The organism is Streptomyces sp. NPDC058051 (genome assembly GCF_042885475.1).
GTDB lineage: Bacteria > Actinomycetota > Actinomycetes > Streptomycetales > Streptomycetaceae > Streptomyces.
The window spans coordinates 1-55844 of sequence record NZ_JBHVRW010000023.1; the positions used below are offsets into that span (position 1 = coordinate 1).

The 55844-nt window shown below is 70.5% G+C and carries 53 protein-coding genes (1 of these 53 running past the window's edge); 17 read left to right on the plus strand and 36 right to left on the minus strand.

Annotated features, from left to right (window positions below):
- The 15 genes from ACFVUT_RS28725 to ACFVUT_RS28795 all read right to left on the minus strand — a co-directional run.
- Positions 1 to 570, minus strand: a 570-nt coding sequence (locus ACFVUT_RS28725) for a flavodoxin-dependent (E)-4-hydroxy-3-methylbut-2-enyl-diphosphate synthase (protein ID WP_389655190.1), incomplete at its 3' end; no start/stop codon positions are given.
- Between the two features lie 4 nt (positions 571 to 574).
- Positions 575 to 1594, minus strand: a complete 1020-nt coding sequence (gene hpnH / locus ACFVUT_RS28730) for an adenosyl-hopene transferase HpnH (protein WP_389655192.1) — start codon at positions 1592 to 1594, stop codon at positions 575 to 577.
- 5 nt (positions 1595 to 1599) lie between these two features.
- The gene (locus ACFVUT_RS28735; protein ID WP_389655194.1) at positions 1600 to 2259 is read right to left on the minus strand and encodes a 1-hydroxy-2-methyl-2-butenyl 4-diphosphate reductase; all 660 of its coding nucleotides are present in this window, start codon (positions 2257 to 2259) and stop codon (positions 1600 to 1602) included.
- Positions 2259 to 4259 carry a squalene--hopene cyclase gene (shc, locus tag ACFVUT_RS28740; protein ID WP_389655196.1) on the minus strand — a complete coding sequence of 667 codons (2001 nt, stop codon included), beginning with the start codon at positions 4257 to 4259 and terminating at the stop codon, positions 2259 to 2261. The genes ACFVUT_RS28735 and shc overlap by 1 nt, the downstream gene beginning before the upstream one ends.
- 108 nt (positions 4260 to 4367) lie before the next feature.
- On the minus strand, positions 4368 to 5471 hold the full coding sequence (locus tag ACFVUT_RS28745; RefSeq protein ID WP_389655198.1) for a polyprenyl synthetase family protein: 1104 nt from the start codon (positions 5469 to 5471) through the stop codon (positions 4368 to 4370).
- Positions 5468 to 6856, minus strand: a complete 1389-nt coding sequence (hpnE, locus tag ACFVUT_RS28750) for a hydroxysqualene dehydroxylase HpnE (RefSeq protein ID WP_389655200.1) — start codon at positions 6854 to 6856, stop codon at positions 5468 to 5470. Before hpnE ends, ACFVUT_RS28745 begins: the two co-directional genes overlap by 4 nt.
- A 124-nt stretch (positions 6857 to 6980) precedes the next feature.
- Entirely contained in the window at positions 6981 to 7901 is a 921-nt protein-coding gene (gene hpnD, locus ACFVUT_RS28755; RefSeq protein ID WP_389655202.1) for a presqualene diphosphate synthase HpnD, read from the minus strand.
- A gap of 29 nt (positions 7902 to 7930) precedes the next feature.
- Complete coding sequence (gene hpnC / locus ACFVUT_RS28760; RefSeq protein WP_389655204.1) at positions 7931 to 8851, minus strand: squalene synthase HpnC; 921 nt, start codon at positions 8849 to 8851, stop codon at positions 7931 to 7933.
- Positions 8852 to 9296: 445 nt separating this feature from the next.
- On the minus strand, positions 9297 to 10082 hold the full coding sequence (locus tag ACFVUT_RS28765; RefSeq protein ID WP_389655206.1) for an ABC transporter ATP-binding protein: 786 nt from the start codon (positions 10080 to 10082) through the stop codon (positions 9297 to 9299).
- Entirely contained in the window at positions 10075 to 11004 is a 930-nt protein-coding gene (locus tag ACFVUT_RS28770; protein ID WP_389655208.1) for an ABC transporter permease, read from the minus strand. The genes ACFVUT_RS28765 and ACFVUT_RS28770 overlap by 8 nt, the downstream gene beginning before the upstream one ends.
- A 107-nt stretch (positions 11005 to 11111) precedes the next feature.
- Positions 11112 to 11984 carry a glycosyltransferase family 2 protein gene (locus ACFVUT_RS28775; protein ID WP_389655443.1) on the minus strand — a complete coding sequence of 291 codons (873 nt, stop codon included), beginning with the start codon at positions 11982 to 11984 and terminating at the stop codon, positions 11112 to 11114.
- A gap of 8 nt (positions 11985 to 11992) precedes the next feature.
- Positions 11993 to 12772: a CDP-alcohol phosphatidyltransferase family protein gene (locus ACFVUT_RS28780; RefSeq protein WP_389655210.1), complete on the minus strand. Its 780-nt coding sequence runs from the start codon at positions 12770 to 12772 to the stop codon at positions 11993 to 11995.
- The gene (locus ACFVUT_RS28785; RefSeq protein ID WP_389655212.1) at positions 12750 to 13811 is read right to left on the minus strand and encodes an iron-containing alcohol dehydrogenase family protein; all 1062 of its coding nucleotides are present in this window, start codon (positions 13809 to 13811) and stop codon (positions 12750 to 12752) included. The genes ACFVUT_RS28780 and ACFVUT_RS28785 overlap by 23 nt, the downstream gene beginning before the upstream one ends.
- A complete protein-coding gene (locus tag ACFVUT_RS28790; protein ID WP_389655214.1) occupies positions 13799 to 14536 on the minus strand; it encodes a sugar phosphate nucleotidyltransferase in 738 nt (245 codons plus the stop codon). The genes ACFVUT_RS28785 and ACFVUT_RS28790 overlap by 13 nt, the downstream gene beginning before the upstream one ends.
- Positions 14533 to 16317 (minus strand): DUF5941 domain-containing protein, encoded by a 1785-nt coding sequence (locus ACFVUT_RS28795; RefSeq protein ID WP_389655216.1) that lies wholly within the window; start codon positions 16315 to 16317, stop codon positions 14533 to 14535. Before ACFVUT_RS28795 ends, ACFVUT_RS28790 begins: the two co-directional genes overlap by 4 nt.
- Positions 16318 to 16636: 319 nt before the next feature.
- Between ACFVUT_RS28795 and galE the strand changes: the two genes are divergently transcribed.
- The 3 genes from galE (at position 16637) to idi (ending at position 19524) form a co-directional block, all read left to right on the plus strand.
- Positions 16637 to 17617 (plus strand): UDP-glucose 4-epimerase GalE, encoded by a 981-nt coding sequence (gene galE, locus ACFVUT_RS28800; RefSeq protein WP_389655218.1) that lies wholly within the window; start codon positions 16637 to 16639, stop codon positions 17615 to 17617.
- Positions 17618 to 17781: 164 nt separating this feature from the next.
- On the plus strand, positions 17782 to 18723 hold the full coding sequence (locus tag ACFVUT_RS28805) for a cation diffusion facilitator family transporter (RefSeq protein WP_389655220.1): 942 nt from the start codon (positions 17782 to 17784) through the stop codon (positions 18721 to 18723).
- A 207-nt stretch (positions 18724 to 18930) separates the two neighbouring features.
- Positions 18931 to 19524 carry an isopentenyl-diphosphate Delta-isomerase gene (gene idi / locus ACFVUT_RS28810; RefSeq protein WP_389655222.1) on the plus strand — a complete coding sequence of 198 codons (594 nt, stop codon included), beginning with the start codon at positions 18931 to 18933 and terminating at the stop codon, positions 19522 to 19524.
- Positions 19525 to 19560: 36 nt separating this feature from the next.
- Here idi and ACFVUT_RS28815 read toward each other — a convergent pair whose 3' ends face one another.
- On the minus strand, positions 19561 to 20016 hold the full coding sequence (locus ACFVUT_RS28815) for an ATP-binding protein (protein ID WP_389655224.1): 456 nt from the start codon (positions 20014 to 20016) through the stop codon (positions 19561 to 19563).
- Between the two features lie 367 nt (positions 20017 to 20383).
- Between ACFVUT_RS28815 and ACFVUT_RS28820 the strand changes: the two genes are divergently transcribed.
- Complete coding sequence (locus ACFVUT_RS28820) at positions 20384 to 21142, plus strand: enoyl-CoA hydratase/isomerase family protein (protein ID WP_389655226.1); 759 nt, start codon at positions 20384 to 20386, stop codon at positions 21140 to 21142.
- A gap of 11 nt (positions 21143 to 21153) precedes the next feature.
- Here the strand turns inward: ACFVUT_RS28820 and ACFVUT_RS28825 are convergent, their stop codons facing one another.
- Both ACFVUT_RS28825 and ACFVUT_RS28830 read right to left on the minus strand, forming a co-directional pair.
- Positions 21154 to 21789, minus strand: coding sequence for a DJ-1/PfpI family protein (locus ACFVUT_RS28825; RefSeq protein WP_389655228.1), 636 nt, complete (start codon positions 21787 to 21789; stop codon positions 21154 to 21156).
- Positions 21790 to 21842: 53 nt separating this feature from the next.
- Positions 21843 to 22805: a GlxA family transcriptional regulator gene (locus ACFVUT_RS28830; protein ID WP_389655230.1), complete on the minus strand. Its 963-nt coding sequence runs from the start codon at positions 22803 to 22805 to the stop codon at positions 21843 to 21845.
- Between the two features lie 145 nt (positions 22806 to 22950).
- Here ACFVUT_RS28830 and ACFVUT_RS28835 point away from each other — a divergent pair, with 145 nt between their 5' ends.
- On the plus strand, positions 22951 to 23814 hold the full coding sequence (locus tag ACFVUT_RS28835) for a hypothetical protein (RefSeq protein ID WP_389655232.1): 864 nt from the start codon (positions 22951 to 22953) through the stop codon (positions 23812 to 23814).
- A gap of 246 nt (positions 23815 to 24060) precedes the next feature.
- On the plus strand, positions 24061 to 26469 hold the full coding sequence (locus tag ACFVUT_RS28840; protein WP_389655234.1) for a Tex family protein: 2409 nt from the start codon (positions 24061 to 24063) through the stop codon (positions 26467 to 26469).
- 111 nt (positions 26470 to 26580) lie between these two features.
- Here the strand turns inward: ACFVUT_RS28840 and ACFVUT_RS28845 are convergent, their stop codons facing one another.
- The gene (locus ACFVUT_RS28845) at positions 26581 to 28218 is read right to left on the minus strand and encodes an ABC-F family ATP-binding cassette domain-containing protein (RefSeq protein WP_389655236.1); all 1638 of its coding nucleotides are present in this window, start codon (positions 28216 to 28218) and stop codon (positions 26581 to 26583) included.
- A gap of 208 nt (positions 28219 to 28426) precedes the next feature.
- Here ACFVUT_RS28845 and ACFVUT_RS28850 point away from each other — a divergent pair, with 208 nt between their 5' ends.
- Positions 28427 to 29920, plus strand: coding sequence for a M1 family metallopeptidase (locus ACFVUT_RS28850; protein WP_389655238.1), 1494 nt, complete (start codon positions 28427 to 28429; stop codon positions 29918 to 29920).
- 147 nt (positions 29921 to 30067) lie between these two features.
- Positions 30068 to 31117 (plus strand): LacI family DNA-binding transcriptional regulator, encoded by a 1050-nt coding sequence (locus ACFVUT_RS28855; RefSeq protein WP_389655240.1) that lies wholly within the window; start codon positions 30068 to 30070, stop codon positions 31115 to 31117.
- A gap of 22 nt (positions 31118 to 31139) precedes the next feature.
- Here ACFVUT_RS28855 and ACFVUT_RS28860 read toward each other — a convergent pair whose 3' ends face one another.
- Complete coding sequence (locus tag ACFVUT_RS28860; protein WP_389655242.1) at positions 31140 to 32042, minus strand: oxygenase MpaB family protein; 903 nt, start codon at positions 32040 to 32042, stop codon at positions 31140 to 31142.
- Between the two features lie 295 nt (positions 32043 to 32337).
- Here ACFVUT_RS28860 and ACFVUT_RS28865 point away from each other — a divergent pair, with 295 nt between their 5' ends.
- Both ACFVUT_RS28865 and ACFVUT_RS28870 read left to right on the plus strand, forming a co-directional pair.
- On the plus strand, positions 32338 to 33234 hold the full coding sequence (locus tag ACFVUT_RS28865) for an oxygenase MpaB family protein (protein WP_389655244.1): 897 nt from the start codon (positions 32338 to 32340) through the stop codon (positions 33232 to 33234).
- A 148-nt stretch (positions 33235 to 33382) separates the two neighbouring features.
- Positions 33383 to 33838 carry a hypothetical protein gene (locus ACFVUT_RS28870; protein ID WP_389655246.1) on the plus strand — a complete coding sequence of 152 codons (456 nt, stop codon included), beginning with the start codon at positions 33383 to 33385 and terminating at the stop codon, positions 33836 to 33838.
- A 161-nt stretch (positions 33839 to 33999) separates the two neighbouring features.
- Here ACFVUT_RS28870 and ACFVUT_RS28875 read toward each other — a convergent pair whose 3' ends face one another.
- The 3 genes from ACFVUT_RS28875 to ACFVUT_RS28885 all read right to left on the minus strand — a co-directional run bounded on the left by ACFVUT_RS28875 (position 34000) and on the right by ACFVUT_RS28885 (position 36634).
- Entirely contained in the window at positions 34000 to 34635 is a 636-nt protein-coding gene (locus ACFVUT_RS28875) for a TetR/AcrR family transcriptional regulator (protein ID WP_389655248.1), read from the minus strand.
- A 539-nt stretch (positions 34636 to 35174) separates the two neighbouring features.
- Positions 35175 to 35651, minus strand: coding sequence for a macro domain-containing protein (locus ACFVUT_RS28880; RefSeq protein WP_389655250.1), 477 nt, complete (start codon positions 35649 to 35651; stop codon positions 35175 to 35177).
- Positions 35652 to 35863: 212 nt separating this feature from the next.
- A complete protein-coding gene (locus ACFVUT_RS28885; RefSeq protein WP_389655252.1) occupies positions 35864 to 36634 on the minus strand; it encodes a VOC family protein in 771 nt (256 codons plus the stop codon).
- A gap of 398 nt (positions 36635 to 37032) precedes the next feature.
- Between ACFVUT_RS28885 and ACFVUT_RS28890 the strand changes: the two genes are divergently transcribed.
- Positions 37033 to 37764, plus strand: coding sequence for a MerR family transcriptional regulator (locus ACFVUT_RS28890; RefSeq protein ID WP_389655254.1), 732 nt, complete (start codon positions 37033 to 37035; stop codon positions 37762 to 37764).
- Between the two features lie 77 nt (positions 37765 to 37841).
- Here the strand turns inward: ACFVUT_RS28890 and ACFVUT_RS28895 are convergent, their stop codons facing one another.
- From ACFVUT_RS28895 to ACFVUT_RS28910, 4 genes are all read right to left on the minus strand, one after another.
- Entirely contained in the window at positions 37842 to 40013 is a 2172-nt protein-coding gene (locus ACFVUT_RS28895) for a 3-hydroxyacyl-CoA dehydrogenase NAD-binding domain-containing protein (RefSeq protein ID WP_389655256.1), read from the minus strand.
- 37 nt (positions 40014 to 40050) lie between these two features.
- On the minus strand, positions 40051 to 41265 hold the full coding sequence (locus ACFVUT_RS28900) for an acetyl-CoA C-acetyltransferase (protein WP_389655258.1): 1215 nt from the start codon (positions 41263 to 41265) through the stop codon (positions 40051 to 40053).
- Between the two features lie 35 nt (positions 41266 to 41300).
- Positions 41301 to 42443, minus strand: coding sequence for an acyl-CoA dehydrogenase family protein (locus ACFVUT_RS28905; protein ID WP_389655260.1), 1143 nt, complete (start codon positions 42441 to 42443; stop codon positions 41301 to 41303).
- Between the two features lie 107 nt (positions 42444 to 42550).
- Positions 42551 to 43693 (minus strand): CaiB/BaiF CoA transferase family protein, encoded by a 1143-nt coding sequence (locus tag ACFVUT_RS28910; RefSeq protein WP_389655262.1) that lies wholly within the window; start codon positions 43691 to 43693, stop codon positions 42551 to 42553.
- A 204-nt stretch (positions 43694 to 43897) separates the two neighbouring features.
- Here ACFVUT_RS28910 and ACFVUT_RS28915 point away from each other — a divergent pair, with 204 nt between their 5' ends.
- On the plus strand, positions 43898 to 45088 hold the full coding sequence (locus ACFVUT_RS28915) for a saccharopine dehydrogenase family protein (RefSeq protein WP_389655264.1): 1191 nt from the start codon (positions 43898 to 43900) through the stop codon (positions 45086 to 45088).
- Positions 45089 to 45335: 247 nt separating this feature from the next.
- On the opposite strand, the gene ACFVUT_RS28920 is transcribed toward ACFVUT_RS28915, so the two are convergent.
- Positions 45336 to 46361 carry a peptidoglycan-binding protein gene (locus tag ACFVUT_RS28920; protein WP_389655266.1) on the minus strand — a complete coding sequence of 342 codons (1026 nt, stop codon included), beginning with the start codon at positions 46359 to 46361 and terminating at the stop codon, positions 45336 to 45338.
- Between the two features lie 83 nt (positions 46362 to 46444).
- Complete coding sequence (locus ACFVUT_RS28925; protein WP_389655268.1) at positions 46445 to 46741, minus strand: hypothetical protein; 297 nt, start codon at positions 46739 to 46741, stop codon at positions 46445 to 46447.
- Between the two features lie 280 nt (positions 46742 to 47021).
- Here ACFVUT_RS28925 and ACFVUT_RS28930 point away from each other — a divergent pair, with 280 nt between their 5' ends.
- Positions 47022 to 48152, plus strand: a complete 1131-nt coding sequence (locus ACFVUT_RS28930; RefSeq protein ID WP_389655270.1) for a peptidoglycan-binding protein — start codon at positions 47022 to 47024, stop codon at positions 48150 to 48152.
- Positions 48153 to 48182: 30 nt separating this feature from the next.
- On the opposite strand, the gene mmpA is transcribed toward ACFVUT_RS28930, so the two are convergent.
- Positions 48183 to 48326, minus strand: a complete 144-nt coding sequence (gene mmpA / locus ACFVUT_RS28935) for a morphogenic membrane protein MmpA (protein WP_389655272.1) — start codon at positions 48324 to 48326, stop codon at positions 48183 to 48185.
- Positions 48327 to 48375: 49 nt separating this feature from the next.
- Positions 48376 to 49053, minus strand: coding sequence for an endonuclease V (locus ACFVUT_RS28940; RefSeq protein ID WP_389655274.1), 678 nt, complete (start codon positions 49051 to 49053; stop codon positions 48376 to 48378).
- A 188-nt stretch (positions 49054 to 49241) separates the two neighbouring features.
- Here ACFVUT_RS28940 and ACFVUT_RS28945 point away from each other — a divergent pair, with 188 nt between their 5' ends.
- A complete protein-coding gene (locus tag ACFVUT_RS28945; protein ID WP_389655276.1) occupies positions 49242 to 49658 on the plus strand; it encodes an SsgA family sporulation/cell division regulator in 417 nt (138 codons plus the stop codon).
- Positions 49659 to 49771: 113 nt separating this feature from the next.
- Here the strand turns inward: ACFVUT_RS28945 and ACFVUT_RS28950 are convergent, their stop codons facing one another.
- A complete protein-coding gene (locus ACFVUT_RS28950) occupies positions 49772 to 50176 on the minus strand; it encodes an ATP-binding protein (RefSeq protein ID WP_389655278.1) in 405 nt (134 codons plus the stop codon).
- A gap of 221 nt (positions 50177 to 50397) precedes the next feature.
- On the opposite strand from ACFVUT_RS28950, the gene ACFVUT_RS28955 reads away from it, so the two are divergent.
- From ACFVUT_RS28955 to ACFVUT_RS28965, 3 genes are all read left to right on the plus strand, one after another.
- Entirely contained in the window at positions 50398 to 51249 is an 852-nt protein-coding gene (locus ACFVUT_RS28955) for a Scr1 family TA system antitoxin-like transcriptional regulator (RefSeq protein WP_389655280.1), read from the plus strand.
- Positions 51250 to 51260: 11 nt separating this feature from the next.
- Positions 51261 to 51452, plus strand: coding sequence for a hypothetical protein (locus ACFVUT_RS28960; RefSeq protein WP_389655282.1), 192 nt, complete (start codon positions 51261 to 51263; stop codon positions 51450 to 51452).
- 468 nt (positions 51453 to 51920) lie between these two features.
- Positions 51921 to 52895, plus strand: coding sequence for an acyl-ACP desaturase (locus ACFVUT_RS28965; RefSeq protein ID WP_389655284.1), 975 nt, complete (start codon positions 51921 to 51923; stop codon positions 52893 to 52895).
- 158 nt (positions 52896 to 53053) lie between these two features.
- On the opposite strand, the gene ACFVUT_RS28970 is transcribed toward ACFVUT_RS28965, so the two are convergent.
- From ACFVUT_RS28970 to ACFVUT_RS28985, 4 genes are all read right to left on the minus strand, one after another.
- Entirely contained in the window at positions 53054 to 53554 is a 501-nt protein-coding gene (locus ACFVUT_RS28970; RefSeq protein ID WP_389655286.1) for a tetratricopeptide repeat protein, read from the minus strand.
- 130 nt (positions 53555 to 53684) lie between these two features.
- Positions 53685 to 53939, minus strand: coding sequence for a WhiB family transcriptional regulator (locus tag ACFVUT_RS28975; protein WP_389655288.1), 255 nt, complete (start codon positions 53937 to 53939; stop codon positions 53685 to 53687).
- 73 nt (positions 53940 to 54012) lie between these two features.
- Positions 54013 to 54813 (minus strand): VOC family protein, encoded by an 801-nt coding sequence (locus tag ACFVUT_RS28980; RefSeq protein WP_389655290.1) that lies wholly within the window; start codon positions 54811 to 54813, stop codon positions 54013 to 54015.
- A 256-nt stretch (positions 54814 to 55069) separates the two neighbouring features.
- A protein-coding gene (locus ACFVUT_RS28985; protein WP_389655292.1) for an LLM class flavin-dependent oxidoreductase crosses the window boundary here: on the minus strand, positions 55070 to 55844 show its 3' portion. Its footprint extends 299 nt past the window's final position; only the last 775 of its 1074 coding nucleotides appear in the window; its start codon lies off the right edge, out of view; its stop codon occupies positions 55070 to 55072.

Genomic DNA, 55844 nt, shown 5'->3' on the forward strand with positions numbered 1-55844 from the left:
GATGTCCCGGAAGTCATGCTCCTCGAACAGCGACGCCTCCCACAGCGCCGACTCCACCAACGCCTCCGGAGTCGCCTTCCCGTACTTCTTCAGCAACCGCGCATCCAACGAACCCGCGTTCACACCGATCCGGATCGGCGTACCCGCATCCTTCGCGGCCCGCGCGATCTCCCTCACCTTGTCGTCGAACTGCTTGATGTTCCCCGGATTCACCCGCACCGCCGCACAACCCGCGTCGATCGCCGCGAACACGTACTTCGGCTGGAAATGAATATCCGCGATCACCGGGATCTGCGACTTCTTCGCGATCGTCGCCAACGCGTCCGCGTCATCCTGCGTCGGACACGCCACCCGCACGATCTGACAACCCGACGCCGTCAGCTCCGCGATCTGCTGCAACGTCGCACCGATGTCCGACGTCCGCGTCGTCGTCATCGACTGCACCGACACCGGCGCGTCCCCGCCGACCGCCACCGACCCGACCTGGATGCGCCGCGAAAGGCGGCGCATCGCGAGCGGTCGGGCCGGCAGCTCGGGGAGACCCAGTGCGACCGGCTCTCCAGCGGTCATGACGTCACCGGTTCCCGGAAACGGTCTCGCGCATGGCGCGCAGGGACTCCTTCAGCGATCCCATGGTGGCGAGGACGGCGGTGGGCTCGTAGCCGCAGTGCGCCATGCAGTTGGCGCAACGCGGGTCCTTGCCCCGGCCGTACTTGTCCCAGTCGGTCTTCTCGATGAGTTCGCGGTACGTCGGGACGTATCCGTCACTCATCAGGTAGCAGGGCCGCTGCCAGCCGAAGAGTGAGTAGTTGGGGATCGCCCACGCGGTGCAGGGGAAGTCCGCCTTGCCCTCCAGGAAGTCCAGGAAGAGCGGTGAGTGGTTCAGCCGCCAGCGGCTCCTGTTGCCGCCCGCGAAGGACTTCTTGAACAGTTGCCGGGTCTGCTCGACGCCGAGGAAGTGCTCCTGGTCGGGTGCCTTCTCGTACGCGTAGGCGGGCGAGATCATCATCTCGTCGACCTTCAGATCGTCGTTGAGGTAGTTGAGGACCTCGATGACGTTCTGCGGAGTGTCGGTGTTGAAGAAGGTGGAGTTCGTGGTGACCCGGAAGCCGCGCCGCTTGGCTTCCTTGATCGCCGCCACCGCCTCGTCGAACACACCCTCCTTGGCCACCGATTCGTCGTGCCGTTCGCGCAGCCCGTCGATGTGCACGGCAAAGGCGAAGTACGGCGAGGGTGTGAACTTGTCGATCTTCTTCCGCAGCAGCATGGCGTTGGTGCACAGGAAGACGTACTTCCTGCGCGCGACCAACTGCCGGACGATCTCATCGATCTGCGGGTGCATCAGCGGCTCGCCACCCGCGATGGAGACCATCGGGGCGCCCGATTCGAGGACGGCACCCACGGCCTGGGCGACCGGCATGCGCTGCTTGAGCACTCCCGCCGGATGCTGGATCTTCCCACAGCCCTCGCACGCGAGATTGCAAGCGAACAAAGGCTCCAGTTCCACAATGAGCGGGAACTTGTCCCGCTTGCGGATCTTCTGTTCAGCGAGGTACGTCGCAACCTTGATGGACTGACGGAGCGGCATGGCCATCTGGCTCACCTCCTGGGGAGCAACAAAGATCGGTGCCATTCATAGAAAGCCGGCACGACGGCACGGAGAACACGGAAAGCCGATATTCCACCGCGTATCGTGCCGATGCGGACGAGCTCGTGCTCCGGAGCGTCCACGACCACCCGTACGGCCGCAACCGGGCGCGGCCCGGACCGAAGGGCGGCGCGCAGCGTGGCGGCGGACTCCATGTCCACCGCGATCGCTCCGGTGGCCCGCAGCTCGGCCCGCTCATGTCCGCGTACGACATGGGCGGAGCCGGTCAGCGGGCCGGTGTGGACGGTCCGACCTGGCACCGTCCTGGCAAGGGCCTCGGCGAGCAGGCTCGTGCCGGCGCAGACCGTCGAGTGCCCGGATTCCCGGGTCTCGGCGGCGACCACGAGGTCTCCGGGATGCATACCGGGTGACAGCCCGGCGCAGAATCCGGAGGCGAGTACCGCCGTGCCGGGCGCCCGGTCCTCACCGAGCACCCGTGACACGGCCGCCTCGGCGGCCTTGGGGCCCATGCCCGTACGGAGCACGGTCACCGGGCCCGCGGCCTCACCGGCCCTGCCTCTGCCGCTGCGCAGGGCGAACTTCTCGATGCCGAGCGCGCAGGCGATCAGCAGCGGTGCCGGGGGGCCGGGCAGCCCCTGACCGGCGTCCATCAGGCTCCCTTGCCGATGGCCGTACGGTCGGCGAACGGTTCGCCGTACACGTACCGCCCGAGCGCGGTGAGCGGGAAGACCTGCCGGTAGAGGTGGTAGTTGATGGAGAAGTCCCAGGGGAAGCCGGTGCCGGTGAAGTACGGCTCGTCCCACGATCCGTCGGCCTGCTGTGTCTCGCTCAGCCAGGACACCCCTCGCCGCACAGCAGGGCTGTCGCGGCGTCCGGCGGCGAGGAGCGCGAGGAGCGCCCAGGCGGTCTGGGAAGCGGTCGAGGCGCCGTGCCCGATCCACTTCTCCTCCTGGTAGGAACGCAGGTCCTCGCCCCAGCCGCCGTCGTCGTTCTGTACGGACTCCAGCCAGCCGACCGCGCGGCGGATCGCCGGATGCGTGTCCGGCAGTCCGGCGGCCACCAGGGCCGGTACCACCGACCCTGTTCCGTACACGTAGTTGACGCCCCAGCGGCCGAACCAGCCGCCGCTCGCGTCCTGTTCGGCGAGCAGCCACTCGACTCCGCGCCGGGTGGCGGGGTGTTGGGACCGTCCCTCGACCGCGAGCATCTCCACCACGTGCCCGGTGACATCGGCGGACGGCGGGTCGATGACCTCACCGAAGTCGCAGAAGGGCAGCCGGTTGGGGAATGCGCTGGTGTTGTCCGCGTCGAACGCGCCCCAGGCCCCGTTGCGGGACTGCATGCCGAGGTTCCAGCGCACTCCGCGTCTGATGGCGGCCTCGACGCGGGCCGCGTCGGGGTGGCGGACCCGGCGCAGTGCGAGGACCACCTCCGCGGTGTCGTCGATGTCCGGGTAGTTGTCGTTGTGGAACTCGAACGCCCAGCCGCCGGGGTGGAGCCGGGGGCGGCGCACGGACCAGTCGCCGGACCGGACGACTTCCTCCCCGAGCATCCAGTCCGCGGCCTTCACGAGCGCCGGGTGGTCGGGGCTGACTCCGGCGTCGGCGAGGGCGATGGTGGCGAGGCAGGTGTCCCAGACCGGGGACTGGCATGCCTCGATCATCCGGGCGCCGTCCTCACGCCATACGGCGAAGCGGTCGAGCGAGTCGAGTCCGGCCCGCATCACCGGGTGGTCCAAGTCGTAGCCGAGCAGGTGCAGGGCGATGACGGAGTACACGGCGGGTGGCTGGATGCCGCCCCAGCAGCCGTCGTTCTCCTGACGTTCGATGATCCACTGGGCCGCGGCCCGCATGGCGGTCCGGCGCAGCTTGCGCGGAGCGATGCGGTGGTACAGGTGCAGCGCCTTGTCGAGGCGCTGGAAGACCCCGTCCCAGCTCGTCGCCGGCGCGATTCGCCCGGGCGGGTTCGGCTGGGCCGGGTCGGAGTGCAGCTCGTCGAGTGCGAAGGGGGCCGGGCGTACCGGTCGCTTGGCCGAGACGACGGTGAGCGGCACGATGGTCTGGCGGGCCCAGCAGCCGAAGTCGTAGATGTTGAGCGGAGCCCACTTGGGGAAGAACATCAACTCGGGCGGGAGTTCCGGCAGGTCCTCCCACTTCCACCAGCCGAAGAGAGCGAGCCAGATCCGGGTGAAGACGCGGCTGGCCGCGATGCCGCCCTGTTCCCTGATCCATCCGGACGCACGGGCCATGTGCGGTTCGTCCGGCCGGTCTCCGGCCAGCCGCAGAGCGACGTACGCCTCGATGGTGGTGGAGAGTTCGCCGGGGCCTTCGTGGAAGGAGGCCCAGGTGCCGTCGCCACGCTGTTCGCCGCGGATGAAGCGGCCGGCCGCCTGAACGGTGGCCTGGTCCTGGATCCCGAGGAATTGACGGAGCAGCAGGTCCTCGGCGTCCATGGTGACGTTGGTGGCGAGGTCGCCCTTCCACCAGCCCTGCTCGTCCTGCCTGCCGAGGAGATGCTGCACCGAGCGTTCCGCGGCCCGCCGCGCGGCGGCGAGTACGTCGTCCGCGGCGATGGTTGTGTCGGTCGGGTTACTGGCCGAGGCTGCGCGGGGCCGCACAGCCCCGGTGCTTCCGTCGGTCGTCGCTGTCATGGCTTCCCCTTCGTGCAGTTGTTCCTCTGCTGTGCTGGGGTCTCCGTCGGCCGGCGCCCGGTTCCGGGCGCCGGCCGGCGACTGCGAGTCATATGGACCAGATGGCGATCATCTCTTTCGTACGACGACGAAGTCCGCGAGCGCTGTGAGCTGCGCACGCACGGTCTGCGGCATGTCGACCCGCTGCAGTGCCTCGATGGCGACCGCATGCTGTCGACGGGCCTCCTGGGCGGTCCATTCGCGACCGCCCGCCTCCTCGATGAGCGCCGCACGGGCGGCGAACTCCTCTTCGGAGAAGCTGGCGAATTCACTGCTCTTGGCGTCGGCGGCGAGCAGTTCACCGAGGCGCTCCGAGGCCGGTCCGCCCGCGGCGAGCGCGGCGACGACCGGCAGGGACTTCTTGCGCTGGCGCAGGTCGCTCCAGGTCTGCTTGCCGGTGGACTGGGGGTCGCCCCAGATTCCGAGCAGATCGTCGACGGCCTGGAAGGCGAGACCGAGGTGGTAGCCGTACGCCTCCAGGGTGTCGGCCGTCCGGTCGTCGGCGCCGCCGAGGACCGCGCCGATGGAGCAGGCGCAGGCGAGCAGAGCGCCGGTCTTGTTGCCCTCCATCTCCAGGCACTCCTCGACGGTGACCCGTTCGCGGTGCTCGTAGGAGATGTCCTGGGCCTGCCCGTCGATGAGCTTGCGGGTCGCGACGGTCAGCCGACGGGTCGCGCGGCCCGCCTCGACGGTGCCGAGCTCCAGCAGGATCTCGTTGGCGAGGGCGAACAGCGCGTCGCCGACCAGGATGGCCTGGGCGGGGCCGTGCACCTTCCAGACGGTGTCGCGGTGACGGCGCTGTTCGTCGCCGTCCATCAGGTCGTCGTGCAGCAGCGAGAAGTTGTGCACGAGTTCGACGGCCACGGCTCCGGGGACGCCGGCCTCCGCGGAGGCGCCGGCCGCCTCCGCGGACAGCAGGGCGAGCGCCGGGCGGACGGCCTTGCCGCCGTCGCCGTCGGAGGGCCGCCCCTGGGCGTCGATCCAGCCGAAGTGGTAGGCGGCGACGGTGTCCATGGGCGGTGCGAGCCGGTCGACGGCGGCCCGGAGCACCGGCGTGGAAAGGGCCCGTCCGCGCTCCAGAAGCGCGGTGACGTCCGTGGTGTCGGCCACGGTGTCGAAAGCCGGATTCGCCGGGGTCACTGACTCTCCTCTTGTTCCGGTGGTACTGCTCATGCCGCCTCCTGCAGCGGATGTTCATGGGTGCGGCCGAGCGCCCGGAGTGCGGCGTCCGCTGCGCTGAACCCGCTGCGTACGGCACCCTCCATCGTCGCGGGCCAGCCGGTGGCCGTCCAAGCCCCGGCCAGGCTGAGGCCGGGGGCGCGGGTGCGGGCCCCGGGCCGCAGTCGGCCGACGCCGGGGGCGGGGGCGAAGGTCGCCGTGCGCTCCCGGGTGACGAAGAAATCTCTGATCCCGGCCCCGCGGGCAGCCGGAAGAAGCCGCTCCAGTTCAGGCAGGTAGCGCGTGCGCAACGTGGCGACGGGGAGGTCGATCTCCTCGTCGGCCGCGGACTGGGACACCGCGAGGTACTGGCCGGGTCCGGCAAGGCCCGAGGCGTCCGTGCGGTCGAAGACCCACTGGACCGGTGAGCCCAGCGCGGCGAAGAACGGGCGGCGCAGCACCCGGCGGTCGTACACGACGTGCACGTTGAGGATCGGCGACGTGCCGATGTCGAGCAGTCGCTCCGGCTCGTCGAGTGCGCCCTCGGGCAGCAGGTCGTAGGTCTCGCGCTGCGGGACGGCGAGCACGACGGTGTCCGTCTCGATCCGTTCGCCGCCGGTGTCGACGATCCAGCGGCCTTCCTCCGTACGGGTGACGGAGGACGCCTTCGTCCGCAGTTCGGTGCGGACCCCGGCGGAGTCGAGGGCCTTGCGGGCCAGTGTGTCGTGCACGTCGCCGAGCGGCACGGTCGCCCAGCCGATGTCGGCCGCGCCGGGGGCGGAGAGAAGTCCGGTCTTGAAGACCTTCGCGGCGAGGGCCAGTGAGGAGTTCGGCGCCGTGGCGTTGAGTGTGGCGACGCCGACCAGGTCCCAGAGGGCTTCGATGGTGCGTGCTGACTGCCCGTGCCGGGCGAGCCAGCTTCCGAAGTCGACGGTGTCCAGCGCGGGGTCGTCCGGATCCAGGCGGCCCAGCGCAAGTGCGGCGCGTCCGACGCTCGCCCGCTCGGCGAGCGAGAGGTGCGGATAGCCGGCGAGTCCGGCGGCCAGGTGGAACGGGACCGGAAGAGCGTTGCGGCGCAACCGTCCCAGCCGGGGGCCCGAGGGGCGCCCCACGTCGAGAACGGGCACGTCCAAACGGTTTTGCAGCGGTGCCAGCCGCGCCCCGTCGACGCGGTCGAGGAACCAGCGGTAGGCGGTGCAGCAACGCAGGTAGACGTGCTGTCCGTTGTCGACCGTCAGTTCGCCCCGGCGGAAGGAGAAGGCGAGTCCGCCGAGCCTGGGCCGTCCTTCGAGCAGGGTCACGTCAAGCCCGGCGTCGGCGAGGCGCAGGGCAGCGGTGATTCCCGCGAGTCCGCCGCCGATCACGACCGCGCGTGAGGAACGCGGGACGTCGTCCGTCATGCGTCTTCCTTCCGCCAGGTCGCATCCACATCAGTCAGGGACGCGCCAGTACACCAGAGGGTTGACCACTGATCGAACAGACACTCCGTGATGCACATGTTGCGTGAGATGTCCGCGCGGCGCATCAGACACGCCCCCTGGCGGTGCGGCGGGAGATGTGACGCGCGTCAAGACCCGACAGTCCGCGCACCGCGACGTACGCCTTCTCGTGACCGGGCAGCGAGACCCGGCCGCGCAGCACGGCCTCGGGGTCGCGCTCGATCCGGTCGAGCAGCCGCCGGTAGATGCCCGCCATGGCCGCGACGCACGCGCCGCTGCGCCGGTCGAGCATGGGCAGCAGCCGGTAGCCCTCGGCGAAGAGGGCACGGGCGCGTCGCACCTCGAAGTGGACCAGGCCCGCGAAGTCGGCGCCGGGCGGCGGCGTGGCCCGGTGGAAGCCGGCCGAGCAGCCGAACTTGGCGAGGTCGTCGGCGGGCAGGTACGTACGCCCGTTTCCCGCGTCCTCGCGGACGTCGCGCAGGATGTTCGTCAGCTGGAGCGCGAGGCCGAGGGTATCGGCGTACTCCGCAGCCCGGTCGGCGCCGGGAGCGCCCGGTTCCGTACCGAACACACCGAGGCTGAGGCGGCCGATGGCGCCCGCGACACAGCGGCAGTAGGTCTTGAGGTCGTCCCAGGTCTCGTACGTCGCTCCACGCACATCCATCAGCACACCGTCGATGAGCTCGTCGAGGCCGCCGAGCGGGAGCGGGAACCTGCGCGCGGCGTCGGCGAGCGCGACGGCCACCGGGTCGGTGTCGTCCTCGTCGACCGCGCCGTCGCGGATGCGGTCCAGTACGGTGCGGGTGCCCTCCAGGCGGATCCGCTTGGTCTCCGGCTCCAGCTCGCCGTCACCGATGTCGTCGACGCGGCGGGAGAAGGCGTACAGCGCCGACATGGCCTGTCGCTTCTCGGTCGGCAGCAGCCTGATGCCGTACGCGAAGTTACGCGCCTGCTGTCCGGTGACCGCCTCGCAGTAACTGTATGCGGCCTGTACCGGTGCCGACATGTGCGTCGTCTGTCCCTCCACGGTCCGGCTCACCCCTCTCTACGCGCTCTTCGCAAGACAACTCCCACTTCGCGCAGCAGGCTGGGCTTGGTGGGCTTGGGGGGACCGGGCAGTACATCGAACCCGGCGGCCGCGATCGCGGAGAGGGCGGCGCGCCCCCCTCCCACGAATCCGGCAAGAAGCAGCCTGAGCCTGCCGTGGACGCTACCCACCAGGGGGGTGCCTTCATTCAGCAGTTCGCGAGCGCGTTCTGCTTCGTACGCGACCAGCGCGCGCACCGATGCGCCCCCCGAGGGGGTGGCCAGGTCGGATTCACCGACACGGAACCGGGCCATGTCGTCGGCGGGCAGGTAGATCCGGTCGCGGCCGAGGTCCTCGGTGACGTCCTGGAGGTGCTCGACGATCTGCAGGGCCGTGCAGACGGCGTCGGAGCGTCGGATGCGTTCGGGGCTGGCGGTCTCGGTGATCTGGAGAACCAGTCGGCCCACGGGGTTGGCGGAGAGCTCGCAGTAGGCGACCAGCTCCTCGTACGTCCCGTACCGGCGGACCTTCTGGTCCTGCCGGTTCGCCTCGATGAGGCCGAGGAAGGAATCGGGGGTGAGCGCGCGGCGCCGCACCGTGGGCCGCAGGGCGCGCAGCAGGGGGTGGCGCGGGCCGCCGCCCGTGGTGTCGAACACCCGGAGCAGATCGGCCTCGAAGGCGTCGAGCATGGCGAGCCGGTCCTCGGCCAGAGCCGGGTCGACCCCGAGGTGGCGGGCGTCCGCGCCACCGGGTGCGAGGTCGCCGTCGCCGATGTCGTCGACGAGACGGGCGTAGCCGTAGACCGCCATCAGGTCGTCGCGCCAGGCGCGCGGCAGGAAGAAGGGTGCTACGGGAAAGTTCTCGTCCGCGGCCTTGTCGAGGGTGCCGGGCACGACGGCGTCGGGGTGCGTCTGACGGATACGGGTCACCACCGACCGCCCGGCGCTGGGACGGCGTGAGCACCTCGGAGCTGGAGATCTTCCGTCATAGCCGTCACATCTCCCGTTCTACACTGCTGACCCAAAACATCCCATTCCGGACACGCCGCCCGTTCTGCCGAGTGCGGAGCACACCTACAGGCCGTGGAGCCAGGCGGTATCGCCCCACTTGCAACGAATCAGCACCGGTACAGCTTACGTTGTACAGCTTTCATCGATACGGCGGGGTCTTCCGCACAGAGGAGCAACGCGTCCCGCCCCGCCAACCTTCCCCATGCGCAAGGAAATTGACGTCATCCGACGGGAGGAGATCTTGCCCCGGGCGTACCGCCGGGCGTGCAGAGCCCGGCGGCGGGGTCAGGATCCGGACACCAAAACGGCCTCCGCCGGAGGGTTCCGGCGGAGGCCGTCTCGGGGTCGCGGGGCCGGGAAGCTTCTATTTCCCGGTCTCGCGCTCGTACGCCTTGAGGACCTCGTCCGTCGGACCGTCCATCAGCAGCTCGCCCTTTTCCAGCCACAGCACGCGGTCGCAGGTGTCCCTGATGGACTTGTTGCTGTGGCTCACCAGGAAGACCGTGCCTGCCTCCTTGCGGAGCTCCCTGATGCGCTTCTCCGAGCGGATCTGGAACCTGCGGTCACCGGTCGCCAGCGCCTCGTCGATCATGAGGACGTCGTGGTTCTTCGCGGCGGCGATGGAGAAGCGCAGCCGGGCGGCCATGCCGGAGGAGTACGTCCGCATCGGCAGGGTGATGAAGTCGCCCTTCTCGTTGATGCCGGAGAAGTCCACGATCTGCTGGTAGCGCTCGCGGATCTCTTCGCGTGACATCCCCATCGCGAGGCCGCCGAGCACCACGTTGCGCTCGCCGGTCAGATCGCTCATCAGCGCCGCGTTCACGCCGAGCAGCGACGGCTGGCCGTCGGTGTACACCTTGCCGCTCTCGGTCGGCAGGAGACCGGCGATGGCCCGCAGCAGGGTCGATTTGCCGGAGCCGTTGGTCCCGATGAGGCCGATGGCCTCGCCGCGATACGCGGTGAAGGAGACGCCGCGGACGGCGTGCACCTTGCGCACGCCGCGCGGCTCGCCCTTGCCGCGGCGCAGTATCCGGCTCAGCGCCGCGGTGGCGCTGCCCTTGCCTCCGCCGGCGCCGTTGACCCTGTACACGATGTGCACATCGTCGGCGATGACGGTGGGGACGCGCCCCGGAGTGTTGTCGTCAGCCACGGCCGTACCGTTCCTCTGCCTTCCAGAAGTACACGAAGCCCACGGCACCGACGAGGACCGCCCAGGCGAGCGCCACGATCCAGACGTGCGCGGGCAGGTTCTCCGAGCCGTAGCCGTCGATCAGCGCGAAGCGGATCAGGTCCATGTAGATGGCAGCCGGGTTGTACTGGAGCACATCGGCGATCCAGTCCGGCTTGTCCTTCAGCATCACCGGGATGGAGAACATGACGCCCGACGCGTACATCCAGGTCCGCATGACGAACGGCATCAGCTGGGCGAGGTCGGGGGTCTTGCTGCCGAGCCTGGCCATGATCAGCGCCAGGCCGGTGTTGAAGAGGAACTGCAGCACCAGGGCCGGGATGATCAGCAACCAGGAGAGCGCCGGGTAACTGCCGAAGGCGACGGCCACGACCCCGAGCACGATCATCGAGAACAGCAGCTGCTGGAGCTGCTGGAGCGAGAACGAGACGGGCAGCGACGCGCGCGGGAAATGCAGCGCCCGGACCAGCCCCAGGTTGCCCGAGATGGCCCGCACCCCCGCCATCACCGAACTCTGCGTGAAGGTGAAGACGAAGACGCCGGTCACCAGGAACGGGATGAAGACCTCTTGGGTCATCCCCTTCCTGGTCCCCAGGATCAGGCCGAAGATCAGGTAATAGACCAGAGCATTGAGCAGCGGCGTGGCGACCTGCCACAGCTGGCCGAGCTTCGCCTGACTGTACTGGGCGGTCAGCTTCGCTCTGGAGAACGCCATGATGAAGTGGCGGCGGCCCCAGAGCTGTTGGATGTACTCGAAGAGCCCCGGCCGGGCCCCGCTCACCGTCAGGCCGTACTTGGCGGCCAGCTTGGCCGAGCTCAGGCCGTCGTCGGCGGATGGTGGGGTGCTCAGGGCGACCGCACCGTCATGGGTTGTGTCACTCACCAGATGAAACTCTCGTATTCAAGATGCGCAGCCAGTCGCGGGCGCGGCTCGGAGCGGACAGGTCCCGAAGAGAAAACGTACGTCCCATGCTCTCAGAGGAGAGCTTCTCAGATCACGGGAGGTCGGCCGAGTCTGGTCAGCCGCCATACGGTGCGCCACCTCATCGGGCGGCGGGTTCCGCACGGCGTCGACCAGCCTTCTCGGAAGCCGCCGAACCATGCCTTCAGGGCCGGTCCGGACGGCTTGCGCAGCAGGGTCAGCAGCAGCCACACGCCGAGGTAGACGGGCACCAGCGGCGCGGGCAGATTGCGCCGGGCCAGCCAGACCCGGTTGCGGGCCACCATCCGGTGGTACACCGCGTGCCGCGAGGGGGCGGTCGTCGGGTGGTTGAGGACCATGTCCGCGCGGTAGTCGATCATCCAGCCGGCGTCCAGTGCCCGCCAGGCGAGATCGGTCTCCTCGTGCGCGTAGAAGAACTGGCCGGGCAGCGGCCCGACCTCGGCGATGACCTTGCTGCGTACGGCGTTGGCGCCGCCGAGGAAGGTCGTCACGCGCGAGGACCGCATCGGATCGGCGGCACGCAGCCGCGGCACGTGCCGGCGCTGGGTGGCACCGGTGTCGGGGTCGGCGATCCGGAAGCTGATGATGCCCAGCTCGGGGTCGGCCTCGAACGCCTGCCTGCACAGCTCGGCGGTGTCGGTCAGCGGCAGCAGTCCGTCGTCGTCGAGGAAGAGCAGCGCGTCCACATCGGCGCCGGACGGTCCGAAGGCCTCGATCCCGACATTGCGGCCGCCGGGGATGCCGAGGTTCTCCGGCAGCTCGACCGTGCGGACCCCCGCCGGGACGTCCGGTACGGGGGCACCGTTGCCGACGACCACCACCTCGATCCGGTCGCCTTCCTGCTTGGCGACCGAGTCGAGGAGGGAGCGCAGCTCCTCGGGACGGTTTCCCATCGTGATGATGACCGCGCCGAGCTTCATGGGAGTGTTCACTTCAGCCTGCTCGACGCCAGGATCGACACGAGGTGCAGGAGGGTCTGCAGCAGCGCGATGCCCGCCAGTACAGCGACCATGAGACGGCTGAAGAACAGATCGTCCCTGACCGCGTCGAGGACGGCCGCCACCAGGATGACCAGGGACGCCTCGACGCCGAGGATCAGCCGGTGGAACTTGAGCGCGCCGGCGGCACGGCGGGCGAATGCCATGCCGGACGAGCGCGGCTCCGACGCGGACTCCTGGACCGGAGGCAGCCCGCCCTGGTGACGTGCGACCCCTACCAGGTCGGTCTCGGCCTTGATCAGGATGGCGCCGAGGGCGGCGAGCGTGCCCAGGAAGGCCCAGAGCCAGTCGATCCGTCCGGAGCCCCACAGGTCGGCGGCACGGAGACCGAAGCCGACCAGCACGGCCGCGTCGCACAGGTACGCGCCCACCCGGTCCAGATAGACCCCGCCCAGGGAGAACTGCTTCTTCCAGCGGGCCACCTCGCCGTCGACGCAGTCGAGCAGGAGGTAGAGCTGCACCATGAGGACCCCGAGCAGCGCGCCGGGAATGCCCGGAACGAGCAGGGCCGGCGCGGCGAGCACACCCGCGACCGTCATCACGTAGGTCAGCTGGTTGGGTGTGATCTTGGTGTTCACCAGGTGGCGGTCCACACGCAGCGAGATCTCGCGCATGTAGAGCCGACCTGCCCAGTGCTCGCCGCTGCGCCGGTCCTTCACGCCCGCAGGGTGCACGACGGGACGGAGTTCAGCTATGGATGGCTTGTGCATAGTCGGCGTACGCGTCCCTGATCTGGTCGGTGGACAGGTTGAGGTGTTCCAGGATCGTGAAGCGTCCCGGCCGGGTCTGCGGGGCGTAGTCGACGGCCTGGACGAATTCTTCGGCGGTGAAACCGATGTCCTCGGGGAGGACGGGCAGACCGTGGCGGCGCAGGGTGACGGCCATGAGCAGCGCCTCCTCGCGCGCGCCGCGCAGATGCATGGCGAAGCAGGCGCCGAGGCCGACCTGCTCGCCGTGGCTCGCCGCGCGCTTGGGGTGCAGCAGGTCGAAGGCGTGGTTGATCTCGTGGCAGGCGCCGGAGGCCGGCCGGGAGTCCCCGGCCACCGACATGGAGATGCCGGTCAGCACGAGACCTTCGGCCAGCACCTTGAGGAAGGGGTCGTCACCGATCCCGCCGGGGTGGCGCAGCACGGCCTCACCGGCCTGCCGGGCCATGGCGGCGGCGAGTCCGTCGATCTCCTCGCCGTTGACCTCGTGGGCGAGTTCCCAGTCGGCCACGCAGGAGATGTTGGAGACCGCGTCGCCGATGCCCGAGCGCACGAAGCGGGCGGGTGCCTCGCGGACGATGTCGAGGTCGATGACGACGCCGATCGGGGTGGGAACGCCGTAGGAGCCCCGCCCGTTGTCGTTGTCCAGCGTCGCGACGGGCGAGCAGAGGCCGTCGTGGGCGAGGTTCGTCGCCACCGCGACCATGGGCAGGCCGACGCGCGCCGCGGCGTACTTCGCCACGTCGACGATCTTGCCGCCGCCGAGGCCGACCACGGCGTCGTACCGGTTGCCCTTGATCTCGTCGGCGAGTCTGACGGCCGAGTCGAGGGTGCCGTCGGTGACCGAGTACCAGTGGGCGCCGGGCATCGCGGGGGCCAGTCGCTCGCGCAGGGCGCGCCCCGAACCGTCACTGACCGCGACGGCGAGCTTGCCGGAAGCGGAGATCCGCTGGTCGGCGAGGAGGCCGGCGAGATCGTTCAGGGCGCCGCGGCGGATGTCGACGACGACCGGGGACGGGATGAGCCGGGTCAGTACTGGCACGCGATCTCACGGCCCTTCGCGAGGTCGTCGTGGTTGTCGATCTCCACCCACGTCACTTCGCCGATGGGGGCCACGTCGATGGTGAAGCCGCGGTTCACGAGCTCCTGGTAGCCGTCCTCGTAGTAGAGGTCGGGGTCGCGTTCGAACGTCGTCTTCAGGGCGTCGGCGAGCTCCGCGGCGGCCTCCGGCTCGATGAGGGTGACGCCGATGTACTCACCGGTCGCGGTGGCCGGGTCCATCAGCTTGGTGATCCGTCGCACCCCCTTGCCGTCCTCGGTGATGACCTTCATCTCCTCGTCGGCGAGATGCTTGGCCGCGTCGAGGGCGAGGATGATCCGCCGGCCGTCGCCCCGGGCCGCGAGCAGGGTCTTCTCGACGGAGACGGGGTGGACGGTGTCGCCGTTGGCCAGGATGACTCCGCGCGTCAGGACGTCACGGGCGCACCACAGGGAGTAGGCGTTGTTCCATTCCTCGGCCTTGTCGTTGTCGATCAGGATGAGGGTCACGCCGTACTTCGCCTCGAACTCGGCCTTGCGCGCGTACACGGCCTCCTTGCGGTAGCCGACGACGACGGCGACCTCGGTGAGGCCGATCTCCGCGAAGTTGGCCAGCGTGAGGTCCAGGACCGTCTTCTCGCCGTCGACCGGCACGAGGGCCTTCGGGAGCGTGTCGGTGTAGGGGCGCAGACGCCGTCCGGCACCGGCTGCCAGTACGAGGCCGATCATGCGGGTTCTCCTTCGTCGTGTACGGCGGGTGCTCCGGAGGACACCCAGAAGCGGATGGACTCCACGAGCACCACCAGTGCCACGGCCGCCGCGAGGACGGTAAGTGCCACGGTGAACGCTGAATGCTGTGTGAATACGGCGGCGAGAGCGGCCACCACCAGGGTGCGGCCCTCGTGCCCACCGATCGTGCGCACCAGCCACTGGGGCGGCGCGCCGGTGCCGCCGCGAATGCGGTACACCGTGTCGTAGTGATGGTAGGCGACGGCCGAGACCAGGCCGAAGCCTGCGGGAAGGGCTCCCGGGACATCGCTGCGGGCGGCGAGAACGAGGATGGTGCAGTACTCCGCCGCCCTGAATATCGGGGGTACGAGCCAGTCGAGGGCGCCCTTGAGGGGGTGCGCGACGGCGACGCCCGAGCAGATCGCGTAGAACACCGCGGCGAAGACCATCTGCTTGCTGCCGAAGGGCTGCTGGAGAGCGGCGGCGATCAGTGCCCCCGCGCCGACGAGCGCGATCACGGGTGCGCTCCAGGCACCCCCGATCCGGGGGCCCCGTGCCGCCACGATCCGGGCGACGGGACCGAAGTCGGCCAGGTCGGCGAGGGCTTGGGCGGCGCGGTCGGTGCGCTCCGCCTTCCGGGTCAGCGAACGCAGCAGGCGGCCGGCCGTGGTGTAGCAGGCCGCGAAGGCGCAGCCGATGAGCAGGACGTAGAAGACGATCCGGGGCGTGGTCACCGCGGTGAGGACCGCGATCATCGCCCAGCGTTCGCCGATCGGCAGCACTATCATCCGGCGCAGCCAGACCGTCCAGCCGACGCTGTCGAGCCGGTCGGAGAGGGCTGCCGTGGGGCTCGCGTTGCCCACCGCGTCGTGGTTCGCCTCGTTGAACGAGAAGTCGATGACATGGCGGCAGGCCTGGAGCACCATCGCGCCGAGAGCCAGTGCCCACACGTCGTCACCGCCGCGGGCGGCACCGAGCGCGAGACCCGCGTAGTAGGCGTACTCCTTGGCCCGGTCGAAGGTGGCGTCCAGCCAGGCGCCCATCGTCGAGTACTGCAGCGAGTAACGGGCGAGCTGGCCGTCGGTGCAGTCCAGGACGAAGGAGAGGAGCAGCAGCACCCCGGCGGCGACGTAGCCGCCGCGGGTGCCGGTCGCCGCGCTGCCCGCCGCGATCAGCGCGGTGAGCAGGGATGCCGTGGTGACCTGGTTCGGGGTGAAGCCGCGGCGGGCGCACCAGCGGGCGATGTAGCGGGAGTACGGGCTGATGAAGAACGTGGTGAAGAACCCGTCGTGGGCCTTCACGGCGCTGCGCAGCCGTACCGCCTCGTCGTCGACCGCGGCGACGGCGCTCCGCGCGGTGGCGCGGGCGGACTCGTCGACCGGGACGGCCGCGACCAGTGAGCCGAGCTCGGGACGCTGCACAGCGGTGCCTTCGGCGTCCATGGTGACGGCGAGGCGGCCGGGTACGGTGCGGTCGGTGACCGTCGCCGTGGTCGTGCCCGGGCCGGTGGGGACGCCCGCGCCGACGGCCGCGGCGGTGGTGGTCAGGGCCTGGACGAGCGCGGGACGCGCCCCCGGCTGCGCGGTGAGCGCACCGGGCACGGTGGCCGCGGGGAAGCGCGGGTCCGTCAGTCCGAGCCGGAGGGCATGGACGTGGCCGACGAATCGGGGGTCGACCAGTGCGACGCGGTGGTCGGCGGGGACGCCCGAGATCAGCCGTGCGGCCTCGGCCACATCGGCGGCGATCTGTACGTCGAAGCCCAGTGACCGCAGGTCGTCCACGAGTGACGATCCGGGTACCGGTGCACCGGTGAGAATGGCGGTCGACAGACGAACTCACTCCTTGGTGCTGACGGGGTCGGCGCGCGACAACGCGGCCCACTAGCGGGCCGGCGGCACGTCGGCAGAGGCTATCGGATGAACAGAAGCGGGAGTTCACTGCCCGTTTATGCTCCGTTCGGGGTGGACCGGCATCATGCGGCGCCGTCCACGATCATCATCGTCGATCCCCGCCTCACCTGACAAAACGCGGTGGCCCGCGCCCGGGGCTCTCTCGTGGAGCAGCCGGGCCTTCCGTAACGGAGGTCCTACGCTGACCGGCATGACATGGCTGATCACAGGCGGAGCGGGATACATCGGCGCACATGTGGTGCGGTGCATGACGGGGGCGGGTGAGCGGGTCGCCGTCCTCGACGATCTGTCCACCGGTGTCGTCGAGCGGCTCCCGGCGGACGTTCCGCTGATCCGGGGCTCGGTCGCCGACCGGGTGCTGCTCGACCGGGTACTGGCCCGGTACTCCGTGACCGGTGTGGTGCATCTCGCAGCGAAGAAGCAGGTCGGCGAGTCCGTCGAGAAGCCGCTGCTGTACTACCGGGAGAACGTGGCCGGGCTGACCGTCCTCCTGGAGGCCGTCGTCGCGGCCGGTGTGCGGCGTTTCCTGTTCTCCTCCTCGGCCGCGGTGTACGGCGTACCGGATGCGGACCTCATCACGGAGGACACTCCCTGTGTTCCGATCAATCCGTACGGTGAGACGAAGCTCGCCGGGGAGTGGCTGGTGAGGGCGACCGGCAGGGCGCACTCGCTGTCCACCGGGTGTCTGCGCTACTTCAACGTGGCCGGAGCGGCAGCGCCGGAACTCTCGGACACCGGTGTCTTCAATGTGATTCCGATGTTCTTCGACCGGCTGACCCGCGGCGAGGCTCCCCGGATCCTGGGCGCCGACTATCCGACGCCCGACGGCACCGGCGTCCGCGACTACATCCACGTCGCGGATCTCGCCGACGCGCATCTCGCCGTCGCCCGGAGGCTGGCCGAGCGGGGTGCCGGGGATCTGACCGTGAACATCGGCCGCGGCGAGGGCGTCTCGGTGCGCGAGCTCGCGGATCTGGTGGGAGAGATCAGCGGCCGGCGGAGGAAGCCGGAGATCGAGGCGCGCCGCCCCGGGGATGCGGCACGGGCCGTCGCGTCCGCCGCACGGATGTCCGAGGAGTGCGGCTGGTCGGCCCGGCTCGGGGTGCGCGAGATGGTCGAATCGGCCTGGGAGGGCTGGTGCCTGCGCCATCCCGAGGCATGCGCCAACTGAGCGTCGGCGAGGGGACCGGCGCCCTGACCTGCAACCATTTCCGCAGGTCAGGGCATATGACAACGGTGTTCAGTGCCGTGTTGCCGGATACCCCCCACCCGTAGTTCACTGACAGTGCTCGGGCAGACGGGTCCGAGTCCGCGAGACGACCGGGAGGCGTCCCCATGGGGGCAGGGCACGACCACGGGCACACACACGGCGGGCCTCCGCCCACCGGCACGGCAGCCGCCGCGTACAGAGGGCGGCTGCGGGTCGCGCTGTGCATCACGCTCACCGTGATGGTCGTGGAGGTCGTCGGAGGACTGCTCGCCGACTCGCTCGCCCTGATCGCCGACGCGGCCCACATGGCGACCGACGCCCTGGGGCTGGGCATGGCGCTGCTGGCGATCCATTTCGCCAACCGGCCGGCCGGGCTCAACCGCACCTTCGGCTTCGCGCGCGCCGAGATCCTCGCCGCCCTGGCCAACTGCCTGCTGCTGCTCGGCGTGGGCGGTTTTCTGGTCTTCGAGGCGGTCCAGCGCTTCATCACTCCGGCCGAGACCAGGGGCGGTCTGACGATCGCCTTCGCCCTGATCGGCCTCGTGGCCAACATGGTGTCCCTGTCGCTGCTGCTCCGCGGGCAGAAGGACAGCCTCAACGTGCGCGGCGCCTATCTGGAAGTGCTCGCGGACACCCTCGGCTCGTTCGCCGTGCTGATCTCGGCGGGAGTCATCCTGGCCACGGACTGGCATGCGGCCGACCCGATCGCCTCGCTGGTGATCGGCCTGATGATCGTGCCGCGGACGGTGAAGCTGCTCAGGGAGACCCTGAACGTGCTTCTGGAGGCGGCCCCCAAGGGGGTCGACATGGCCGAGGTACGGGCCCACATCACCGCCCTGCCCGGGGTGCTGGACGTCCATGACCTGCATGCCTGGACGATCACGTCGGGGATGCCGGTGCTCTCCGCCCATGTGGTGGTGCGCCAGGAACTGCTCGACTCGATCGGTCACGAGAAGCTGCTCCACGAACTGCAGGGCTGCCTCGGTGTCCACTTCGACGTGGAGCACTGCACGTTCCAGCTGGAACCGAGCGGCCACGCCGAGCACGAGGCGAAGCTCTGCCACTGAAGGGAAGCGGCTGCTCGCCCGGAGGGTCGAGGCCGCCGACGCATCGGCTCCCGGTACGGAGCGGGCGCCCGCGGCGACCCGTGCGGAACCGGCCGTACGGCCGGACATGCCAGCACCCGAAGTACGGACAAGCGGCTTTTGTACGGCAGACTTGAGCAGACTCGACGGGACCGGCGCACGGGGCCGGGACCATAGCGAAGGATGGGTATGCCGACCACACCAGCCACCGCGGCGAACAGCTCGTCGAACGGCGCAGCAGAAGCGATCATGCTCGAACTGGTCGATGAGAGCGGCACCACCATCGGTACGGCGGAGAAGCTCGCCGCCCATCAGCCACCCGGTCAACTGCACCGGGCCTTCTCGGTGTTCCTCTTCGACGAGCAGGGCAGGCTGCTGCTCCAGCGTCGCGCGCTCGGCAAGTACCACTCCCCCGGTGTCTGGTCGAACACCTGCTGCGGCCACCCCTACCCGGGCGAGGCGCCCTTCGCCGCCGCCGCCCGGCGCACGTACGAGGAGCTGGGCGTCTCGCCCTCCCTGCTGGCCGAAGCGGGCACGGTCCGCTACAACCACCCCGACCCGGCCTCCGGACTGGTGGAACAGGAGTTCAACCATCTCTTCGTGGGGATGACGCAGGACCGGCTGCGTCCCGACCCGGAGGAGGTCGGCGAGACCGCGTTCGTGACGGCCGACGAGCTGGCCGAGCGCCACGCCGAGGCGCCGTTCTCGGCCTGGTTCATGACGGTGCTCGATGCCGCACGGCCGGCGATCAGGGAACTGACCGGCCCGTCCGCCGGCTGGTAGGCCCCGGCACGCGGGGCCGCAGCGGAGTACGGGTGGTCAGGGACGCGGGCTCAGCGGCAGTGCCGCCCAGATGATCTTTCCGCCGCCTGCGGTGTGTTCCACATCGCAGGCGCCACCCGCTTCCCGGGTGATCTCCCGGACCAGCAGCAGGCCGCGCCCGCCGGTCTGCGCGTAGTCCGTCTCCAGGGCCGTCGGACGGTAGGGATGGTTGTCCTCGACGGACACCCTGACCCACTCCTCGCCCACGGCCACCTCGACGGCGAGCTCGGGCGAGAGCAGGGCCGCGTGCTTCACGGCGTTGGTGACCAGTTCCGAGACGATGAGCAGCAGACCCTCGGTGATGTCGTCGTCGATCGGCACGCCCTGACGGTTCAGCAGATCGCGTACGGCGTGCCTGGCCTGCGGTACGGAGACGTCCACGGCCGGGGCGGTGAACCGCCAGACTCCCTCGTACGACACGGGCCGGGCCGGGACACTCCCGCGGCTCTCCATAGTCCGGTACCCGCTCTCGACTCGATGGTGACTGCACGTCGAGTACAGAGTGCGGGGCGTAGTTGGTAGGGACCATGCCGCTGAACAAAAATAGACTCCTATTGACAGATTTTGACCGAACAAGCTCGAAATGATCGACTCTCAGGTCAAGTTCGGTCCTCTCCGCGGCGGCGCGACCGGCGGTACTCCGGCCGTGTTCCGATCCGGGGCCTCTCCGGCTGTGTTCCGATCCGGGACCATGGAGACGAAACGGCCGGCCATCGATCCCCCGGCCACGGAAGCGGACACGGGAAGCCCCTTGTGACGCCTGCCTGTCCGGTGCCCCTTCCTGGTCATGAGTTCGAAGCCCGGGGATAGCATCCGGCGCATGGACCGTACGGAACCCCGGCTGGAGCACACCGTCGCGGACGGTGTCGCCACCGTCGTCATCAGCAACCCCGCCAAACGCAATGCGATGACGGCCTCGATGTGGAGCGCGCTGCCCGGCCTGCTGGAGCGGCTGGCCGCCGACCCCGCGGTCAGGGCACTGGTGCTGACGGGCGCCGGGAACACCTTCTGCGCCGGCGCGGACATCTCCTCGCTCCGGGATCCGACGGGCGAGCCGCAGGCGCTCGCCGTCGCCGCCGAGGAGGCGCTGGCCGCGTTCCCCCGGCCGACGCTGGCGGCGGTCCGCGGCCACTGCGTGGGAGGCGGCAGCCAGCTCGCAGCCGCCTGCGACCTGCGGTTCGCCGAGGAGGGCGCGTCGTTCGGCGTGACGCCGGCCAAGCTCGGGATCGTGTACGCCGCGTCATCGACCCGGCGGCTGGTGGCGCTGATCGGGCCTGCCGCCGCGAAGCACCTGCTGTTCTCCGGCGAGCTGATCGACACCGCGCGGGCGCTGCGGACCGGCCTGGTGGACGAGGTGCTGCCGGCCGGTGAGCTGGACAAGCGGGTCGACTCCTACGTACGGACCCTGGCAGCGCGCTCGCAGCTGACGCAGGCGGCGGCGAAGGAGTTCGCCACGGGGCGCGAGGACCGGGACGCGTACTGGGCGGAGCAGGCCCGGCGCAGCGGCGACACCGCGGAGGGTGTCGCCGCGTTCCTTGAGCGGCGCGCGCCGCGCTTCACCTGGACGACGGGGCCGTGACGACGCCGCGGCTACCGGAGGACGAAGCGGCTCTTGGCGCGGCATTCCTCGACGAGCGCGGCCGGAGCCTTCGCCGGTGAGCCCGCGTCGTACGGCGGCTGGGGGTCGTACTCCGTCAGCAGTTGTACGGCCTGTGCGTACTCGTCACCGGCGATCCGGCCGAGCAGGGTGAGCCCCATGTCGATGCCCGAGGAGACACCGGCCGCTGTGACGTACTTGCCGTCGACGACGACGCGTTCGCCGGTCACCTCGGCACCGAATTCCTTGAGGAGGTCCAGCGCGAGCCAGTGCGAGGTGGCACGTCGGCCCGCCAGCAGTCCGGCCGCGGCGAGCAGCAGCGAGCCGGTGCAGACGGAGGTGGTCCAGGTGCTCGTGGCGTCGGCCGCGCGCAGCCAGCCGAGCAGCGCCTCGTTCTCCATCTGGTCGCTCTGGCCGGGACCGCCGGGGACGATCAGCACATCCGGGGCCGGTACGTCGGCGAACGTCCTGTCGGCGACGAGCGCGAGGCCGCCGTTGTCGTTGCGCACCGGTCCGGTCCGTTCGGCGACGAACACGGTCTCGGCTCCGGGGGTGCGGGCGAGCATCTCGTACGGTCCCACCGCGTCGAGCGAGGTGAAGCGCTCGAAGAGGACGATGGCGATCTGCATCGGCTTTCCTTTCAGTCGGTCGGTTGCGGGCCTGGGCCCGCGGGCGTGGGCGGTCAGTCGACCGCGGGGCGGGCCCGGAAGCGCCGGCGGTATTCGGCGGGTGCCGTGCCGAGGGCCTTGAGGAATGCGCGGCGCATGGCCTCCGGGGTGCCGTAGCCACAGGCGCGCGAGATGCCGGTGATGCCGTCGGTGGTGTCCTCCAGCAGCCGGCGGGCGTGTTCGAGCCGTGTGCGGTCGACATATCGACCTGGCGTGAGTCCCGTCTCGGCCCGGAAGGCACGGGCGAAGTGGCGGGGCGAGAGTCGGGCGCGGGCGGCGAGCGCGTCGACCGAGAGGTCCTCGCCGGGGTGCTCGGTGATCCAGTGCTGGACCTCACGCAACGGTTCGCGCCGGGCGGTCTGCGCCGTGAGCTGTGCGCTGAACTGGGCCTGGTTTCCCGGTCTGCGCAGGAAGACCACGAGGTGGCGGGCGACAGTGAGCGCGATGTCCCGGCCGTGGTCCTCCTCGACGAGCGCGAGAGCGAGATCGATACCGGCGGTGACTCCGGCGGACGTCGCCAGCCTGCCGTCGCGCACGAAGATCGGGTCCGGATCCACTTCGACAGCCGGGTGACTGCGGGCGAGGTGGTCGCAGACGGCCCAGTGCGTCGTCACCCGGTGACCGTCCAGCAGTCCGGTCTCGGCGAGCAGCAGGGCGCCGCTGCAGACGGAGACGAGCCGTTCGGCGTGCGGGGCGTGATCCCGCAGCCAGTCGACGAGTGCCGGATCGGGTGCACGCGTGCCTTCACCGCCGGGGACGAGGAGGGTGTGCGGCGGCTCGGCATCGGCCAGGCCGCTGTCCGGGACGAGGGTCAGGCCGCTGCTGGTGCGGACCGGGGCACCGTCGAGCGTGGCGGTGCGCAGCTCGTACGCGGCCCCGGGGAAGCGGGAGGCCCCTGCGAAGACCTCCAGGGGACCGGTCACGTCGAGGCTCTGAACGCCGTCGAAGAGGACGACGAGTACGGATCGCTGCGTCATGTCTGCCATCCTGGGAGGCCCGGAGCATGGCCGCAATGACGAAAAGCCCACCTTTTCTGCCGTGCCCGGCGCCGCTCGGACGAGGTCACGGAAGGGGTGCGCCCTGGGGGTACCGAGCGTACTGACCAGTCGGTAACGTGTTCGCATGAGTACTCTGCCGCCGCGCGCCGGTCGCCGCTGCCACAATGCCATCAACCCGCTGCACTCGACGGTCTACTTCTCCGCCGATCTCGGGAAGGAGTTCGCGGAGCTCGGCATCGACGACTCGAAGGCGGCGTACTTCGCCGCGCGCGGGGCCGCGCTGGGCGCCGTCGGACCCGGCACGGTCACCGCCGCCTTCTACAACTTCAATCACGACCTCGTCGCGCGGCATCTGCCCGCCGTGTGGTCCGTCGCCTCGCCGCAGGCGGTCCTGGACGCCCGGCTGCGCGCCGCCGACTCCACCCTCCGCCGCCTGCTGGGCGAGGAGATCCTCGCCTCCGCCGAACTGGCCGAGGCGGCGGAACTGGCGCTCCGGGCCACCGAGGCGTGCACCCGACACGCCCGGCCGCTCTACGCCGCCCATGCCGATCTCCCGGCGCCCCGGCAGCCGCACCTGGCGTTCTGGCACGCCGCGGCGCTGCTGCGCGAGCATCGCGGCGACGGCCATCTCGCGGCGCTCCTCGCCGCCGGTCTCGACCCGGTCGAGGCCCTGGTCAGCCACACGGCGACCGGCAAGGGAATGTCCCCGCGCTGGGTCCTCGCCACGCGCGGCTGGGGCCGCGGCGACTGGGAGGCGGCGGCGGAGCGGCTGCGCGGGCGGGGACTCCTCGACGGCGAGGGTGAGTTGACGGAGGCCGGTGTCGCGCTGCGGGCGGACCTGGAGGACGCCACGGACCGGATGGACGCCGCACCGTACGAGCATCTGGGCGAGGAGGGCGTGGCCCGGCTCACCGAGCTGGCACGCGGGTTCCTGTTCACGGCGGCGTCCGCCGGTGCGTTCCCGGCCGATCTGCTCGGCAAGGGCTGAGCGCCTGTCGGGTGGCCTTCGGTCGGGAAGCGGACGCGGCCTGGCGCGTGCGATTCCAAGGCGCCGGAAGCGTGCGTGCCAGGGCGTGGCCGCCCGATCAGAGGTCGTCCGCAGAATCTGAGCACACCGACAGGCCCGCAACTGGGGTGGTCGGGCGACACGGCGCCCGGCCACCCGGCACAATGCAGGCGAAGGGGCCCCGCCCCGGTAAGCACAGCCAGTACGAGAAGGCGAGTCGGTAGAACCGTGACGACGTCCATCGAAGGCAGGATCGCCGAGGAGCTCGGCGTACGCGAGCGGCAGGTGAAGGCGGCCGTCGAGCTGCTCGACGGCGGGTCGACCGTGCCGTTCATCGCGCGCTACCGCAAGGAAGCGACCGAGATGCTCGACGACGCGCAGTTGCGCACGCTGGAGGAGCGGCTGCGGTATCTGCGGGAGCTGGAGGACCGCCGCACGGCGATCCTCGACTCGGTACGCGAGCAGGGCAAGCTGGACGAGGCGCTGGAGGCGCAGATCCGGGCCGCCGACACGAAGGCGCGCCTTGAGGACATCTATCTGCCCTTCAAGCCCAAGCGGCGCACGAAGGCGCAGATCGCCCGTGAGGCGGGGCTCGAACCGCTCGCCGACGGCCTGCTCGGCGATCCGTCGGTGGAGCCGCTCGCCGCTGCCGCCGCGTTCGTCGACGCCGACCGGGGCGTCGCGGATGCCGCAGCGGCGCTGGAGGGGGCACGCGCCGTCCTCACCGAGCGCTTCTCGGAGGACGCCGATCTGATCGGCGAGCTGCGTGAGCGCATGTGGTCACGCGGGCGGCTGGCCGCCAAGGTGCGGGACGGCAAGGAGGAGGCGGGGGCGAAGTTCGCCGACTACTTCGACTTCGCCGAGCCGTTCACCGCGCTGCCCTCGCACCGGGTGCTCGCGATGCTGCGGGGCGAGAAGGAAGACGTGCTCGACCTCGTCCTGGAGCCGGAGGAGCCGTCCGCGACGCCCGGCCCGTCGTCGTACGAGGGCATGGTCGCCCGGCGCTTCGGGGTGAGCGACCGCGGCCGCCCCGGCGACAAGTGGCTCGGTGACACCGTGCGCTGGGCCTGGCGGACCCGGATCCTGGTGCACCTCGGCATCGACCTGCGGCTGCGGCTGCGCACGGCGGCGGAGGACGAGGCGGTGCGCGTCTTCGCGTCGAACCTGCGTGATCTGCTGCTGGCCGCGCCGGCCGGGACACGGGCCACGCTGGGGCTCGACCCCGGCTTCCGTACGGGTGTGAAGGTCGCGATCGTCGACGCGACCGGCAAGGTCGTCGCGACGGATGTCATCCACCCGCACGTTCCCGCGAACAAGTGGGACCAGTCGCTGGCGACGCTGGAGCGCCTGGCGAAGGCGCACGACGTCGACCTGATCGCGATCGGCAACGGCACCGCGTCCCGTGAGACCGACAAGCTCGCTGGTGAACTCATCACCAAGCACCCAGAGTTGAAGCTCACCAAGGTGATGGTGTCGGAGGCGGGCGCGTCGGTGTACTCGGCCTCGGCGTTCGCCTCGCAGGAACTCCCCGACATGGACGTGTCGTTGCGCGGCGCCGTCTCGATCGCACGGCGGTTGCAGGATCCCCTCGCGGAACTGGTGAAGATCGACCCGAAGTCGATCGGCGTCGGCCAGTACCAGCACGACCTGTCCGAGGTGAAGCTGTCGCGGTCGCTGGACGCGGTCGTCGAGGACTGTGTGAACGGTGTCGGTGTCGACGTCAACACCGCGTCGGCGCCGCTGCTGTCACGGGTGTCGGGGATCGGCTCGCAACTCGCCGAGAACATCGTCACGCACCGTGACACCAACGGGCCGTTCCGGTCGCGCAAGGCGCTCAAGGACGTGGCGCGGCTGGGTCCGAAGGCGTACGAGCAGTGTGCGGGCTTCCTGCGCATCCGGGGCGACGACCCACTGGACACGTCGAGCGTGCACCCCGAGGCGTACCCGGTGGTGCGGGCGATGGTGAAGCGGACGGGCGGCGACGTCGCCTCACTGATCGGCAACACGGGTGTGCTGCGGTCGCTGCGGGCTGACGACTTCGTGGACGAGAAGTTCGGTCTGCCGACCGTCACCGACATCCTGAAGGAGCTGGAGAAGCCGGGACGCGATCCACGTCCCGCGTTCAGGACGGCCAGCTTCAAGGACGGTGTCGAGAAGATCGGTGATCTGGCGTCCGGGATGGTGCTGGAGGGCGTCGTCACCAATGTCGCGGCGTTCGGCGCGTTCGTGGACATCGGTGTGCATCAGGACGGCCTGGTGCACGTGTCGGCGATGTCACGCACGTTCGTCAAGGACCCGCGGGACGTCGTGAAGCCGGGCGACATCGTGAAGGTCAAGGTCATGGATGTCGACATTCCGCGGAAGCGGATCTCGTTGACGCTGCGGCTGGACGACGAGGTGTCCGCGGCAGACGCGCCCCAGGGCGGCGGCCCCAGGCGGGAGCGGGCCGAGCGGGGCGGGCAGGGGGGACGCCCGCCGCGGCAGCGGCAGGGACAGGGACAGGGACAGGGTGGTCAGGACCGTGACCGGCGCGGTGGTGGCGGCTCGGCCCGTCCGGCGCCGGTGAACAGCGCGATGGCGGACGCCTTGCGACGGGCCGGGCTGGCGGACCCGAAGCAGGGCGGCAGGAACGGCTGACGCCGGGAGCGGAGGGGGCGGGCCGCTGTGCGGGCTGCTCGGCGGCTGCTCGGCGGCCCGCTGGATGGGCCGCCGGGCGGGCCGCCCCGACGCTCCGGGCCGAGGGGCCCGTCAGAGCTCCTTCACCTTGCCGTCCACCACCTCGACGCGCCGCGTCGTCCGCACGGCTTCCAGCATGCGGCGGTCGTGCGTGACCAGCAGCAGCGTCCCCGTGTACGAGTCCAGCGCCGATTCCAGCTGCTCGATCGCGGGCAGGTCGAGGTGGTTCGTCGGCTCGTCCAGGACGAGGAGGTTGACGCCCCTGCCCTGGAGCAGGGCGAGTGCCGCCCTCGTGCGTTCACCGGGTGAGAGGGTCGTCGCGGGACGCAGCACATGGTCCGCGCGCAGGCCGAACTTGGCGAGCAGCGTGCGGACTTCGGCCGGTTCGGTGTCCGGGACGGCGGCGCAGAACGCGTCCAGGAGCGACTCCGGGCCGTGGAACAGCTTGCGCGCTTGGTCGACCTCGCCGACCACCACGCCCGAGCCGAGTGTCGCGTGGCCGGAGTCCAGCGGGAGACGGCCCAGGAGTGCGGCGAGGAGGGTCGACTTGCCCGCTCCGTTGGCGCCGGTGATGGCGACCCGGTCCGCCCAGTCGATCTGCAGGGACGCCGGGCCGAAGGTGAAGTCGCCGCGTACGGTCTGCGCTTCGCGCAGCGTGGCCACGACCGAGCCGGAGCGGGGGGCGGTGGCGATCTCCATCCGCAGTTCCCACTCCTTGCGGGGCTCGTCGACGACATCCAGCCGTTCGATCATGCGCTGGGTCTGCCGGGCCTTCGCGGCCTGCTTCTCGCTCGACTCGCTGCGGAACTTGCGGCCGATCTTGTCGCTGTCGGTGGCCTTGCGGCGGGCGTTCTTGACGCCCTTCTCCATCCAGCCGCGCTGTGTCTGGGCGCGTCCTTCGAGGGCGGCGCGCTTGTCGGCGTACTCCTCGAACTCCTCGCGGGCGTGCCTGCGCTCCCTGTCGCGCTCCTCCAGATAGGCCGCGTACCCACCGCCGTACAGGTTGACCTGCTGCTGGGCCAGGTCCAGTTCGAGGACCCTGGTGACCGTACGCATCAGGAACTCGCGGTCGTGGCTGATGACGACCGTGCCTGCGCGCAGCCCGGAGACGTAGCGCTCCAGCCGCTCCAGGCCGTCCAGGTCGAGGTCGTTGGTGGGCTCGTCGAGCAGGAAGACGTCGTAGCGGGAGAGCAGGAGGGAGGCCAGGCCCGCTCGTGCTGCCTGGCCTCCGGAGAGTGCGGTCATCGGCAGGTCGAGCCCGACGGTCAGGCCGAGGTCGGCGGCGACCTCCTCGGCCCGCTCGTCCAGGTCCGCGCCGCCGAGGGCCAGCCAGCGTTCCAGCGTCTCGGCGTACGCGTCGTCCGCGCCCGGCGCCCCGTCGACCAGGGCCTGCGTCGCGGCGTCCATCGCCGTCTGGGCGTCGGCGACGCCCGTGCGGCGGGCCAGGAACTCCCGCACGGTCTCCCCCGGACGCCGCTCCGGCTCCTGCGGGAGGTGCCCGACGGTCGCGGTGGGCGGGGAGAGCCGCAGCTCGCCCTCCTCCGGCCGGTCGAGTCCGGCGAGCAGCCGGAGCAGGGACGATTTACCGGCGCCGTTGACTCCGACGAGACCGATCACATCGCCGGGGGCGACGACGAGGTCGAGCCCGGCGAAGAGCGTGCGGTCGCCGTGTCCGGCGGCGAGGTCTTTGGCAACGAGAGTGGCAGTCATCAGGGTGCCGATCCTAATCGGCGGTCGGGGAGGGCGGCGCGGTCCGGCCGGTCGTGGTTCGCCATGCCGTGACGGCGGGCACGGGCCATGTCGGCCGGATGGCGATCGTGTGACAGCTTTTGCCATGGACACGACCGGTGCGGCCGTCGCTGAATAGTGTCGACGCGACGGTTCGAAAGATCATTCGCCCCGACCACTTGGAGCATTCGTGCACCGCAGACTCATCGTCCCGAGCGCACTCGCGGCCTCCCTGCTGCTGGCGATCCCGGCCTCGGCCGCCGAAGGCACCGCGGGCGCACCGGGCATCGGCGACCCCTACTACCCGGTCAGCGGCAACGGCGGCTACGACGTGTCCCACTACGACCTGCGACTGACGTACCAGCCCGCGACGGACCTGCTGGAGGGGACGGCGACGATCCTCGCCACGACCACCCAGGAACTCTCGCGCTTCGACCTCGACTTCGGACTGGACGTCTCCGAGGTGCGGGTGAACGGCAGGAAGGCCGGTCACGCCAGGAGCGGCGACCAGGAGCTGGAGATCACCCCGGCGGCGGCGCTGGCCGAGGACAAGACCTTCTCGGTGGTCGTGCGGTACGCCGGGAAGCCGTCCGAGCTGAAGATCAACGGCTGGACCTCCTGGGTCCGCACCCCGGACGGCGCGGTGGCCGCGCAGGAGCCGGAGTCGGCCGTGTGGTGGTACCCCAGCAACGACCACCCGCTGGACAAGGCCACCTACGACATTTCGGTCTCCGTGCCGGACGGCACCCAGGCGATCAGCAACGGTGTTCTCCAGTCGCAGAGTTCGAAGCTGGGCTGGACCCGCTTCAACTGGCGTTCCACCAAGCCGCAGGCGACGTATCTGACGACGCTGGCGATCGGCAGGTTCGACATCACCACGGACACCACGTCGGACGGGCTGCCGGTCGTCAACGCGTACAGCAAGGATCTCGGCGCCAACGCCGGTGCGGCACGCGCCAGCATCGAGCGGAGCGCCGAGGTCGCCGAGTGGCTGACGGAGATCTTCGGACCGTACCCCTTCGACGCGCTCGGCGGTTACTCCCCCAATGTGACGAGCGGATTCGCGCTGGAGACCCAGACCAGGCCGTTCTACAGCCCCCGGCAGTTCGCGAACGGCGCGAACGTCTCGGTCGTCGTCCACGAGCTGGCACACCAGTGGTACGGCGACAGCGTGTCCGTCAAGGGCTGGAAGGACATCTGGATCAACGAGGGCTTCGCCCGTTACAGCCAGTGGTTGTGGTCGGAGAAGGAAGGTGAGGGCACCGCGCAGGAGCTGGCGGACTACACCTACGCACAGCACCCGGCGGACGACGCCTTCTGGACAGTGAGGCCGGGCGACCCGGGCCCCGACGACCAGTTCGACGCGGCGGTCTACGACCGGGGTGCGATGGCGATCCAGGCGCTGCGCAACGAGGTGGGCGACGAGACGTTCTTCGAGCTGCTGAAGGGCTGGCCGGCCGAGCACGCCTATGGGAACGCGAGCGTCGGGGACTTCGTGACGTACGCGGAACGCGTCTCGGGCCGGCCGCTCGCCGGCCTCTTCGACACCTGGCTGTACCAGCCGACGCGGCCTCAGGACCCGGCGGCGGGCGAAGCGCGCGCCGTGGGAGCCGCCACCGCGCCCGCACAGCCCGCGTCGTGGCAGAGGATCGCGGCCACGAACACGATTCACGACCACCGCTGACGGTCCCCGGACCGGATCCGGGCGCCGTCGCCCGCCGAGGAGAGGCGGGCGACGGCGCCCGGCGGACGGCCGAGGGCGCCGGATAGGCTGACGCTGTCGGTGCTGTCCGGCTGTTTCCGGTCCGATTCCGTGTACGAGGAGTGCCCCTTGCCCGATCCGACTCCCGATTCCGCTCGCGATGTCCGCCCCACGCTGGAAGCCGTGGCGGCGCTCGCCGGAGTCTCACGGGCGACGGCCTCCCGGGTGGTGAACGGTGGGACGGGGGTGCGGCGACCGCTCGTGGAACAGGTACGCAAGGCGGTCGACGAACTCGGCTACGTCCCGAACCACGCTGCCCGGGCCCTGGTCACCCGGCGCAACGGCGCGGTCGCCGTGATCATCGACGAGCCGGAGTTCCGGATCTTCTCCGACCCGTTCTTCTCCCAGCAGATCCGCGGTATCAGCCGTGAACTGATCGTCCATGACACCCAGTTGGTGCTGCTGCTGGTGGAGGGCAGCGGGGACTTCGACCGGGTCGCCCGCTATCTGGCCGGCGGCCATGTGGACGGCGTGCTGGCGTTCTCGCTGCACATGGACGACGAACTGCCCGCGATCATCAGCCGGTTCCGGGTGCCCACGGTCTACGGCGGCCGTCCCGGCCGGCCGGACGCCGCGCCCGAACGGGCCGTCCCGTACGTCGACTGCGACAACCGCGGCGGCGCGGCCGAGGCGGTACGCCACCTCGTCTCCCTGGGCCGACGACGGATCGCGCACATCGCCGGGCCGCGCGACCAGACCTCGGCACTCGACCGCATCGACGGCTACCACGATGTGCTGCCCGACAGCGATCCGGCACTGCTCGTGGACGGCGACTTCACCGTCGAGGGCGGCGCACGGGCGATGACGCGGCTCCTGGACCGCCGGCCCGATCTGGACGCCGTCTTCGCGGCCAACGACCTGATGGCCTCGGGCGCCCTGCGGGTGCTGCACGAGAGCGGTCGCCGGGTGCCGGAGCAGGTGGCCCTGGTCGGTTTCGACGACATGGTGTCGATAGCCGAGGCGACCGATCCTCCGTTGACGACGGTCCGTCAGGACGTCGAGGGGATGGGCCGGTTGATGGTACGGATGCTGATGCGGCGGTTGAACGGCGAGGGCGGCGGCACGGAGCCGGAATCGGTGATCACGCCGACCGAGCTGGTGCGCCGGGCCTCCGCCTGAGAGCCTGTCGGGTGACCTTCGCTCAGAGGCCACCCAACAGGCTCCGAGCCTCCCGGCCCCGGACGGCCTCGCGATGCGCCGCCCGCGCCCTGCGCGCGTAGGGCAGATAGCGCAGCCGCTCGGGCAGGACGGGCACGACGCGCCGCACCACACCGCAGAACCGCCGCAGCCGGCGCTCCTGCGCATCCGTCCACTCCAGCCCGATCGCCGCCCGTGCGTCCGGCGGCATCAGTCCGATGGTGACGAAGCGCCGGAACCGGGCCAGCGGCGGAAACAGCACCGGCCACAGCAGCTTCAGCAGCAGCCGGACCGGCAGCGGACCGAGGTCCGGCGGCGGGACGGGCCGGTCGGTGGCGATCAGGTCCTCGACGACGACGGTCCTCTCGATCTCGTCCGCGAGCACCTTGCGGAAGTACGGCCAGAACTCCTCGATCGTCGGGGGCATGTCCCGGTCGCGAATGCCGAGAACCCTGCCCACCTGGAGCCACTCCTGGTACAGCGCCCGTTCCTGCGCGCCGGTGAGCGGCCGGAGGAGGTAGCGGGCACCGTACTGGTAGACGGGGAAGCCCGTGGCGTGCACCCACGCATAGGTGGCGGGTGACAACGCACGGTAACGGCGCCCCCGGGTGTCGGTGCCCTGGATGGTGCGGTGCAGTGCGCGGAGCCTGCGCCCCTCCTCGGCGGCTTCCTCGCCTCCGTACACCCACAGCTGGAGCGACCTCAGCGACCTCTCGCCGCGCCCCCACGGGTCCGTGCGGAAGACGGAGTGCGCGTCGACGCCGGCGCCGACCGCCGGATGGGCGACCTGGAGGGTGAGGGCGGCGGGCAGCATCAGGAGGGCACGGATGTCGCCGGAGATGCCCCAGAGCACACCGCCGGGCGGCGGCGGGGCGGGATCGCCGCCTCTGACTGCTTCGGTGTTCATACGGAGCTCCCGACGGCCTGCGGGGCGAACGGCTTGGCGCCCGGCCCTTGTGCGATCCAGTATGCGACCGCTTCCGGGAAGGTGCGCAGGGACTCCTCGGACGCTTCCCCGCACCCTCTTCGACAGTGTTGACGCGACCGATGAAACAAGTCGATAGTATTTGTATCTTTGACTCCTCATCTCCGATGGGCCGTCACTTCGCTTCAACAGAAGGGGAGTTGGGTGACCGAGGAGCAAGGAGAGCACCAAGAAGCAGGGCCCGCATGAACCCGGCACACGGACAGGAGGGCGCACCATGGGCCGCTACAGCCGCCTGCGCGAGATCCGCCGGATGGATCCCGCGCACGATTACGCCGAGATCCTCCGGCTGATCTCGCAGTACGAGTTCCCCTGGGACTACCGCCAGGGCGTGAGCGTCGCGTTCCTCCGCGACTACGGCGTCCCGCGGATCTCTGTGCTCCTCGACCGCACCCAGGAGTTCGAGCGGTCCGGGCAGAAGCGGTACGACGACACGGTGCTCATCGGGTACGAGATGGCCGCGGACGGCTTCGACTCGGAGCGGGGCCGGGCCGCGGCGCGTCATCTCAACCGGATCCACGGCAAGTACCGGATCCCCAACGAGGACTTCCTCTATGTTCTCGCGACCACGGTCGTCGGCCCGAAACGCTGGATCGACCGGTTCGGCTGGCGCCCTCTGTGCACACAGGAGATCCAGGCGCTGGCGGAGGTCGGCCGGAAGACGGCAATGATGATGGGCATCGAGGGGGCTCCTGACACGTACGACGGGTTCGAGAGGCTCCTCGATTCCTACGAGGAGCGGATGTTCGCGTACGACCCGGCCAACCGAAGAGTCGCGAACGCGACGTTCCGCGTCATGGCGAGCTGGTATCCGCGGCCGTTGCGTCCGCTGGTGGCGCGGTTCTCGCTCGCTCTCCTGGACGAGCCGCTGCTCCGAGCGCTGGGCTTCCGGCCGCAACCGCACTGGACACGGTCGTCGGCCGCGGGCGCCCTGCGGCTGCGTGCGCGGTGCGTACGGTGGCTGCCCGCCCGGCCGCGTCGGCTGCCTTCACGCCCGCAGCCCCGTTCGTACCCGTTCGGCTGGCGGCTCGACGATCTCGGCCCGCACTGGGCACGCAGCCGAACCCTGGAGCCCCTGCCGGACGAGAGGGAGGCGGCCCCCCGTACCGGCTGACCCGACGGCTCACGGCCGGAAAAGACTCTGCCAACCACCTGCCACCCCCGCCACGACGGGGCCGGCAGACGCTGCGGACGTCACGGCCGACGGTCATCGGCAGCCGTGCTCTACTGGTGCCCCGCCCGCCCGTCATCGGAGGTCACTCGTGGCCCGGCTCCACATCCGTCCCGGCGTCCATCCCGACGAGCCCGATGTGCCCGTCGTGATGCTCGTCGTCGACCCCGAGGGCTCACCGGGCGAGCGCGCCGTCTCCCGGCTCGGCAGCTACTCCTACGAGGGCGACGGCGTGTTCTACCTGTCGCAGACCGACGGCTGGGGCGAGTGGATCCTCGACCACGGCCGTCTGGTGGTCGACATCGCCGTGTACCCGTTCGCGTTGGGGCAGGTCGGTGTGGACGCCGCGGACTTCCCCGGCCGGTCGGCGGTCGATCCGGAGGCGGCGCTGGTGCTGCGCGTGGAGACCGAGGCGGACCCGGAGATGTACGCGCGGGCGGCACCCGCGACCGCGGTGTTCACCGCGGGCCCGGACCGCACGCTCGACGACGTGCTCGCCGCGTCCGACGACTGGCCGATGCTGCTCGCCCCTCCGCCCGAACGGTGAGCTGCCGGGGCGGTCGCCCCGCCGCTCACGCCGCCGTGGGCCGCGCGCCCTTCCCTTCGGCGCGGCCGAAGACCTCGTCCTCGTCACGCACCCTGCCCACCCGGATCGAGACAGCCCCGGGGGCAGGGTGACGGCCGGGGTTCGCACCGCTACGGAGCCGCTCAGTGCCCGACGGCGAGCAGCGGCACCAGACAGCGGCGGGCGAACGCCCGTACCTGCGCGTCGTCATCGAGTTCGAAGCAGCTGACGGGGTTGAGGAGGAAGGAGACCGTGATGCGCACCATCAGCTCGGCGACCGGTGTCGGATCGCTCACCGGCCGGCCTTCCGCGCGGCGCGCGAGGCGCAGCCGGTCGGCCAGATAGTCGCGGATGGCGAGGAAGGCGGGCCCGCTCTCCAGCGTCAGAAAGGGAAGCATGATCTCGGGCTCCAGTCTCAACAGCCCTCCGATGAGAGGGTGTTCACGGATGTGCCCGAGAACGGCGGTGAATCCCTCGACGAGCCGGTCCTCCGTCGTGGGCAGTGCGGCGACCGCCTCGTCCACTTCCACGACGAAGCGCCGGTACTCGCGCAGCAGGCAGGCCGAGACCAGACTGTCCTTGTTGCCGATCCGCCGGTAGACGGTGACCCGCGAGACCCTTGCACGCTTGGCGACGTCATCGACGGTCGAACGGCGCAGCCCGAAGGTCATGAACTGTTCCCGCGCGGCGTCGAGGATCTGCTCGTTCAGCGCGTCCGCCGGTGGTGTCTCGCTGAGCGCCCGGGCCAGCAGTGTCTCGTCCGTACTCCGTGCCGCCATCAGCCCTCCCCGTCGCCCACTTTCCCCCCACCTTAGAAGCCGTCACACTGCGACCTGATCCGTTTCTCTGTATCTCTCCCCCGTTCCAGGGCTGTCTCTCCCCCTTTCCAGGCTGTCCCTCCCCCGAGGACTTCTCGGTCGGGGACCAGCCGGGGAATAGCCGTCAACGGCTGGCAGGTAGTACCGAGCCCGATCCCGGTGTACACGTGGCTCATCCAGGCCCTGCGAAATGACCGCACCGCATAGGTGTCGTCGGGAGCGCCTCGACAACAGGGCGCTCCCGAAAGGCAACACCTGTGCGCTCGCTGCAGTTCACCGCCGATGCGTCGTCGAACAGCATGGTCGAGCGCGACTTCACCGTGGGCGAGATCCCCGGCGTTCTCTGGTCGCCGGCCTCCGGCGCCGATCGCGCCGCCCTGGCCCTGATGGGCCACGGCGGCGGCAAGCACGAGAAGCATCGAGCGATGGCGGGCCGCGCCCACCTCACGCGTACGCCGTATCGGCAGCGACCGCGCACTGATCACGACTCCGGACGGGCCCTAATCGTGGTCGTACACCGTCACCGCCGTGCCCCGGCTCAGCAGCCGCTGCTCTATCAACGGCTCGATCCTCGACCATTTACCGCCCGCCAGACCGCAGCCGATCCTGGGCATGTGAACCGACGCCTCCAGCTCGGCTGCCCGGTCGGCCACGGCTCCCAACGCCGTGTCGATCGCCTCGTAGCGCACCGGCACCCCTTTACTGCCCGTGCGTATGCCGCGCTGGCCCACCATGTTCGCCACCCAGACGTGCGGGCTCACCTGCACGAACTGGGTGGCGCCCAGGGCGAAGTCGTTGCTCGCGCGCTCGCGGTGCCAGCGGCGGTAGGCCGCTTCCGGTTCGGGCCAGCGACGCGAGACGGCCAGGACGAACCCCTTGCCCCAGCCGCCCAGGTCGTTGCAGACATGCGCGATCAGCTTGACGCCCTTGCCCTGCGGGGCGGTGGCGTCCCCCCGTACGTACGTGATCTCCGACATGACATCAGCGTAGGAGCCACCACTGACAGTGGGCCGGGCCGTTCGGGCTTGGGTGTCCTGCGCGTGCGGTGCAACGACCGACGGGCGAGCGCGCCTCCGCGGAAGCGAGCGAGAAGCAGGCCGTCGCACGGCAAACAGCGCAGAGGAGGAACAAAAGGCGGTACCCGCAGCCGTCCGGAGCGCGGCGGCTGCGGGCGTGGGCCATGCCGGTGTCAGACCTCGATGGGTGACTGCTTGATGACCGCGAAGACGGCACCCTGCGGATCCCGGAGGACAGCCATCCGGCCCACGATCATGTCGAACGGCTTCCTGAGCACCGTGGCACCGGCCCGCACCGCGGCGTCCGCCGTGCTGTCCGCGTCTTCGACGGCGAAGAGCGTCAGCCAGTGGGCGAGCGCTCCGTCCTGCGGGTCCTCCAGCTTCTGCAGGCCGGCGACCAGCCGGCTGCCCACCATGAGGAGGCTGTACCCGGGGCTGCCTTCGAGCGGCGCGACCGTGGGGCCCAGAGCGGCGTTGTAGAAGCCTCCGGCCTTGTCGGGGTCGGGGGTGTTCAGTTCGTTCCACAGCACTGAGCCCGGTTCATTGACCACGCGGGCGCCGATGAAGTCGCCGGCCTGCCAGAGCCCGAACGTGGCTCCCGTGGGGTCGGCCGCGACGGCCGTGCGACCGGACGTGAGCAGATCCGTCGTGCGCGTCAGCACCGTACCGCCATGGGTCTCGACCGCCTGGAGCGCGTCGTCGGCGTCGGCGACCGCGAAGCAGGTGAGCCACCTGGGCGGTCCGCCCTCCTGCCGCATGGTCGCTGTGATCCCGGCAACGGGCTTGCCGCGCAGGGTACATGTGTACCCGCCGCTCCTCGGCGACGGCTCCACCTGCCAGCCGAACAGATCCTGGTAGAAATCCAGTGCCTTGTTCAGGTCGGGCACCTCAAGGTCCACCCAGCAGGGTGTGCCGGGCGCGTAGGGCGCGCTCACCTCAGGCATGACGTCGGCCTCCTTCATGTCACGGGGCCCTCGGTCGAGGGGCCCCCAGATACGACCAACGACGGGCAAATCGCTCAGGACACTGGTGCGCAGGACACTCGTTCGGAGGAACGGCCGGCTCGGGACCACGGTGCTCGGCGCCGCACGGCTGTGGCGCGCGCAAGGCCCGCTGGGGCCGCCCGGTCGGGATCCGCGCGGCGCGGGGTACGCGAAACTCGTACCGGCCCGGACCGCGCTCGGACCGCGCTCGGGCGGCGCTCGGGCGCTTTCACCACAGGGTCGCCGCACACTTTCACAACACCCGGGCACTTTCACAACAGTGGTGAGACAGCAATACTGTTGAACCTGGTTGGTGCAGACGCAGCATTCGCCGCTGTGTCGGAACGCGAGGAGCAGACATGGCGACCGGGACCGAGGAGCCGACGCTCACCGTCGACGAACTGGCGGCACGGGCCGGTGTCACCGTACGCACCGTGCGTTTCTACAGCACCCGGGGTCTGCTGCCGCCGCCGGTGATCGGTCCGCGCCGCGTCGGGCACTACGGGCACGAGCATCTGTCCCGGCTCGCGCTCATCGAGGAGCTTCAGCACCAGGGCATGACGCTGGCCGCGATAGAACGCTATCTGGAGCAGTTGCCGCCGGATCTGAGCGCGCACGATCTGGCGATCCACCGGGCGCTGGTGGCGTCCTGGGCGCCGGATACGCCGGAGGACGCGACGCGGGCGGAGCTGGAGCGGCGTGCGGGCCGGGCGCTGAGTGAACAGGACCTGGCGCGGCTGGCCGCGATGGGCGTACTGGAACGGGCCGAGCCGACCGACGGCAGGTACCGGGTGGACCCGGGACTGCTGCGGCTCGGGGTCGAACTGCTCGGCGTACCGATCGCGCACGAGACGATCCTGGCCGCGCGCACGGTGCTGCTGGAGCACGCCCGCTCCGCGGCACAGGAGCTGACCCGGCTGTTCCGCGACGAGGTCTGGGGCCCGTACCGGGAGCGGGAGTCGGACCCGGAGCATGTGGCCGCGATGAAGTCGCTGTCGGCCCATATGCAGCCGATGGTGCTCCAGGCGCTGGTGACCGCGTTCCAGCGGTCGTTGAGGGAGGAACTGCGGGCCGCGTTCACGGAGCAGTGAACGCGGCCCGAGCGGTCGCGGTCGGTGGCTCGGTGGTTCAGGGATTCAGTCGCTCAGTGGTTCAGTCGCTCAGTGGTTCAGTCGTGGAAGGTCTCGCCCTTCTCGGCCTTCTCCACGAGGAGTGCGGGCGGCAGGAAGCGGTCGCCGTACCTCGCGGCGAGTTCCCGGGCGCGTGCCACGAATCCGGGCAGGCCGCCCTCGTACCCGTTGATGTACTGGAGCACGCCGCCGGTCCACGGCGGGAAGCCGATGCCCATGATGGAGCCGATGTTGGCGTCGGCGACCGAGACGAGGACGTTCTCCTCCAGGCAGCGGACGCTGTCCAGCGCCTCGGAGAACAGCATCCGCTCCTTCATGTCGACGAAGGGGATGTCCGTGTCCGGCCTGGTGAAGTGCTCCCGCAGTCCGGGCCACAGACGGGTGCGGACGCCGTCCTCGTCGTACTCGTAGAAGCCCGCGCCGCCGCTGCGTCCGGGGCGGCCGAACTCGTCGACCATCCGGTCGATGACCGCGTCCGCCGGGTGCCCGGCCCAGGTGCCGCCGGCTTCCTCCACGGCCCGCCTGGTCTCGTTGCGGATCTTGCGAGGCAGGGTGAGGGTGAGCTCGTCCATCAGGGAGAGCACCTTGGCCGGGTAGCCGGACTGCGCGGCGGCCTGCTCGACCGAGGCGGGCTCGACGCCCTCGCCGACCATGGCCACGCCCTCGTTGATGAACTGGCCGATGACCCGCGAGGTGAAGAAGCCGCGGGAGTCGTTGACGACGATCGGCGTCTTCTTGATCCGGCGAACCAGGTCGAACGCACGGGCCAGAGCCTCGTCGCCGGTCTGTTCACCCTTGATGATCTCGACCAGCGGCATCTTGTCCACGGGTGAGAAGAAGTGCAGCCCGATGAAATCGGCGGGACGTGCGACCCCCTCGGCGAGGACGGTGATGGGCAGGGTCGAGGTGTTGGAGCAGAGCAGGGCGTCCGGCTCGATGATGTCCTGGATCTCCTGGAACACCTTGTGCTTGAGCGCGGTGTCCTCGAAGACGGCCTCGATGACGGCGTCACAACCCGCCAGATCGGCCGGGTCACCGGTCGGGGTGATGCGGGCGAGCAACTCGTCCCGCCGGGCCTCGGTGGTGCGGCCCTGGGCGAGTGCCTTGGCGAGAAGCTTCTCGCTGTACGCCTTGCCCTGGGCGGCGGCCTCCGTCGAGACGTCCTTGAGGACGACGTCGATGCCCGCGCGGGCACAGGAGTACGCGATGCCCGCGCCCATCATCCCGGCGCCGAGGACGGCGACCTTGCGGACCTGGCGCTCCTCGATGCCCTTGGGGCGGCCGGCTCCGGAGTTGACGGCCTGGAGGTCGAAGAAGAACGCCTGGATCATGTTCTTCGCGACCTGGCCGGTGACCAGCTCGGTGAAGTAGCGGGCCTCGATGGTCAGCGCGGTCTCGAAGTCGACCTGCGAACCCTCCACGGCGGCGGCCAGGATGTTGCGGGGGGCAGGCATCGGAGCGCCGGCGATCTGCTTCTTCAGGTTGGCCGGGAAGGCCGGCAGATTCGCGGCGAACTTCGGGTGGGACGGGGTGCCGCCGGGGATCCTGTACCCCTTGACGTCCCAGGGCTGCCGCGATTCGGGGTGGGCGTCGATGAAGGCGCGGGCCTTGTCGAGCATCTCCTCCCGGGTGGTGGCGACCTCATGGACCAGTCCGTTCTCCAGGGCGCGCCGCGGGGTGTACTGGGTGCCCTGGAGCAGCACCTTCAGCAGGGCGTCGGCGATGCCCATGAGGCGTACGGTGCGGGTGACGCCGCCGCCCGCTGGCAGCAGGCCGAGGGTGACCTCGGGAAGGCCGATCCGGGAGCCGGGGGCATCGAGGGCGACGCGGTGGTGCGCGGCGAGGGCGATCTCGTAACCGCCGCCGAGGGCCGCGCCGTTGATGGCGGCGACGACGGGCTTGCCGAGGGTCTCGATGCGGCGCAGCGAGTTCTTGATGGCGGTGCCCGTGTCGAAGACCTGCTGGGCGTTCTCCGGACCGACCTTGATCATGTCCTTGAGGTCTCCGCCCGCGAAGAAGGTCTTCTTGGCGGACGTGTAGATGATGCCGCGGATGGTGTCCTTCTCGGCCTCGGCGCGGTCGGCGACGGCCGCGATGGAGTCCTTGAAGGCCTGGTTCATCGTGTTGGCGGACTGCTGGGGATCGTCGAGTACGAGGGTGACGACGCCGGTCTCGTCCTGTTCCCAGCGGATGGTCGTGCTCTCGGTCATTGCTCTTCTTCTCCGTAGGCAGGGGTGGCCGGGGCGGTCAGAGACGCTCGATGACGGTGGCGACGCCCATGCCGCCACCGACGCAGAGCGTGGCGAGGCCGTACCGCTTGTCGCGCCGTTCGAGTTCGTCGATGAGGGTGCCGAGGATCATCGCGCCGGTGGCGCCCAGCGGGTGGCCGAGCGCGATCGCGCCGCCGTTGACGTTGATCCTGTCGAGGGGGAGTCCCATGTCCTTGGCGAAGCGCAGGACGACGCCGGCGAACGCCTCGTTGATCTCGACGAGGTCGATGTCGTCGATGGTGAGTCCCGCCTTGGCCAGGGCCTTGCGGGTGGCGGGCGCGGGGCCGGTCAGCATGATGGTGGGCTCGGAGCCGGAGACGGCGGCGGAGACGATGCGGGCGCGCGGTGTGAGCCCGTACCGCTCGCCGGTCTCCTTGTTGCCGATCGCGACGAGTGCGGCGCCGTCGACGATGCCGGAGGAGTTGCCCGCGTGGTGGACGTGGTCGATCTTCTCGACCCAGTGGTACTTCTGCAGCGCCACCGCGTCGAAGCCGCCCATCTCTCCGATCGCGGCGAAGGACGGCTTGAGCGCGGCGAGGGTGTCGGCGGTGGTCCCCGGCCGCATGTGCTCGTCGTGGTCGAGGACGACCAGCCCGTTGCGGTCCTTGACGGGAACGACGGAGCGTGCGAAGCGGCCGTCCTTCCACGCCTCGGCGGCACGCTCCTGCGAGAGTGCCGCGAATTCGTCGACATCCCGGCGGGAGAACCCCTCAATGGTGGCAATGAGGTCGGCCCCGATGCCCTGCGGGGCGAAACCGGTGTCGAAGTTGGTCATCGGGTCCATCGCCCAGGCGCCGCCGTCGGATCCCATCGGCACGCGGGACATCGACTCGACGCCGCCCGCGAGGACGAGGTCCTCCCAGCCCGAACGGATCTTGGCGGCGGCCAGGTTGACGGCCTCCAGCCCCGAGGCGCAGAAGCGGTTCTCCTGGACGCCCGCGACGGTGTCCGGGAGGCCGGCCGCGACGGCGGCGATCCGGGCGATGTCGGAGCCCTGGTCACCCAGCGGGCTGACGACGCCGAGGACGATGTCGTCGATGGCTGCCGGGTCCAGTCCGGGGAAGCGGCTGCGGATTTCGTGGATGAGGCCGACGACCAGGTCGATCGGCTTGGTGCCGTGCAGGGCGCCATTGGCCTTGCCGCGTCCGCGCGGGGTGCGGATCGCGTCGTAGACATACGCTTCGGTACTCAAGACAGCAGCCTTTCGGGGTGGTTGTGCGTCGGGGGTCAGGCGAGCAGCGAGCGGCCGATGATCTCCTTCATGATCTCGGTCGTACCGCCGTAGATGGTCTGGATGCGACCGTCGGTGAATGCCTTGGCGACCGGGTACTCCGTCATGTAGCCGTATCCGCCGTGAAGCTGGAGACAGCGGTCGGCGACGCGCTTCTGCAGTTCGGTGGCCCACCACTTGGCCATCGAGGCATGGACGGCGTCGAGCCCGCCGTCGGAGTGGTCGACGATGCACCGGTCGACGAAGGTCCGGGTGACGGCGCACTCGGTGGCCATCTCGGCGATCTCGAACCGGATGTGCTGGAGCTTGGCGAGCGGCCGTCCGAAGGCCTCGCGCTCCTTGACGTACCGTGTGGTGATCTCCAGCAGGTGTTCGGCGGCGGCGATTCCGGCGACCGCTATGCCCATCCGCTCCTGCGCCAGGTTGGTCATCAGATGGATGAAGGCGCCGTCCCTCTCACCGAGCAGGTTCTCCTTGGGGACGCGGACGTCGTGGAAGAACAACTCGGCGGTGTCCTGGGCCTTCTGGCCGATCTTGTCGAGGTTGCGGCCCCGCTCGAAGCCCTCGGCCCCGCGTTCGACGACGATCAGCGAGAGGCCCTTCGCACCGCCCTCCGGGGTCGTCCTTGCCACCACGACGACCAGGTCGGCGAGGATGCCGTTGGAGATGAACGTCTTGGAGCCGTTGAGCAGCCAGTGGTCTCCCCGGTCCTCGGCGGTGGTGCGGATCCCCTGGAGGTCGGAGCCCGCGCCGGGTTCGGTCATGGCGATGGCGGTGATGGTCTCGCCGCTGCAGAAGCCCGGCAGCCAGCGCCGCTTCTGCTCGTCGGTGGCGAGGCCGGTGAGGTAGGGGCCGATGATGTCGTTGTGCAGCCCGAGCGCGAGGCCGGGGGCACCGGCCCGGGTGAACTCCTCGGCGAGGACGGCGCTGTAGCGGAAGTCGGCGTTGCCTCCGCCTCCGTACTCCTCGGGTACGGCGAGGCCGAGGAGCCCCTGCCGTCCGGCCGCGCGCCAGGCCGCGCGCGAGACGATGCCGTCCTTCTCCCACTGTTCGTAGTGCGGGAGGACCTCCTTGGTGAGGAAGGTGCGGACGGTCTCGCGGAACGCTTCGTGCTCTTCGGTGAAGATCTGCCGCTGCACTGCGGGCCTCCTGGAGCCTGTTCTTGGGGGGATGAGCCGGGCGGGTTCGGGGCCGGGGACGGTACGGAGCAGGAACTTCCGCGCATCGGCAGGCGGCGAGGGGGCCGTCAGCCCGTGGTGTCCCTCCGGGGCCGCGTGATGCCGGGTACGCCCCAGTCGGCGGCGACGGCATCGGTGTCCTCGCCGGGCCGTGCGGGACCGCTGCGTACGGACACGGGGGTGGCGGAGAAGCGGGGTGCGGGAGCCGGCTGGGTGAGCCCGCCGTGCTCGACGAAGGTGGAGCGGGCCGCGAGGTGCGGATGGCTCGGCGCCTCACCGAGCGAGAGGACGGGGGCGACGCAGGCGTCGGTGCCTTCGAACACCGCGGTCCACTCCGCGCGTGTACGGGTCCTGAACCGGTCGGCGACGACGTCGCGCAGCTCCTCCCAGCGGGTGATGTCGCCCCGGTCCGGCGCCTCGTCCTCGATACCGAGAAGCCTGATGAACTCCGCGTAGAACCGTTGTTCCAGCGGGCCCACCGCCATGTACTGGCCGTCTGCGGTCCCGTACGAGCCGTAGAAGGGGCAGCCGCCGTCCAGAAGGTTGGATCCGCGCCGGTCCTGCCAACCGCCGGCCGCCAGCATGCCGTGGATCATCGTGGTGAGATGGGCCGCGCCGTCGACGATCGCCGCGTCCACCACCTGACCCCGGCCGCCGGGGGTGCGGGTGTGCTGGAGGGCCGCCAGGACACCGACGACGAGATAGAGCGAGCCGCCCGCATAGTCGCCGACCAGATTGGCCGGGACGGTGGGCGGCTCACCGGGCTTGCCGATCATGGAGAGCGTGCCGGTGAGGGCGATGTAGGAGATGTCGTGCCCGGCCCGATCGGCCAGCGGCCCGTCCTGGCCCCAGCCGGTCATCCGTCCGTACACGAGCTGCGGATTGCGGGCCAGCGCGGCGGCCGGTCCGACCCCGAGGCGCTCGGCGACGCCCGGCCGGTACCCCTCGATCAGGATGTCGGCACGCTCGACCAGATCGAGCACCGCGGCGGGCCCGTCCTCGGTCTTGAGGTCGACGAGCACGGAGCGTTTGTTGCGGTTGGTGAGATCGTACGCGGGGTCGATCCCGAGCCCCGGTCCCCCGGGGCGGTCGACCCTGACCACATCGGCACCGAGGTCGGCCAGCAGCATGGCGGCGAACGGACCGGGTCCGATGCCCGCCAGCTCGACCACCCGCACACCCGCCAGCGGTCCGTGCTCCGTCGTTGCCATCAAACCCCCAGCGGTGTGACACAACTGATGTAACAGCGATGATGCTAAGAACGCACCGCGCTCCGCACAACCCCTGAGGCCGAGCAAGCGCTTAGCTCTTCCTCCGGGATCCTCCCCCACGAGCGCCGCCCGGCCGCACACCGCCACGAACCCCTCCGCTAACCTCTGCCTGCTACATCGGCCCCGGCCCTCGCGGAGGCATGCGTGAACAGACAGAACGGGCCACAACGCCCCTACGACGTCGTCCTCTTCGGCGCCACCGGCTTCGTGGGCGCCCTCACAGCCGAATATCTCGCCGCCCATGCCCCTGCCGGCTTCCGCTGGGCCGCGGCCGGACGCAGTCGGGTCAAACTGGAGCGGCTGCGCGAACGCCTCGCCGCCGTCGACCCGCGCTGTGCCGAACTCCCGCTGCTGCACGCCGACGCCGAGGACGAGCACGCGCTGCGCGAACTCGCCGAATCCACCCATGTGGTGGCCACGACGGTGGGCCCGTACGTCTCGTACGGCGAGCGGCTGGTCGCGGCCTGCGCCGAGGCCGGGACGGACTACGCGGACCTCACCGGCGAGGCGGAGTTCGTGGACCGTATGTATCTGGAGCACGACGCGCGGGCCCGCGAGACGGGGGCCCGGATCGTGCATGCCTGTGGTTTCGACTCCGTCCCGCACGATCTCGGGGTGTACTTCACCGTCCAGCAGCTGCCGCAGTACGTGCCGCTGACGGTCGACGGGTTCGTCCGCAGCAACGCCGTCTTCTCCGGCGGTACGTTCGCCTCCGCGCTCACCGCGATGGGCCGCGGCCGTCAGATGCGGCGCGCCGCGCAGGAGCGCCGCCTGCACGAACCGCGCCTGGTCGCCCGCCGCGCCCGGGCCCGGCTCGGCGCCCCGCACTTCAGCGCGGAGACCGGCACCTGGGCCCTGCCGCTGCCGACGCTGGACCCGCAGGTCGTCGAACGTTCGGCACGCGTGCTCGCCCGGTACGGTCCCGACTTCCGCTACCGCCACTTCGCCTCCGTGAAGCATCTGCCCGTGGTGCTGGGCGGCACGGCCGCGACCGCCGCCCTGCTGGGTGCCGCGCAGGTGCCGGCGGCGCGGTCCTGGCTGATGGACCGGTACCAGCCGGGGGAGGGCCCGGACGCGGAGCGGCGGCGGCGCAGCTGGTTCACCGTCCGCTTCGTCGGCGAGGGCGGCGGTCGCCGGGTTCTCACCGAGGTGTCGGGCGGCGACCCCGGCTACGACGAGACGGCGAAGATGCTCGCCGAGTCCGCGCTGTGCCTCGCCCTGGACGAGCTGGAGCCGAGCTCGGGGCAGGTCACGACGGCCGTCGCGATGGGCGACGCGCTGCTGGATCGGCTTCGCTCGGCCGGGCTGCGTTTCCGGGTGGCGGCGGCTCGCTGAGCCGGCCGGTGGCCAGGCGGGGCACGGCCTGACGTACCGGTGGCCAGGCGGGGCACGGCCTGACGTACCGGTGGCCGGGCGGGGCGGGGCACGCTTGAAGTGCCGGTGCCCGCCTCGATTGCGGCCGGACGTGCCGGTGTCCGGCCGCGCCGAGGGCGGCCGGGCACCTGTCGTCCTTCTGCGCGTCGGAGTCAGCGCGTCGGAATCAGCGCGTCGGAGTCAGCGGGTCGGAATCAGCGGGTCGGGGTCAGCGAGACCAGCCGCAGTGCACATGGCGGCTGTGCCCGGCGTTGCCCGGGCCGAGGACTTCCTGCGCACCGAGCTTCTTGCAGGCTGCCATGAGCTGCTTGTGCGGGGCGCCGCTGCCGACGTGGCGGCCGTTGATGTGCGTGATGTCGAAGGCGATCCCGGCGTAGTGCCTGGAGTTGCGGCTGTGGTCGCCGCCGACGATCTCGGAGACCGAGAGCCGGTAGCCGTACTGGGTGCGCAGCTTCAGCAGACCGTTCAGCATCCGGGGATCGAGGGCGACCCGCCGGTTGGGCCGGTCGCCCCACGGGCTGGTGAGCGCTCCCTTGCCGTTCGCCGTGTCGACGAGGTTCTGCCGGGCCGTCGACCCGGCGTGCGTGCCACCGGGGTGGACGGTGGCCAGGGTGATCTGCTTCTGGGCCAGGATCTGCTTGGCCAGGGCCGCTCGGCTGCCGCCGGACGGGGTGCCGCTCAGCAGCGCCGCCCAGGTCCGGGCGCCGACGACGCCGTCGGCGGCGAGCCCGGCAGACTTCTGGAAGGACTTCACCCGGTCCGCCACGGCAGCGGTGAAGGACCCGTCGACGGCCACCGCGTGGCCGCGTGCCTTCAGCAGCGTCTGCGCGGCCTTCACGGCCGGACCCTTCGCACCGCGTCGCAGGGTGGAGACGAGCTTGCTCCAGGTTCCCGCTCCGACGATGCCGTCCGCGGCAAGGCGCTGGGACTTCTGGAACGCCTTCACCTTGGCGGTCGTGGCCGGACCGAAGGCACCGTCGGCCTTCAGCGCCTGCCCCCGGGCGTTCAGCAGGTACTGCAGGGCGGTGACGGCGGCGCCCTTGCTCCCCGTCTTCAGGGTCGGCCAGCCGGTCGCGGCGTAACGGGCCGAGTGCTCGACAGCGGCCGGGGCCGCCGTCCGCGGTCCGCTCGCGGCGGCGAGGGAAGCGGTCGGGCCGGTCAGTGCGGCGGCAGCGGCGACGCAGGTGACGAGCCGGACCGCGGTGCGGTGGGACCGGGTGGGACGTGCGGACATGGATGACTCCTCGTCATGAGTGGTGGTGGTGGGATGGGGACGGCGCACGGCTCGGCCCTCGGGCGGCGCACGCCGTGTGAGCGTCACGGGCTTCGGAAGCCGGATGAGCGCCGTGGAATCGCGAGGCGGAAGCGGGATGACGCCCGGCTGGGCCCGCCGGTCACGCCGCCGGATTCGTCGTCATCGCGCGCAGTTTCGGCCGGACTGCCGCGGAAGACGTCTCGGGGGTTGTTGTGCCTGGTGTCCACACCGCTCACCCCGTACGACGAGGGCGACGCGGCCTCGACGGCCGGGGCGATCACCGCCGGCGCGATCAGGGCCGCTCCCCCAGCGGTACCGGTCAGGGCGACGCGCACTCGTACGGGTGATGTCTGAGGCATATGCAGATCTCCTTGTTCGTCCGCGAGACGGCTGCGGCCGGCCCCGCCCACCGCGAATGCGCAGGCAGGAGCACCCCGGCGAAGGGGTGGGAAGAGGTGGGGTTCACGGGGCCCGACGAGCCGGCCGCTCCACAACTGTGCAGCACGGAACGGGGCTTTCACTACGATCTGCGTCCCGCGAGTCGATGCACCGGTGCGCCGTCCCGATGCGCGGCGCTGACCTGTGGTTATGCACGCAGAAAGTTACGCAGGAAGTCACGCAAGACGTCAGGAGGGAACCATGACGGACAACACGGTGGGGAGCCGCGAGGACCACCACCCGGGGAAGACTCTCGCCGCATTACTGAGGGGCTGGTGGGAGTCGTCCGCCCGCGCGGGCCGCGAGAAACCCACTCAGCACGCGATCGCGAAGCGACTGGGGATCGACCAGACCACCCTCTCGCGCTACCTGAACCCCGCTCACGCCTCCAACGCGCCACGCAGGATCGTCGAGCAGCTGCATGCGGTGCTGCGGGCTCCGGACGACGACCTGGTCCGGGCGCGCGCCCTCGCCGACGCGGCAGCCATGGCATCACCGGCCAGAAGACGCACAGCACGCACGGCGCGGCCCCAGCCGGATCCCGCAACGCCGCCCGGACCGCAGCCCGCAGCGCCGTCCCGACCGGAACCCGCAGCACCCCCCGGGGCGGCCGTACCTCCCGAACCGGAATCCACCGCGCCGACCCGGCCGAAGTCCGCCGCGCCTCCCGGGCCCGAACCCGCGGAAGCGGTCACCGGCGCGCCCACGCCCCCGCCTGTCGCACCGGCCACCGCGGCACAGCGGGTGGACCGTTGGTGGGACCGCTCCCCCGTGGTGCTCCCGACTCTGGCCGTCTCGGCGTTCCTCCTCCTCGTCCTCGGCTGCCTCGTGTGGTGGATGGCTCCGACACCAGGAGGGAGTGACGCCAAGGCCACCGCGAAGGTGTCGGACCGTCCGCCGGAGGGCACGGACTGGCCATTGGCCCGCAAGGGCAATGTCCTCTGGAAGGCCCGGACCGTGCAGTACCTCCTGCGCGCCAACGGCTTCGACGTGAAGGTCGACGCCGACTACGGGCCGGCCACGGCGGAGGCGGTGAAGAAGTTCCAGGCCGCACACGGCCTGACCGCCGACGGCAAGGTCGGAAACGACACCTGGCCGCTGCTCGTCGTCACGGTCGACTCACGCACGACGAAGCCCGACGCCATCGAGGCGGTGCAGTACCTGCTGCACCACGCGGGGGTGCCGACCGACACCACCGGCGTGTACACCCTCGCGACCATGCTGTCGCTGAAGGAGTTCCAGGCGTCCCGGAGCCTGCCCGTGACAGGTGTCGGGGACGAGGGCACCTGGCACGCCCTGCTCCATGCCCAGGGCCCTGACCAGCACAAGTAGCCGCGCCGACGGGCGGTGCGGTCTCCCGGGTCACAGCGCCCAGGCCACCAGTGTGCAGATGATCGAAACGACCCAGACCGCTCCCGCGAACATGCCGAGAGTCATCCCGACCGCGACCCGGCGCTGGGCGAGATAGACAGTTCCTGGTCGCGTGGACGTTCGATGTTCGGTCATACGCCCCAGTGTGCCCGTCATGATCGACGAGCGACATCCGTACGCCTACTCAGGCGATCGCCTCCCGCAGGGCCCGGCGGCAGAGCGCGTCGGCCCTGCGGGTGGTCTCCGGCTGACGGTAGTCGCGGGCCAACAGCAGGGTGTGGGCGCAGGCGTTGTCCAGACCGGTGCGGTGTCCGACGGAGACGAAGACCGGCTTGACGCCGCGCTGGGTACGCAGCGCCCGGCCCACCTCCTCCTCACCGTCGAGCAGCGGCGACCATGCGCCCCGGTGGGGGGCCGGTTGCTCGTACGAGAAGGTGAACGGGTTCTTGGCGACACCGATCACCGGAAGTCCCGTGATCACCCCGAGGTGGCTGGCCAGCCCGAAGCGGCGGGGGTGCGCCAGGCCGTATCCGTCGCAGATCACGAGTCCGGGGTCGGTCGGCAGGGAGTCCAGCGCGGCCAGCACGGTCGGAAGCTCCCGGAAGGCGAGGAGTCCGGGAACGTACGGGAAGGCGACCCGGCCGACGGCGGTGGCCTCGGCGACCACGTCGAGCGTCGCCCCGTCGAGGACGACGGCCGCCGCCACCACGACGTCGCGCTCGTCGTCATAGGCGACGTCGACCCCCGTGACCTGGCCGGTGCCGGGTGGCGGGCCCGGTTCGTCGAGCACCACCCGGGGGCGCAGGGCGTCCTGAACGGCTCGGGCTTCGGCCTCGTCGGCGGGCACAGGGAAGGGTGTCATAGTGCCGTCAAGTCTAGGCAGCGAGCGACGGCGGTGACCTCGGCGGGATTCCGTGATGAGCGGGCAACGCGAGTAGGAGCGGGCGGTGACGCAGCTCACGCCTCCTTCCGGTGCACGGACGGGGGGATTCCGCCGTCTTCCTCAGTGCCGGGAACCGTTCATCTCGCCGAGGAGACAGGGAGCAGGTCATGTCCACCGACATCGAGCAGTCCGTGCAGGCCCGCATGGTCGCATCCGCACCGCGGATGGAGACTCTTCCCGCCGTTCTGCGGTACGACCGGAGAGATCCGTTCGCCGTACGCATGGCCTTCCCCGCCAGGGCGACCCTGGAAGGCTCCGACGTGTCCTGGGAGTTCTCCCGCGAGTTGCTCGCGGCGGGGGTGGAGTCGGCCGCGGGTGTCGGGGCCGTACGCATCCGACCGTTCGGTTACGACCGTACGGTCCTGGAGTTCCACGCCGCCGAGGGAGTCGCGATGGTGCACGTCCGCACCGCGGAGCTGCGCCGTTTCCTGGAGCGGGCGCAGGAACTGGTGCCGGCCGGCGACGAACACCGGTTCCTGGATCTCGACCGGAGCCTCACCGATCTGCTCGGCGGGGCCTGCTGACCGTCCGCCCGGCGGACGGGGCGACGGTGATCCCGCACCGGTGCCGGCCAAGGCCGACGCGTGGTCCGTTCCGAGGGGCACGCGTGCGTGGTGGGGAAACGCTCGGCAGCGGGTCAACGGTGGAGTAAGGCCCAGGTCTTGCAGCCGCCGGACGGGGTCAGCGCGGGAGCCAGGCCCCAGTCGCCGCCGTGCGATTCGACCGCGGCTGCCAGCAACCACATGCTGTCGCTGCGGCGTTCGCGGCACTTCTCGGTCTTCTCGGCCGAGCCATGGGGCGGGTGCTGGTCGTAGAGGGTGATGCGCAGCGCATCGAACTGCCAGTGGACCCGTAGCAGCATTTCCCGGTCCGGGGTGAACCGGTAGGCGGACGCGACCAGTTCGGAGGCGGCGAGTACCGCTGGTTCACGGAGCTCCGCCAGGCCGTGCCGGACGAGGAGTTCACCCACGGCACTGCGTGCGAGACCCGCGCAGAAGGCGCCACCCGGCAGTGCGAACGAATAACTGAGGTTGTCCGCCACCGGCGGATGGGGTCCGGCTGGTGCGAGAGCCGGGAGACAACGCAGTGCGCCCTTCATCAAGATGCCCACATTTCCGGTTAATTGCGTTAATGATCACACAACGGCGCGGTCGCCCCGTGTGAGACTTACGCTACCGACCGTAGCGCACACTGGAGCACGGTGCTACTACTTGTGTGGTTCCGGTCATTTTGTTCACTCCCCCCTTCGGAAGGACGTCCGCCATGCCCCCCAGAAGCGCCCCGACCGCCCGACAGCAGCGCCTCGGGTACGAACTGCGGAAACTGCGCGAGCAGTCGGGCATGTCGGCGCAGCAGGCCGCCGCACTGCTCGGCGTCGACCGCACCCGCATCCCGAACATCGAGTCGGGCCGGTTCGGCATCAGCGCCGAGCGGGTCCGCACGCTCGCCTTCAACTACGGGTGCCCGGACACCGGCCTGATCGATCTGCTCGCCGAGATGGCCCAGGAACGGGCCAGGGGCTGGTGGGAGGAGCATCGCGGACTCCTGCTTCCGGGGCTGCTGGACATCGCCGAACTGGAACATCACGCTGTGGAGTTGAACACCGCGACCACCACACACATCCCCGGCCTGCTGCAGACCGAGGAGCACGCGCGGGCGGTTTTCGACACCGCCGATCCGCGACTTCCGGCGCCGGATCTGGCGGCCCGGCTCTCCCTGCGGCTGCGCCGCCAGGAAGTGCTGGACCGGGACCGCCCGCCGCTGTACGCATCAGTGATCCACGAGGCCGCTCTGCGCATGCAGTTCGGCGGCCCCAAGGTGGCGGGGGCGCAACTGGACCACATCGTCGGCCAGTCCGAGCGGGACCGGATCACCGTCCGGGTGATCCCGTTCACCGCCGGCGGTTTCCCGGGCGCCGGACAGTCGTTCACCTATGCGGGCGCCGCGGTGCCCCAGCTCGACACCGTGCAACTCGACTCCTCGCACGGCTCGATGCTGTTGGATTCCGACATGCAACTACGCCGGTACCGGGGGCTGTTGGAGCGGCTGCGCTCGCTCGCCCTGCCGGTCGAGGAATCGCGCGACTTCATCCGATCCATAGCCCAGGACCTCTGAGGAGACAGACCATGACCGACATCCACTGGGACGATGCCTTCTGCAGCGAGGGAGCCAACTGCTTCCGCTTCGGTCTCGACGACGAGGGCAAGGCGTACATCGGCTCCACCACGGACACCGCCGCCCATGTCAGCGACTCCGTGGAGGCGCTGCGGGCGCTGATCTCCGCGGTGAAGTCCGGCGCGGCGGACCACCTGCTCTGACCGCCCGGCCCGACCGCGCGCCGCGCCCCCGCACACGCCCGCTCCGAGTACGCCGACCACTCTGAGCATTCCGCCGCGGGGGCCGGCCCGGGCTTCGCAGAAGATCCCGTGCCCCGCCCCCGCGACACAGCCGCGGCTGCCGGCCGAGGCATGCGCCCGGTTCGCCGGGCATCCGGCACGGGAGGCCGAGCCCCGGCCGGAGCCGAACTCCGCCCCGGCCGACACGGTGTTCGCGCACCACCGCACCAAAGAGCCCGACACAACCGCACATTGATGGATATGGGGGACTTCGGTGCGCCGGACAGCCGGGCGGGCCGCCCGGCCCTACGCCCACCGCGACCTGCATACATAACGTTACGTAATCGGGCATCGGGCGAGCGGGCTTGGCGAGGGCCTTACTGCCGCTTTAACCTACGGTCTCGTAACCTACGTGTCCGTAGGTAATTCTCCCGTCCCCAGGAGTTCCCCGTGACGATCACCGCTCCCCACCTCGGCAGTCCCAAGGCATGGACCGACGCTCAGCTGCTGTATGCCCTGGAAGAAGTGGTGGAGAAGGAACTCAACCGCCATCTCAAGGTCGCCAAGGACTGGATGCCCCACGAGTACGTGCCGTTCTCCGACGGCCGGAACTTCCCCGGCGTTTTCGAGGACGGCGAGTCCTGGCAGGCGGACCAGTCCAAGGTCACCGACCTCGGCAAGGTCGCGCTGGTCGTGAACCTGCTGACGGAGGACAACCTCCCCAGCTACCACCACGAGATCGCCTCGCTCTTCGGCCGCGACGGCGCCTGGGGCACATGGGTGCACCGCTGGACGGCGGAGGAGGGCAGGCACGGCATCGTGATGCGTGACTACCTGCTCACCTCGCGCGCCGTCGACCCGGACAAGCTGGAGCAGTTCCGGATGGCGCACATGGCGGAGGGTTTCGAGTCCGACAACCGCCACTCCATGCTGCACTCGGTGGCGTACGTCGCCTTCCAGGAGCTGGCCACCCGCGTCTCGCACCGCAACACCGGCCACCAGTCGGGCGACCCGGTCTGCGACCGCATGCTGGCGCGGATCGCGACCGACGAGAACCTGCACATGGTCTTCTACCGCAACCTCCTCGGTGCGGCCTTCGAGCTCGCCCCGGACCTGACGATGCAGGCGGTGCGCGATGTCGTCGTCAACTTCCGGATGCCCGGTCACGGCATGCCGGGCTTCGAGCGGGCCGCCGCGCAGATGGCGATCGGCGAGGTCTACAACTTGCGCATCCACCACGACGACGTGATCCAGCCCGTGCTGCGCTACTTGAAGGTCCTCACCATCGGCGGCCTGGGCCCCGAGGGGCTGAAGGCGCAGGAGGAGCTGGGCCTGTACATGAACGGGCTGGACGGCGAGGCGTCGAAGTTCGACGAGAAGCTGGCGGCCCGCAAGGCACGGCTGGCAGCGCGCGCCCTGGCCTGACGCCGGACCGGCTGCCGTCGCCCGCCGGACGGTCCCCCGCTGCGCGCGTGCGCGCCGGCGATCCGGGGCCGTCCGGCGGGGCGGGGCCGGCCAGCCCCTCGGGCCCGTCCGGCCCCGGACCCCCGCCCCAGGCCCCCGCCCCGGACCCCGCGCCGGGTTCACATCGTCGCGTGCAGGTCCGACGCGTAGTGCTCGATGGCTCCTCGGTACGACCGTACTGCCGGGTCCTCACTCGTGGCGGCGAGCAGTTCCAGCAGCAGCCGCATGGACGCGTGGTGCTCGCCGGTGTTGAAGAGGGCCATGGCGAGAAACGTCCGCAACGCGCCGTCGTCGGGGAACCGCTCGACACCGCCGCGCAGGACCTCGACGGCCCGGTCGTACCGGCCGAGCACCCGGTAGGTGCTGCCGAGGCCGAGCAGAGCGCCCCGGCGATCCTCGTCCGACAGCCCCGTCCCGTGCAGGCAGCGCTCGTAGAACGGCACCGCCTCGGCTTCGAGACCGAGCACATCGTGGACCCAGGCGGTCTGGTAGGCGACCTCGGCATCCTCGGGAAAGGAGGCGGAGAGGGCCAGCAGGCGTTCCCGTGCTTCTTCGGGCCGGCCTTCGGTGCGCAGGCGCACCGCCGCCGCGAGCGCGGCGTCCCTGTCGTGATCGTTCATACGGACATCGTCCCAGGTGGACAGGGAGCGTCCGGCCACGGGACCGCCGTACCCGGGCGAGCGGGTGCGGCCGGTGACCCCGGGCGGCCGGCACATGGGGTGGGCGGCACGCGGGCCGGGCGGCGTGTCGTCAGGCCCGGTCGCGCTTGGTCCTGCGCAACCGGTCCCGCTCCTTCTCGGAAAGTCCACCCCACACACCGAAGCGCTCGTCGTTCGAGAGGGCGTACTCCAGGCAGGCCTCGCGCCCCTCGCAGGCGTTGCAGAGCTGCTTGGCCTCACGGGTGGAGCTGCCGGGAGCGGGAAAGAAGAACTCGGGCCCCGCCTGCGCGCACAGCGCTGTCTCCTGCCAGGCGAGCGCGGGGTCTGTCGCGGTGTTGATCAGCATGGACCCCACAGTGCCCGGTCGCGATAAACGACTGATCAACGCCGCATCAATGCGGCGCGCCGATGACTTCCGGTCAGCCTTGCGGTGCCGGGGCGCTCTTGATCAGAGCGAACTGCGCCCCGTCCGGATCGGCGACGTCGGCGAACTCGCCCACACCTTCCATCTCCATCGGCTCCAGCGTGAGCTTGCCACCCAACCGCTCCACCTCGGCCACGGCCGCGTCGCAGTCGTCGACCTCGAAGTAGGGCAGCCAGTGCGGTCCGGAAACCGCTTGTGTCGCAACGTCCTGGAGCGGGACCAGACCACCGAAGCCGACGTCCTCGCCGCCTCCCCCGGTCCGGATCACCGTATAGGACCCACCGCCTCCGGGAAACGGCGTCTGTGCGGTCTCCCAGCCGAACACGGCGTCGTAGAACGCGGCGGCCGCCGGGACATCCGGGGTGTACAGCTCGGCCCAGCACAGGGAGCCGGGGACACCCACCACGCCGAGCCCCGGGTTCTCCTTCGGCTCCCAGATACCGAAGCACGCCCCCGCCCGGTCCTTGAAGCGGGCCGCTCTGCCGAAGTCCAGCACATCCTTCGGGGCGAACGGCACGCTGCCGCCGGCCTGCTCGACCGCCTTCGCCGTGGCGTCGGCGTCCGGTGACCGGAAGTACACCGTCCAGGACGGCTTCGCCTGCTCCTCGGTGACGGTCATCGCGCCTCCGACCGTCTTCCCGTCCAGCGTGAACATGCCGTACCCGCCGGTCTCCGGGCCTCCGGCCAGATACTCCCAGCCGAAGAGTCCGCCGTAGAAAGCGGCGGCCCCGTCGAGGTCGGGTGTGCCCAGGTCGATCCAGTTGGGCGCTCCGGTGACAAAACGGGTGGTGAGCATGGCGAGCTCCTTCGACGCGCCCCGTTCTCGCGGTGCGGCGGCCTTCCTGATCCTCCGAGTCTTGCACCGGCCGCCGACGTCCGCAGCCCGCGGCCCGCGGACGGGCCGCGCTGTCCCACGCCGTGCCGGGGCGGCGGGGGACGGCGCGTGTCCACCGCACCATGGCGTACCGGCGGGCGACCGCTCGCCGTGGCCGGAAAGGGCCGGTCGTGGGCTGTCCCGACGGGACCGGACCGATGCCGTGGGGCGTCGGTCGTCAGCGCTTCACCCCCAGGGCCGGAAGCACCGTCTCCGCCACCCGGTGGGCCTCCTCCAGCAGCGGGTTGCCGGAGAGGATGAAGGTATCGACGCCCAGGTCCTCGAACTCCTTGAGGCGTTCGACGACCTGGGCCGTCGACCCGACGACGGCCGTGCCGGGGCCGGGGCGGAAGAGACTCATGCCCGGCCACATGTTGGGGTGTGCCTCCAGCTCCCGCGCGTGCGCCGGCACCTTGCCGCCGTGCTGCCGGAACTGGCGCTGCCAGCCCACGCCGTCCTCGCCGACGCGGTCGCCGAGCATACGGGCGTACGTCGCGTCGCTCGTGACGTCGAGGAGCCGGTCGGCCGCCGCCCATGCCTCGTCCTCCGTGTCACGGACGATGAGGTGGAGGCGCAGCCCGAACCTGAGCGTGCGGCCGTGGGCTGCGGCGCGCGCCCTGACCTTCTCCAGCTTCTCCTTGAGCAGATGCGGAGGTTCGCCCCAGGTCAGGAAGACGTCCACGTGCTCGGCCGCCATCTCGATCCCCGGGTCCGAGGAGCCGCCGAACCAGAGCGGGATGTGTGATTCCTGGACCGGCTTCAGCTCTCTGAAGGACGCGCCCGCGTTCTTCAGGTCGTAGAAGCGGCCCTTGTGGTCGAAGACCTCACCGGCCGTGAGCCGCTTCACGATCGACCAGTACTCGGCGCTCAGCTCGTACCGCTCGTCGTGCTCCACGTGGAGTCCGTACTCCTGGAGCGACCTGGTCGAGCCGTTGACGACGTTGAAGCGGAGC

What these genes read in the sequence shown, in the direction of transcription:
- hpnH (WP_389655192.1), bottom strand. Translation starts at nt 1,594, where the DNA reads ATGGCCATGCCGCTCCGTCAGTCCATCAAGGTTGCGACGTACCTCGCT.
- ACFVUT_RS28735 (WP_389655194.1), bottom strand. Translation starts at nt 2,259, where the DNA reads ATGGACGCCGGTCAGGGGCTGCCCGGCCCCCCGGCACCGCTGCTGATC.
- shc (WP_389655196.1), bottom strand. Translation starts at nt 4,259, where the DNA reads ATGACAGCGACGACCGACGGAAGCACCGGGGCTGTGCGGCCCCGCGCA.
- ACFVUT_RS28745 (WP_389655198.1), bottom strand. Translation starts at nt 5,471, where the DNA reads ATGAGCAGTACCACCGGAACAAGAGGAGAGTCAGTGACCCCGGCGAAT.
- hpnE (WP_389655200.1), bottom strand. Translation starts at nt 6,856, where the DNA reads ATGACGGACGACGTCCCGCGTTCCTCACGCGCGGTCGTGATCGGCGGC.
- hpnD (WP_389655202.1), bottom strand. Translation starts at nt 7,901, where the DNA reads ATGTCGGCACCGGTACAGGCCGCATACAGTTACTGCGAGGCGGTCACC.
- ACFVUT_RS28775 (WP_389655443.1), bottom strand. Translation starts at nt 11,984, where the DNA reads ATGAAGCTCGGCGCGGTCATCATCACGATGGGAAACCGTCCCGAGGAG.
- ACFVUT_RS28780 (WP_389655210.1), bottom strand. Translation starts at nt 12,772, where the DNA reads ATGCACAAGCCATCCATAGCTGAACTCCGTCCCGTCGTGCACCCTGCG.
- ACFVUT_RS28790 (WP_389655214.1), bottom strand. Translation starts at nt 14,536, where the DNA reads ATGATCGGCCTCGTACTGGCAGCCGGTGCCGGACGGCGTCTGCGCCCC.
- galE (WP_389655218.1), top strand. Translation starts at nt 16,637, where the DNA reads ATGACATGGCTGATCACAGGCGGAGCGGGATACATCGGCGCACATGTG.
- ACFVUT_RS28805 (WP_389655220.1), top strand. Translation starts at nt 17,782, where the DNA reads ATGGGGGCAGGGCACGACCACGGGCACACACACGGCGGGCCTCCGCCC.
- idi (WP_389655222.1), top strand. Translation starts at nt 18,931, where the DNA reads ATGCCGACCACACCAGCCACCGCGGCGAACAGCTCGTCGAACGGCGCA.
- ACFVUT_RS28815 (WP_389655224.1), bottom strand. Translation starts at nt 20,016, where the DNA reads ATGGAGAGCCGCGGGAGTGTCCCGGCCCGGCCCGTGTCGTACGAGGGA.
- ACFVUT_RS28820 (WP_389655226.1), top strand. Translation starts at nt 20,384, where the DNA reads ATGGACCGTACGGAACCCCGGCTGGAGCACACCGTCGCGGACGGTGTC.
- ACFVUT_RS28825 (WP_389655228.1), bottom strand. Translation starts at nt 21,789, where the DNA reads ATGCAGATCGCCATCGTCCTCTTCGAGCGCTTCACCTCGCTCGACGCG.
- ACFVUT_RS28830 (WP_389655230.1), bottom strand. Translation starts at nt 22,805, where the DNA reads ATGACGCAGCGATCCGTACTCGTCGTCCTCTTCGACGGCGTTCAGAGC.
- ACFVUT_RS28835 (WP_389655232.1), top strand. Translation starts at nt 22,951, where the DNA reads ATGAGTACTCTGCCGCCGCGCGCCGGTCGCCGCTGCCACAATGCCATC.
- ACFVUT_RS28845 (WP_389655236.1), bottom strand. Translation starts at nt 28,218, where the DNA reads ATGACTGCCACTCTCGTTGCCAAAGACCTCGCCGCCGGACACGGCGAC.
- ACFVUT_RS28860 (WP_389655242.1), bottom strand. Translation starts at nt 32,042, where the DNA reads ATGAACACCGAAGCAGTCAGAGGCGGCGATCCCGCCCCGCCGCCGCCC.
- ACFVUT_RS28865 (WP_389655244.1), top strand. Translation starts at nt 32,338, where the DNA reads ATGGGCCGCTACAGCCGCCTGCGCGAGATCCGCCGGATGGATCCCGCG.
- ACFVUT_RS28875 (WP_389655248.1), bottom strand. Translation starts at nt 34,635, where the DNA reads ATGGCGGCACGGAGTACGGACGAGACACTGCTGGCCCGGGCGCTCAGC.
- ACFVUT_RS28880 (WP_389655250.1), bottom strand. Translation starts at nt 35,651, where the DNA reads ATGTCGGAGATCACGTACGTACGGGGGGACGCCACCGCCCCGCAGGGC.
- ACFVUT_RS28885 (WP_389655252.1), bottom strand. Translation starts at nt 36,634, where the DNA reads ATGCCTGAGGTGAGCGCGCCCTACGCGCCCGGCACACCCTGCTGGGTG.
- ACFVUT_RS28890 (WP_389655254.1), top strand. Translation starts at nt 37,033, where the DNA reads ATGGCGACCGGGACCGAGGAGCCGACGCTCACCGTCGACGAACTGGCG.
- ACFVUT_RS28895 (WP_389655256.1), bottom strand. Translation starts at nt 40,013, where the DNA reads ATGACCGAGAGCACGACCATCCGCTGGGAACAGGACGAGACCGGCGTC.
- ACFVUT_RS28910 (WP_389655262.1), bottom strand. Translation starts at nt 43,693, where the DNA reads ATGGCAACGACGGAGCACGGACCGCTGGCGGGTGTGCGGGTGGTCGAG.
- ACFVUT_RS28920 (WP_389655266.1), bottom strand. Translation starts at nt 46,361, where the DNA reads ATGTCCGCACGTCCCACCCGGTCCCACCGCACCGCGGTCCGGCTCGTC.
- ACFVUT_RS28925 (WP_389655268.1), bottom strand. Translation starts at nt 46,741, where the DNA reads ATGCCTCAGACATCACCCGTACGAGTGCGCGTCGCCCTGACCGGTACC.
- ACFVUT_RS28930 (WP_389655270.1), top strand. Translation starts at nt 47,022, where the DNA reads ATGACGGACAACACGGTGGGGAGCCGCGAGGACCACCACCCGGGGAAG.
- mmpA (WP_389655272.1), bottom strand. Translation starts at nt 48,326, where the DNA reads ATGACCGAACATCGAACGTCCACGCGACCAGGAACTGTCTATCTCGCC.
- ACFVUT_RS28940 (WP_389655274.1), bottom strand. Translation starts at nt 49,053, where the DNA reads ATGACACCCTTCCCTGTGCCCGCCGACGAGGCCGAAGCCCGAGCCGTT.
- ACFVUT_RS28945 (WP_389655276.1), top strand. Translation starts at nt 49,242, where the DNA reads ATGTCCACCGACATCGAGCAGTCCGTGCAGGCCCGCATGGTCGCATCC.
- ACFVUT_RS28955 (WP_389655280.1), top strand. Translation starts at nt 50,398, where the DNA reads ATGCCCCCCAGAAGCGCCCCGACCGCCCGACAGCAGCGCCTCGGGTAC.
- ACFVUT_RS28960 (WP_389655282.1), top strand. Translation starts at nt 51,261, where the DNA reads ATGACCGACATCCACTGGGACGATGCCTTCTGCAGCGAGGGAGCCAAC.
- ACFVUT_RS28970 (WP_389655286.1), bottom strand. Translation starts at nt 53,554, where the DNA reads ATGAACGATCACGACAGGGACGCCGCGCTCGCGGCGGCGGTGCGCCTG.
- ACFVUT_RS28975 (WP_389655288.1), bottom strand. Translation starts at nt 53,939, where the DNA reads ATGCTGATCAACACCGCGACAGACCCCGCGCTCGCCTGGCAGGAGACA.
- ACFVUT_RS28980 (WP_389655290.1), bottom strand. Translation starts at nt 54,813, where the DNA reads ATGCTCACCACCCGTTTTGTCACCGGAGCGCCCAACTGGATCGACCTG.